The following is a 56,489-nucleotide window of genomic DNA, read 5'->3' on the forward strand; positions in this document are numbered from 1 at the left end:
TTTGCTTTATTTTTTTAGGATATTGGTTGCGGGGGCAGGATTTGAACCTGCGGCCTTCAGGTTATGAGTTTGATAGCAGGGCCTACGCCGCACCGCGAAATATCCGCATACCTTACGCCAATCTACGACTATCCCATTATTTTAATTGCATAAATCGTGCAATTTCGCTCAGCTTCCTACGCCAGCTCACGCTGACGTTTCAGTCCCATTTGCATCCTATACGCATCCTGCGGAGGAAGCCATGCCCCGGATTTCAAAGCGCATCATCGCCACCCTTCAACCTGCTGAGAAGGACTACATCGTCTGGGACGATCAGGTCGCCGGCTTCGCCTTGCGGGTCTGGCCTTCGGGCCGGATGAGCTACGTGGTTCATTACCGGACCAATGGCAGATTCCGCCGTTATACGATCGGCCATCATGGTCCATGGACGGCAGACAAGGCACGAGATGAGGCGATCAGGATTCTCGCCCGCGTAAAAAATGGTGGCGATCCCAATGTCGAACGCGGAGAAGAGCGCTCCTGCCCGACCGTCAGCCAGTTCAGCAAGACTTTCGTCGAACGGCATGTGAACACGCATCTGAAACCCACGACCCAAGCCGAATACAAGCGCGCGATTGACCTTTTCATTGCGAAAAAGATTGGCAACCGGAAGATGGACGCCCTCACCCACTCCGATGTTGTCGCCTTCCATCATACCTATCGCCACATTCCCTATCAGGCCAACCGGACCCTGGGCGTTCTGTCTAAAATGTTCTCGCTGGCGATCCTGTGGGGCGTCCGAAAAGATAACGTGAATCCCTGCCGGGGCGTAAAACGCTACAAGGAGCTGAAACGTGAGCGCTACCTCACGGCAGAAGAACATCAGCGCCTGGGCCAAGCGCTCGATGATGCCCGTTCCACGATGCCCAAGGCCGTCAATGCGCTCCAGCTCCTGCTTCTGACCGGCTGTCGCCTGCGGGAAGTCCAGCGCCTGAAATGGGAATACGTCCATCTAGATGAAGGGGTAATCAGGCTACCGGACACCAAAAATGGCGCCCGCACGGTTCAGTTAGGCGAAAGTGCGGTCGGCTTGCTTGGAGGCATCCCAAGGGTCGAGGGCAATCCCTATGTCATCACAGGACGGAAAGAAGGTGGCCACCTGACCGATCTGGAGAAGCCATGGCGGCGCATCCGAAAGGAAGCCGGGCTGGAGGATGTCCGCATTCATGATCTCCGCCATTCCTTTGCATCCGATGCGCTGGAACTCGGCGAGGATCTGATCATGATCGGGAAACTGCTGGGCCATCGGGATCTCAAATCGACCGCACGTTACGCCCACCTCAAGAAAGAGCCGATCCAGCGCGCGGTCAAAGGGATCGATCTCAAAATCTCTGCCGCCCTTTCCACAACAAAGGCCACACCAGTCACCGCAGTCGAGTAAGCGGTTACAGGCTTTGCCGATTTGGGCGTTCCTTCTGGAATACTCGGCCGAACGCAGCGCATCGTCCCACCAGCAGATAGAGCGCCGGGGTGGTGAACATGGTCTGTGCCTGACTGACCAGCAGACCACCGATCAGTGCGATGCCGAGCGGCTGGCGCAGCTCCATGCCGTAGCCCCCCATCAGCACCAGCGGCAGTGCGCCGAGGGCAGCGGCAAAGGTAGTCATGACAATGGGCCGCAGCCGTAGCAGGCAGGCCTCGCGGATGGCGTCCCGTGACGTCAGGCCACGTTCGCGCTCGGCATGAATGGCAAAATCCACCAGCAGGATGGCGTTCTTGAGCGAGATACCGGTCTGCAGCAGCATGGCGATGACCGCCATGCCCGAGAACGGCAGCCCGAACAGGTCCAGCGCCATGATGGCCCCAATCCCGGCCGAGGGAATGGTGGAAAGGATGGTCAGCGGGTACCACACGCTTTCATAGAGCATGCCCAGCGTGATCCAGACGGCCAGGATGCCCGCGATGATCAGGATCTCGCTGTCATGGGTGCTTTTGCCGACGTCCCCCTCATCGCTCTGCAACTCGCCGGTGATAGTCTCCGGCAGATGCAGGCTGCGCCACCCCTGATCGATGATCGTCTGTGCCTGCGACAGGCTGACACCGGGAGCCAGTTCCAGCGCCAGTGACGCAGAACTGGCATAGCCGATATGGGTCACGGCCACAGGGTCAAGGCTGGGGGTCATTCGCGCCACCACCGACAGCGGCACCAGCGTCTCCGCCCCGGTCGCCACCGCCGATCCGGTTGAGGCATTGGCTCCCCCCGCCAGCGAATTGGCGATCTGGTTTCGAAACGCCGTGGCACCGGTCGAGGCTGTGGTGCTGGCCGTGGCCGACGTGACCACCCGGATGGTATTCGATGCTGAACTGCCGGACGCTGACCCACCCGAAGGGCTAATCCAGAACTGTTTCAGGATATCAGGATCGCGCTGGAAGCGGTTTTCCACGGTCAGCACGACATTGTATTGCCCGTGCGTGGTGTAGACGACCGAGGCCGTGGTCTGGCCCAGCGCGTCGGACAGGGTATTGCCGATGACCTGGGGCGTCACGCCAACGCGGGCGGCGGTGTCGCGGTCAATCGCGAGCGTGATCCCCTGCCCCGGTGGATCGACGTCGGGGTCAACATCCGTGAACTCCGGATGATGCCGCAGGGCTTTTGCCAGCCTGCGTATCGCCGGTCCCAGCAATCGATCATCCTCGCTGCGCAGAAGGTAGCTGACCCCGCTGCTGTTCGAGCCGACCCGCATCATGATATTGCCCGGCGCCTGGGCATGGTATTCGGCGTGGATATCTTTCCCCATCCGGGCGATGACCCTGGCGGCCACTTCGGTTCCCGAAGCGCGTCCGGTGGAAAGATCCCGCAAGGTGGCGAACACCATGCCGTGGCTGGAGCCTTCGCCGGTATCGAGATAGGCGATGACATGGCTGACCGCCGGATCCTCCAGCAGCACCCTGCTGAACCGCTCAAGCCGCTCCTTGGTCTGCGCCAGAGAACTGCCGCTGCCCCGTGAGCCGCCCGAGACGATGCCGATATCCTGACGCGGAAACACGACCTTTGGCATGCGGGTGAACAGGACCACGCCCACCAGCAAGGTCAATGGCAGCAACAAGGCCGTCTTGCCGGGATGGCTCAGGCAGACTTCCAAGGTGCAGCGATACAGGCTGCCGCTGTGTTTTTCATGATCCAGAAAATCTGCGGTATCGGTGCCGTGGGAATGATCTTCTGCTGCAGTCGGGTGCTCTTCGTCGATGCGGGTGTCTTTTCCCTCGGCAAATCGCATGCACAACGCTGTCAGACACGGTGTGACCATGCAGGACAGAACCAGCGAGACAGTCACGGCAATGCCGACGGTGCCAGCGAACTCCCGGAACAGCCGTCCTGTCAGACCCGACGCCAGCCCGATGGGCAGGAAGACCGCCAGCACGGAGACGGTGATGGAGAGCAGCGTGAACGCCACCTCGCTGGCCCCGGCAATGGCAGCTTCGTCGATGGAAAGCCCCCGCTCGCGCATGCGGATGATATTCTCGATCACCACGATGGCGTCATCCACCACCAGTCCCGTGACCACCGTCAGCGCCATGAGGGAGAGATTATCCAGCCCGAAGCCTGCAAGATGCATCGGCCCGAGACTGGCGATCAGGCAGCACGGCACGATGATCGCGGCTGCCACGGATGCTGTCCACGAGCGCAGGAATACCCACACCACGGCCAGCGCCAGAACACAGGCGGCCAGCAGCGTGACCAGCGTATGGTGCAGCGAGGAGCGGATCACCGCCGAGCCATCCCGCGCCACGGCAATATCCGCTCCCGGCGGCATCAGCGTGCGCAGTCGGGGCAGACGGGCTTTCACCTCATCGACGATGCCTACCAGATTGGCGCCCGGCTGGGCGCGCACCATCAGGGTCAGGGCCGGTTTCCCGTCAAAGAACGCGGCGGCATTCACGTCCTGCATGCTGTCGGTGACGGTCGCGACATCGCGCAGCCGGATCGGGTGGCCGCTTTTATAGGCGATCACCAGATCCCGATAGGCGTCAGCATGCTCGGCCTGATCATTGACGGCAAGCTGGTAACGCCGGTCCCCCATGTCGATCACGCCCTTTGGCGTATGGGCGTTGGCCGAGGCCAAAGCCGCGCGTAGGTTCTCGAAGCCCATGCCATACTTGAAGAACAGCAGCGGGTTCATCTCCACCCGCACCGCAGGGGCTGAACTGCCCATAAGTGTGACGTCCCCCACGCCCTGCACCTGCAGCAGCATCGGCCGCAGCGTCGTGTTCACCAGATCGTACAGTTTTGCCATGGACTGCATGCCGGGCGTCACCGCCAGAATCAGCACCGGCGTCGCGTTGGGATTGGCACGGTGATAGCTGGGATCGGACCCGGGCGTGGTCGGCAGATCGCGTCGCGCGGCCCGGATCGCCGCTTCCACGTCACGGGCCGCGCCATTGAGATCGCGACCCAGTTCAAACCCCAGCGAGATGGAGGTCTGCCCCCGTGTGGAGGAAGACATCATCTGCGTGACACCGGCGATATTGCCCAGATGCCGCTCCAGCGGGGCGGCCACGGTGCGGGCCATGACCTCTGGCGAGCCGCCTGCGTTGGAAGCCGAGACCGAGATCACCGGCAGGTCGACGTCGGGCAGGTCCGAGACCGGGAGGAGGGGCAGCGCCATCAGGCCCGACAGCACGGCGGAGAGCAGCAGAAGGAGCGTCGCTACCGGGCGACGGACAAACCAGGCGATGAATTTCAAGGAAGATGTCCCGTCCCTGCGGGAGGGCTCACTCTATAAGACGATCGACGCGGGCATTTTTTCAGAGAAAGACGAAGAAAGTTTTCCGCCTCCCTATTCTGTCGTCATGACATACCCACTGACGATGTGACCGTGATGGCGGCGGCCTGCACCGCCAGCCCATGTTCGGCCGCCACCCGGCGCAGCAGGGTCGCAACTTCCGGTGCGTTGCAGGCGATCTTCCGACCTGTCCCCGCTTCCACGAAGGTGATGGCAAGCGCGACTCTGGGTTCAGGCGCCACGCTGTAGCGCCACAGACGATCGGGCGTGACATCACGGCGCAGGATGGCGCGTTCGACAAAAAGATTCAGATTACGTTGGATCGACCCCTGTGAAGGGGCGTGCCCATCCTCCATCATTTTTCCCAGTGTTTTCCAGATTTCCACCGCCGTCGCGCGGGGGCCGACTTCGAGGATGCCATGCAGCAGGATGCGCCGCAGATCGGTCATCTTGATGCCGACCTCTTCGCAACGGTCTTCCAGCCTGCGCACGGCGCTGCGGCTGGCGCCCATGCCAGGACGGATCTGGTTCAGGACGGGTGGTGAACGGCGGTGTTCGGAAAAGGCAAGCATGGAAAACCCTTTCAGGATTTGGGACAGTTTTTCGTGTTCAGGCAGAACATGACCGGCAGAGTCAGAAAAACCGGATCTTGCGGAATTGAGGACGGTGGAGGCGGCAGAGTGCCAACACGCTTCAGCATCGCGAGGGCTTCCTGATCCAGGAGAGGATGCCCGGACGTTCTGGCAAAGCTCGGGGTCAGGACATGACCACGTCGATCCAGCGCAAAGCGCACAAGGACGATGCCCTCCTCATGATCTGCTCGGGCCTGAGGAGGATAACGACGGCTGTCTGTCAGTCTGCTGACAATCCCGGTTTGCCACAGCACCAGATCGTTCTGACTTTCCGTGACGGATTGAGCCCGCCCCAGTTGAAGAGGAAGCGCTGAGAAAACCAGAAGGCCAACGACCGGAAAAAGATACCGTTCCGCCACACGGCATGGACGCCTGCTCAACTCTTTAGCTCCCACCAGCATGGATGTAGAATTCGACGGGCACGGTCAGGGTGATCGGATCCCCCGCGACACTGTCCGGTGGAATGGGCAGTGGCTGGGCGCGTTTGGGCAGGGCGACCGCCTCCTGATCCAGCAGCGCATGACCGGAACTGCTGGCGAGTGTGACCGAGAGCACATGACCCTTGCGGTCCATGGAGAAGGTTACGGTGGGCACGCCTTCCTGATGGTCGGCCATGGCGTCGGACGGGTAGCGCTTGAATTTTTCCAGTTGCGCGAGCAGCGCGCCCTGCCAGGTCACCGGGTCGTGCGACGCCTTTGACGACGACGCGCCGGGTGCAGGCGCTGCCTGTGTGGGCGCGGGTGGTGCTTCCGATGAGGGCGGCGCGGTTGTCGCCTCGGCGGGTGGCGTTTTGTCGGGGATCGGCTTTTTGAGCATCGGCACCGGCTTATGCTTCTTCACCAGTTTCTTGGGCTTCTCGGGCTTTGGCACCGGGATCGGTGGATTGGGCGCGGGCGAAGGTGGAGCGGTGATCTTGGGTGGCTCGACCGGGGCCGGATCGGGAATGGACTGGGTCTGCTGTGGTCCCGGCGGCAGGTCCGTGGGCGGGGTGGGCGTCGAGACGGGCTCGGGCGCCATGTCGATGGCGATGGCCGCAGGTGGTGGTTCGGGCACGGCCATGACCGGGGGCGGCAGACGCATGATCCACCAGATCGCTCCCCCACCGACCGCCAGCACGGCAAGGAAAGACAGGCCCCAGCGAATGGCGTCCTCACGCAACGTCAGCCGCGCCTGTCCCCTCTGCCAGTCGGCAAAAGACGGCTGGACCGTATCCTGAGCCACGCCCGCAGAAACCGCCGTATCCGCCATGTTCATCGCGTCGCTCACGGTGTCGCTCCGGGTGCAGGCGCAGTGGCAGCCGATGTGGCAGATGCACCGCCGCCCGCTGGCACTGGCGCCGGCCCGGCTTCGCTGCCTTCCTCCTGCCCCTGAAGATTCACGAGCGCGACCTTGAGGTAGCCAGCGGAACGCAGCTTATCCATCACGCCCATCAGCGTGCCGTAATCGACTGTCTTGTCGGCCCGCAGGAAGACCCGTTCGTCCTTATTGCCCTTGGTCGCACTCTCCAGTGCGCCGGGCAACGCATCGGTGCTGACGTCATCCTCCCCCAGCGCCAGACCGTGATCGGCTTTTACGGTCAGGAACACGGGATCGTCCGGGCGTGGCGTCGGCTTTTCGGTCGAGGACGGCAGGTCCACCGGCACATTCACCGTGGTCAGCGGGGCCGTGACCATGAAAATCACCAGCAGGACCAGCATCACGTCAATGAACGGCGTGACGTTGATCTCGCTGGCCTCATGCGGGCTCTCATCGGTGTGGCGGATGCGGATCATGACGGATCACTCCCCGGCGACCGTGCGGGCATCACGCGATGCGCCCAGCCGCACCACCTGTCCGCTGGCGGTCAGTGCCTGCATGCGGCCCAGATCGCGGGAGACAAGACGCATAACCAGCGATGTCAGATCCGCCACCTGGGCTCGGCAGGACGCCGTCTGACGGGCGAGATGGTTGTAGATCACCACCGCCGGGATGGCAGCCACCAGACCGAGGGCTGTCGCCAGCAGGGCCTCGGCGATGCCGGGAGCCACCACGGCAAGACTGGTCGCCTTGCTGGCGGCAATGCCGGTAAAGGACGTCATGATGCCCCAGACCGTGCCGAACAGGCCGATAAAAGGTGAGGTCGCGCCAATGGTGGCCAGCACGCCGGTGCCGCGCAGGAGCCTGCGTCCCTCGGCCGCTTCCAGCCGTTCGAGATGCAGGACGATGCGCTCCTTCAGCCCCTCGCTGTCATCCGGGATGTCTGCGGACCGCTTGCGCTCGGTTTCGGCCGCCATGACCAGTGTGTGAGCAATGCTGTTCTGGCGCGTGCCTTGCTCGCCGAGATCCAGCGTATTGGCCTGCTCCAGCGTCTGCTCGGCCTTTGTCAGCTTCATCCGCACCCTCAGCAGTTCGACGGACTTGGCGATAAAGATGGTCCAGGTCAGCAGCGAAGCTGCGGCCAGCAGGGTCATCACGCAGCGGACGACGGGTCCAGCATTGAGGAACATGTCCCACGGGGAAAAGGAAATGGGGGCAAGATCGGTCATGAGAGACCTCCTTTGGAAGACGGTCTGCGCCACGCCCGGATCAGGCAGATGACCGTAACAATGAAGGGAATGGACAGGGCAGCCCAGGACAGGGCCAGCCAGACGCCATGCTGTCCCAGCAGGGCGGACAGCAGGCCGAAGATGGTAAGCAGGCCCAGCGCGATCGGCCACGGCCAGACGACGACGGACGGACGTAATGCCGAAACAGGTTGGGATTGTATGGGGATTTCGGGAGCGACGGCGTTCATCGGACTGTCTCCGCCGTCAGGCCAGGAACAGCCGCATCGTCCACATTATCCAGATCGTACCCCAGTGCCCGCAGCCGGGCGTCGGTGGCGATCTTCCGTTTACCAGCCCACAGCACCAGGCCGCTGACCAGAACGCCAATCACGACAATATCAAGCAGCGCCCACAGGATTTTCAGCGGCATGCCGCCGTAATCACCGAAATGTAGCGGGCGGGAGATTTCGAGGAAGCGGAGATACCATGGCATCGGATACGCTCCGGTCAGTTCGCCCGTGCGGGCATCAACCAGAACCGGGGTGAACAGACGTGCCCGCAGCGGGGTCGCGCCGCGCGTCCAGAGTACGTAATGCACCGGACTGCCGAAGGAGGCGCCGGGGAAGGACAGACCGGTCACCTCATTACCGGGAGCTGCTTTGGCTGCCGTATCGAACGCGGCCTGCACGGAGGACAGATGGTCCTGCGCCGGCACAGGCAGGTTGGCGTAGGGCTTGAGGATCTGCCGCACATCGGTCACGCGCCACAGCCCGAACAGCGGCGTCTGAAGTTCGTTGACCAGCCCGGTGAAGCCCACCACCGTTGCCCAGACCAGCGTGGCCACACCCAGCAGGTTGTGCAGGTCCAGCCAGGTCAGGCGTGAGGCCCGATCCGTTCGGACCGAGCCAAACGGCAGGCGCTTCATGAACCGGCCATAAAGCACCGTGCCGGAGATCAGCGAAGCGACAAAAACACCGCCCATCGCACCAAGAAACAGGCGACCCGGCAGATAGGCGAACAGGCTGGTATGGAGCCGATTGCAGATCCCCATGATGATGCCGGTCCAGGTACGTGGCTCCTTGGGCGCGTCCGCCGGGCGCGACTGCTCCAGCACCTTCGCCGTGCGGGCGTCGAACTTGATCCAGTGGCCGGAGTGGCGGTCCGGGTAATTTTCGTCGTCCTTCAGGGCCTGCCAGCTTGGAGCCATGGAGACCAGCACCGCCGGTTCATCGTCATCCGGATTGACGCTGGTGATGATCTGGCCGGGATAGAGCGCACGCGCCTTGTCCACGATCACATCCAGACTGGCGTTCGGCGTGCCGGTCGGCAGAACCTCATAAGGCGGGTCATCGTCGCCGACGAACGTGTCCCATATCTGCTCGGAGAACAGCAGCGGCAGGCCGGTCACGCACACGATCAGCAGGAACAGCGTGCAGACCAGACTCGTCCATTTATGGACCACGAACCAGCGACGAAGGGCTCGATTGGTCATAGAACCCGCACGCTCACAAATGCGTGTAAGAGTGAGTCGCAAATGTCAAATGCACGCAAAACCAGATCCTTTGCTCTTCGCTCCTGACCTATCCAGTCACGGCAGGTGCATCCATGCGATCATATGCCGCAGGGCGTTCCATGCCGGACTGAAAGCCGGTCCCATTCTCTAAGACGATCTGGGGGAACATATTTTCATTTTTTCTGGTGACTTGGTTTCTTATCCAGAGTGCGTCCACACCTTGAAAGCACACAAAATATCTACTTCCAGAAGCTCATCATGAATTTTGTACAAAGCTTTATGAAAACTGCATCCTCTACCCAACGAATTTTACACGAACAGGTCTCGCATTTTGCACATCCCCACTCCACGAATTTGGCACGGGTCACTACACGGATCTTGCAGGGCGTGGACCACACGAATTCGGCATGGGGACGACGGGTAACGTCTTGTGGTCAAGACAAAATTTTCTCTCAGTTTAGGTGGTAAGTGGCTGTCTAATGCGCGCCAACGTAAGTCACGGAATTGCACCACACCGTCCCACGCGGTTGGCGTGGTTCGCCACTCAAATGTTGCAAGGGGCAATCCATGATTGTTGCATGGGATGCCCCTCGGAATTTGCAGCGATGTTGCCCCACGAGTTTGGCATGGAGACGAGAGGTAAGATGCTGAATTTAATTGGGAAAAGACGTTGTAGTTTCGGGCGGGGAAATTTCACCAACTATACGAGAAATTCCCGTAAATGCGCTGTGCTTGCCCGTAATAACACATACCCCCGCTGTCACCGGAACTACATGACGTGACGTATCTTGTATTCGCAAGGTTAGATATTGCGACCTGAGCTCGCAAGCCTTTCAGCATTGGTGACGCATTTTCGAAATCATAGTGTGCGCCAACATCAAACAAGAGATAGGCCGGAACTTTGTAACTGTTCGCATTATCTGCATAGGTACTACCAATGTAGCGGATACCAAAATTTACTCCCAGGCCATAGAATATTTTTCGTGGCAACGTATAATCTACAAACAAATTAACCATATTACGTGGCAATCCTGCGATGTATTTCCCCTGTTCAGAAATGGCACCGTCATTGGGGCCAATGGGATTTCCATACATGTCTGTAAGATATACTGTATTATTGCTCTTTGTGGCACGCGTCTCATTAAATGAATAAGACGCGGTTAAACGGAGGTCTTTCGTGACATTGGCATGCGCTGACAATTCGACACCTTTGGACGTAACCGTGCCCGCGTCCGCTTGATAACCGGGATGTTCAGTGTCTTCAATCTGATAGTGATTTTCTTTGATGTCATAAGCAGCAGCTGTCAGTAAAACACTTGTATTAGGAATAAGATATTTTAATCCGACTTCAAATTGCTTTCCATTGAGTGGCTGGGTCGCTTGACCGTTATACTGGAATGAACCCGTTTGTGGAATGAATGAGGTTGCGTAGCTAAAATACGGCGTTAGGCCAAAATCGAAATTATATGTCAACCCGGCACGCCACGTAAATTTTGATCGCGATGAGTTTTCCCTATCAAACACATAAGGCTCGGTAATCACGCCATGTCCCAAAGCCATATAATTATCAGCTGCTGTGACAGTTGCTTTATAATTGTACCAATCTTGTCGTCCACCAAGAAGAACCGACAAACGTCCCCATTTTATTTGATCCTGAAAATACACTCCACTTTGATATTGACTTTCTCTCATATCTTGCCATGAAACATTATCTGGACTACTCAGATTATAGTTAGGATATGTCACATAATATATAGGATCCCAAATATTTATGGGGTCCACGCCATTGTGATCGTAGGCGAGATTTTGTGTTATATTTACGCGCCTAAAATCCATTCCTGCCACAAGAGTCTGGTGGATGCTGCCCGTATTGAGATGTCCGATCAATCTGCTATCAAGGGCCACCGTAGCATTCGAACTAGCCTGATGCCATGCGCTGCGGTTTATGGTTTGATCAGCATGAAGAGCTCCTCGTAAATATGTCCTATTAAAATTTGTTGATGAGTCTTCATATCGAAACGTCTGTTGGAATTCTATAAATTTATTAAATTTATGCTGAAACTGATATTCAAATGCAGCATCCCGTTGACCATTTTGATTTAAAGATGGATCTCCTAAAAAGCGTGAGCGTGGAATATAGCCGTGTAAGCCCGGAACCAGGGAGCCAACCCCCGGATAACCATACCCTTGTGGACTCGATGGCGTATACATGTATTCACCAATTAAGGTCAGACTTGTCTTGTTATCGATTTCCCATTTAATTGATGGTAGCACACCGACTCTTTTATAATGGAGGTAATCTGTTTGACTTCCTTGCGTTACTCCTATCCCAGCAATGCGATATTTCAGATTTCCAGATTTTGTAATTTTATCTCCCACATCAAAGGTGGCCTCGTAACGGCCCCAGTTACCAAATCCCACGCTGACATTATGGACAGGAGTTCCTCCCGGCTGTTTAAGCCGCGTTGCGATCAGGCCGCCTGGCCCAACCTGGCCATATAAAACGGATGCAGGACCGTTGAGCGCTTCAACACGCTCGATAAACGCAGTTTCACCGGCTGATATGGTATTAGACATAACACCGTCAACATATTGCGTTGCTGCAAAGCCACGCATCATGACTGACCCGGTGCCGTTTGCATTTCCCCCGGCAGTAGTCACGTTCGCGGTCCCCAATTTTTCAGCGTACACCCCAGGCATATAGCGTAGTACTTCGTTCACTGTCTGAGCTTGCTGATCCAAGATTTGCTGCTTGGTAATAACGTAAACTGAATTAGGGATTTCTGTAATGGGAGAGTCCGTTTTTGTTCCAGCGTCTGTGTATGTCGCGACATAACCGACGCCGGGTCCAATTGCGGCTTCGTGCGTATTAAGACTACCGCCTACACGCACTGGCCCAAGCGTAATATTGGCTGCTGCCGGAACGAGCGTCACCGTATGGCCTCCCGATAAGCGATATGTAAAACCCGTTCCTGCCAGCAAGCGGGAAAGCGCATCAGCAGGCGTCAGGCTACCGCTAACGCCAGGACTGGTGGCATTACGGATGACGTCAGCCCGCACGGAAACCTGCCAGCCACTTTGAGCCCCGAAGGAAGCCAAAGCGTCACCAAGCTTCTGCGCCGGAATATTGAAGCTTTGCGCCGAGGTCGGCGCAGGTGCCGCTATAGTTTGCGCGGTAGCTGCACTCGCCGCGTGCCCGCCCAGGCCCGCCAGCGTCGTTGTCATCAGCGCGGCCGCCAGCCAGCATGGACGTCCTTTAGCCGCCTGCCCGGACGCAGTACCTGTTTTCATGTTCGTATCGTCTCCAGTCCGCGTCATATCCAAATTCTGAATCCGACTTGTTGCAATTCAGACGCAACAGCAGCTTCTTGATGGAGAGACGAAACCGGGTATCCGGATATTCAAAAAAAGTTTTCGAATTTTTGGGGGGCAAACGATCAGCGCGCGGACAGAACCACAATCCAGGGCGAAATCCGATACATAGCCGCACCTTGTGCGTGCGCCACAGCTGCCAGCGCCTCAAGTGGGTCAGAGAGATTATAGACCCCGGTCAGCGGCTGACGGGCAATGTCCCCACGCAGGATAATAACACCGTGGAACCAGGGACGAATGGCGTCTACGGCATCCCCGACTGTCCGGTCCCGGACCATCGCCCGCGCGCTCGTCCATAGCGCGACCTCTTCGGGCTCCACATGCCGACGTGCGACACCAGAAACGCCACCTTCATTCGTGGAGACGCGTATCTCGTCTCCGGCATGGAGGACTTCGGACAACCCGCGCGATGATCCGTTGCCTTCAACCTGCACGGCGCCCTCGCGGACAGCGACAGTGGTGTCCGCATCGTTACGACGGATGTCAAAGGCGGTCCCGACATCCGTTGTCTGGACCGCGCCTGTCGTCACGACAAAGGGTCGCTTCGTATCATGAACCACCTGGAAGAAGGCTTCGCCACGCAAAAGACGGACGTCACGGCGTCCGGTGGTGAAATGGGTCGCAATGGCGCTCGATGGTGCGAGCCGGATCGTGCTGCCGTCGGCAAGCGTGACTTCGCGTTGCTGGGCAACCCCGGTCATCTGATCGGCGCGAAAGCGGAGCAGGATTTCGGGGCTGAAAACGCCAACCGCCACACAGGCAGCAGCAAGCCCGAAAGCCACAAGGGCCAGCCGCCGCCGTTTCACGCGTCGGTCAGGCGGAAACGATACCACTGTGGAGGTTCCCAGAGGCGATGTGTCGGATGACAAAGCGGACCCAAGCTGGTCGAACATGCTATTGACGCTGATCCAGTCCCGTTCATGAGCCGGATCGTCGGTCAGCCATGCCTGAAAACGACGCTGCAGAAGCACGTCATCCGGTGCCTCGTTCAGTGCCAGCAACCACTCGGTGGCCGTACGCGGTGACGGAATGGCGCCGTCCGCCCGATCCTGCTGTTCCGTAGCCATACTCTCAGTATCCGACGATGCTGCGGAACGCTACGGATGATGCGCTTCGCTCCCTGCGATAGAGACGAATTGAAGGCCTCGTATTTTCAAAAAATAAATGCATATGGACTTATTCGATGCCGCCGAGGCGCTTCCGACAATGCTCAAGCCCATCCAGAACAAGAGCATGGGCGAGGCCGACAGAAATGCCAAGCTGTTCAGAGACTTCCTTATAGGTGTGGTTGCCAAGCCGATAAAGTTCGACCGCGCGACGGGTGCGCTCGGGAAGCTCCGCAAGAGCGGCCTGAAGACGGCGGATGTTATCCCGAGCCGCCAGCTCGGCCTCGGGGGAGGCCCTATCCTCGGCAATCTGGTCAATCCGGTCGCTGTCACCGGCGTCATAGCGCCGACGCTCCAGATCGGCCTTACGGCGTCCATCAATGGCAAGGTTACGCACGACACGATACAGATAGCTCAGCGGGTTTTCCCGTGGCGCGACGGCCGCCGCGCACCGCACCCAGGCCTCCTGCACCACGTCTTCCGCGTTTACGCGATCGCCGGTGATGGTGCTCGCGTAGTTCAGCAGGGCATTACGGTGGGCGGCATATAAAGCCAGAAATTTCCTGTCACGCGGCACTGCCTCGGGGCTCCTTCCCCGCGTCGATCCATCTCCGTATCCGGTATCAGGCGGACATGAAGGTGTATTTAAGAATGGTTCTCATTTTCCCATACGGGAACAACAGGACTTCCGCAACTGACTTTGTCGATGGGGCAGCCTCGCAGCCGGTCTTGCTGGTTTTTCTGAATATTTTTTGCCGGGAATCGTCCTGTCTCTATCGGACATGGAACGCCGGTTTCGCATAGCAAGGAAACAGAAGAAGGGAAGCTGCGGATGGTGGTCGCGACGAACTTGACCAATTTGCCAGATGTGCGTTTCGGTCGCCCGGCAGCATCCGCCGAGCACAAGGTGTGAACCACCATGCGTCGGCCTGTTAGTGATCCTTTCGGCAGCATGCAAGTCGTTGGGATAGCTAGAAGATGACGATAAGGCGCCCACCATTGGACCTCCGCGAACTGCTGACGGTGCGGATCATCGCTCGCGCAGGCAGCATCCATGGCGCGGCCCGTATGATGGGAGGCAAGCAATCTGCCATCAGCCGCTCTCTACGCCTGCTGGAAGAGCGGCTCGGCGTTCCCCTCTTCCGCCGGACATCTGGAGGCACCCGGCTCACACAGGCAGGAACGGCGTTTCTGCAAGAGGCAGAACTGCTCCTTGATGGAGCAACAGCGCTTTATGAACGGACACGACGTTGGAGCCATGGCGATAACGGGATCATCTCGGTGGGTTTGCAAGGCAGTCTCCCGCCGGGCCGGGTTTCGGAGATGCTGGAGCCATACCCCGTCATGGAGGCGGGAATTTCCTTCGCCTGGCGGGATGCGACAAGGCAGGATCTGCTTCTGGCCCTCAGAGATGGTACGATTGATCTGGCCGTCATGACGCTGCCATTACCCGGTGCCGGGGTTGCATCCGTCCCACTCTGGAGCGATCGCATCGTTGCCGTCATGTCGGTGGGGCATCCTGTCGCACAGTCCGGAACCGCTTCCTGGGCCGAGTTGCATGACGCAATTTTTCTGATCGGCAAGGACGAGACTGGAGAAGAATTGCTCGCACTCCTGACGCGCAAAATGCGACAGGCGGGCTTCGTACCCAAGACACGGCAGGAAGCAGTTCGAAGCCTGCGGGTCGTAGCCCTGGCGGCAAATGGCAGCAATATCGCCCTCTTGCCAGACACATGGCTCGGCTTTCTACCCCCTTCCATCCGGGAGCGCATTGCTGTGGTGGAGGTGATCGACGGCGACGGATTTTCCCACTTCGCCTATGGCGCGGCCTGGCAGCGTGAGACCTGTCCGCCAGCCGCGCAGAAGGTCATCCGTTTTCTGGAGCAGCAGGCGGCTGCGTTTTAGGGTTCCGTCGCTGTGCCCCTTGCCGGAGCTTTCGAAACCCGCGATCGGACGTGATGAAGGCACGGATCATATGAGGCATGAGGCGCGCAGGATCGACGGGCTGGCCGTTCTGGCTGACAAGCGCCGCGTAGGCGACAAGATCGCGATGGAGGTCTGCCGGCAGGTCTACAGTGACGCGAACTGGCTTCTCATCGGGTATTTCGGTGATACGCAACTTGGTCATGGAGCCGGTTCCTTTGCGTGCCAGGGTTTCAGGATCAAGTCACGATTCAGAATGAGCGTGAACGGCAGGCCAGGCCGGTCGGTCAGCGTCGGCTGGACGTTCAGGCTCCGGTCGATCAGCCTGTTGCCGACCATGGAAAAGCCGTTGCTCGCCCCGCTGCGGATGGCCTGCATGAGATTGTTTTCATTCCACGACGTGCCCGCTTCAGACCCAACACTGAGAAGGGTGGTAACAAGGGCCGCCCTGAAGAGCTGGGCCCAGTGGTTGTTCACCTCGTCAGACAGACCGGACTGGCCAATGGCGTCGTCACCGGGCAGCTTTTCCAGAACGAGGCTTTCGCCGTTCGGATAGATCAGCCGCGTCCAGATGATCTGCGTGCGCTGCTGCCCGAAGGAAATCCCGCTGTTATAGGCTCCGAACAGCGTGCTTCCCTGCGGGATCAGCAGATAACGGCCGGTCGGGCTGTCATAGACGTTCTGGGTCACATGGCCCACAATCTGACCGGGGAGGTCCGAGCTGATCTTCGTATTCAGCGCTCCGGCGACGACGGTTCCGGCCTGCAGGATATAGGGCGAGGCAGGAGGCGCGATCCGATCGGGGCTGAGCGTCGCGCGGTCGGGCTGACCCGCCAGAAAAGCGCGATTGCCGGCCTGCTGGTCCGTGGCGGTCGGCGACCTCCGTGTTCCGGACGCTGCTTGCCCCGGCATTGTCTGCGCGGTCTGGCCATCGTGCCCCTCGACTTGGGCAAAGAGCTTACTGGTGCGGGCCGCCTCAATCTCCTGATCGCCCCGCCGATCTCCAATGCCAGAAGCCTGCCCCGCACGACCCTCCTTCTGGGCGTCAAGGATCGGCTTGCCGAGATCACCCGGTAAGGGCGGCCCGAGCTTCGGGACGGCACTGTAATCGCTGGGAAGTGCGGCCAGCCCGTCAGCCGACGGACGTGTGTCCGCATCCTGCGCCGCCTGGACTGCCCCTTTCTGTGTGCTGTTTTGCAGCGCGTATCCAAGAGCAAGGCCGATTGCGAGCATCCCGGCAGCCCCCAACGTCCAGACCACGGTGCGGTTAAGACACACAACGCGCGGTCGTTCCGCCCGCAGGCGCAAATCGGGAGGAGAAGGCGGGGATGATGGTCCCGATCCGCTTCCGTTGCCGGACACGTCCCCACCCTCATCCTGACGATCCTGCGTGTCGGTCATGACTTCCTGCCATCCGTGCGTACGATACGCACCCTTTGCTCGGAATGCTTGTCGCCCAGCCGCAGTTCGGCGGCAGCGAACAGCCGGTCCACGATCATCCAGTTCTGCCGCACCCGGTAATTGACCAGTTCCGGCCCGCCATCGGCTCCCAGCACAAAGAGCGGCGGCAGTTCCCCCTGCCCAATCCCGGCTGGAAAGGCGATATAGACCTTGTGGCCGTCATCGAACGCCCGGCCGGGCAGCCAGGGCGGCGTGCCCCCTTTCACCGGCTGGATGGCATAACGGAAATTCAGCGCGTTCAGATCCAGCCCGGCATCCACAGGGGCAGCATCATCGGCCGCACTGTCCTGCCGATGCAGGGCAATCAGGTTATCTTCAGGATAGTCCCACGACACCGACGCCATATACGTCGCTGGTGTAGAGCGCAGTTCCGCCAGATAGGTGCGCCGATCCGTGTTGACGATCAGGTTGGTGGTCAGATCTGGCCGCGTCGGTTTGACCAAGATATGAATCCGCTTTGTCGCCCCTACCCCGCTCTCGGTATCGCCGATGATCCAGCGCACCGTATCGCCGGCGGCAACCGGCCCGGTGCCTACCAGCTTCTCCCCCTGCTGGAGCATGATGTCGGTGATCTCGCCCGGCGAAGTATAGACCTGATAGAGGGCACCCGGAGAATAGGGATAGACCTGCACCGCGTTGATGAACCCGGCTCGCGTGGGCTGGATGCGTGCGGCCAGATTGGCCTGCGTCACACGCGCGGCCGGGTCGGCGACTTCCGGGACCAGATGGGTCGTGCGTCGTGAGGGCAGCGGCTTGAGCTGGCCCGGCAGGGGAAGTGGCTGAGGCACCTCCACCACCCGCACCGGCTTCGGCGGATCCGGCAGACGCGTGGCCTGCACGGCGTCATCGTACCGGATGACCGGCGGATGGTAATGCTGCGCGCATCCGGCCAGAGGCAGGACTAGCAGCGGGAGAGCACGACGGATCATTGGCCCAGCTCCTTCGACCAGTTGATGGCGGAGACGAAAATCCCGAGTGGATTGCGGCGAAGATGATCGGCATCGCGTGGCGTGCGCAGAACAACCGACACGATGGCGGTCCAGCGTTCGGTGCCGGTGAACGCCCCGTCACGGAAATGCCGCTCGACCCAGGCAATCCGGAAACTCGCGGGCGATGCCCGGATGACGGACGACACGTCCAGTTCGACCTGCTCATGCCCGATACGGGCAAAGGGATCGTTCTGGCGGGCATAATCGTTGAGCGCCTGAGCACCCGACGTGGTGGTGAAATCATAGGACCGCAGCCAGTTCTGCCGGACCACCACGGGATCGGATGACAGGGCGCGCACGTCGTGGACGAACTGCGCCAGATACCAGGCGATCTGCGGATCGGTGGGCATATAGCCCGCTGTCGCGGGGGCCACGACCTGCGCCTCGCCCAGACGGTCCACCTGCACGACCCACGGCGTGATGGTGCCGCGTGCGGACTGCCAGACCAACCCTACGCCAAGGCCTGCGGACAGGAACAGGGAGCCGAACGCCATCAGTCGCCAGTTGCGGGCCTGAATGCGGGCGGAACCGATCCGTTCGTCCCATATCTGCGCGGCTTTCTGATACGGGGTCACGGGTTCGGGCGTGGTCCCGTAGCGGGTGGTGGAGCGACGGAACATCGTCCTCATTCCTTTTCCGACAGATCGATGGAGGAAGATCCGCCCCCGCCGTCGGCGGAGCGAATGACATGCGCGGCCTCGGCAGCATGGGCGGCGGCATTGCGGCGCTTCATCTTTTGCGCCCAGCGGGGTGACTGACCGTCGGGACTGCCGCCTTCACCACCACCCGTTGGTCCGCCGCCATTACCTGACGGACCACCGGCCTGACCGCCGTTCGCATCGGACGACGACCCACCCGTGAAACGTCCGCCCGTCGCGGTGAAGGTGCCGCGCGCTCCCTCGCCGTAGCTCTGCTTCATGGCGGTCGCCGCCGAAGACATTTTACTCTTCACGGCATTTGCGGCAGCACTGCCCGGCGCCCGGGCGACACCGCCCAGACCAGCCGCCATACGGGCACCGGCACTGCCACCGGCAGCATTCATGGCTCCCATGGAATAAGCGGTGTTGGCCGCACCCGCGATCGCGGCCCCTCCCCGCGCGGCGGCTGTAGCGCCCAGCGCAGCGGCACCTCCGGAAATTGCGGCAGCGGGCGCGGCAACAGCGGCAGCACCCATGGCGCCAACCGCCATGCCGGTACCGACTGCCGCGCCCGCACCAAGCTGCGGGGCACCGGAAATCAGGCCATTGGCGATGCTGCCGCCATAAATGGCGAGCCCGACGATCGAAAGCGACGCCAGCACAACCGAGACGGCCTGGCCGATGGTCGGCACATCGCTGCCGTAGGAGATCGTAAACTGGGCGAACAGAACGGACGCGATGGCGGAAATGACCGCCAGCACCATGATCTTCACACCGGATGAAACAACATTGCCCAGCACCTTTTCGGCCAGAAAGGCGGTGCGATTGAACAGGGCGAAGGGGATCAGGATGAAACCCGCCAGCGTGGTCAGCTTGAACTCGATCAGCGCCACGAAAAGCTGCACGGCGAGGATGAAGAACGCCGCCAGCACGATCAGCCAGGACAGGCAGAGCACGAATATCTGAATGAAGTTCGTAAAGAAGGCGACCGGACCAAGGAGATTGTGGACAGAGTCCAGAAGCGGCTGCGCTGCCGTAAATCCGGTCGAGGCCAGTCGGCCGGGCCGCAGGAAGTCTCCAAGCGCCAGACTGCCACCGCCGACCTTCAGTCCGAGAGCAGCAAAACTGTCGAAGACGATCTTCGAGAGACTGGAAAAATTGCTGATCAGGAAGGAAAAAAAGCCGATATACAGCGTCTTCTTCACCAGACGCTGGATGATGTCCTCATCAGCAGCCCAGGCCCAGAACAGGCCAGCCAGCACCATATCCAGCACGGACAGTGTTCCGGCCAGTGAGATCACATTCCCCTTCACCAGACCGAAGCCGCTGTCGATGGTGGTGGTGAAGGTATTCAGGAAGGTGTCGATAACACCCACATTGCCCATCGCCATGGCGGTCAGTTCCCGCTGCTGCCGAACATCGACACCGTGCCCGGCACATAGGCGTCATGCTGGGAAAAATGCTGATACTGGGCCTCACTTTCTGCTTCCGTGGCCGCATCGCGCGCCTGTTGCAGGGCTGTGGCGCGGCCATTGGCGGCAAGTTCGGCCTGAATGTCGGATAACTGACGGGATTGCAGGGCCAGAAGCTGGTTCCCGGCCTGGGCAGCCTGCAAGGCCCCGGCCGAACTCTGGCTGGCCGAAACCAGTTGCGTCATGGCCGAACTGTCGCTCGGGATGTTTCCCACCACACGCGCTTGCAATTTCAGTGCGTCCTCGAACCCGCCGACAGAATTCTGCCAGCGTGTCTGTGCCTGACTGAACAGGGCACTGTCCGCCATGGAGGAGGAGATCGACGTATAGGCCTGCTGGTATTGCTGCTCGACCGAGGTAACGCTGTAGGCGATGTTCTGCGCCTGTGCGAGGAGTGCCGTGGTCTGGGAAATTGTCGATTGCAGCGTCGACAATGTCGACAGGGGCAGCAGGGCGAGATTCTTCGCCTGGTTGACCAGCATCTGCGCCTGATTGGCGAGAGAGGTGATCTGGTTGTTGATCTGCTGCAATTCCCGCGCCGCGATCAGCACGGTCTGGACATGCGCCGCCCCATCATAGACCGCCCATTGCGCGTGGGCAGGTTGCACCGAACTGACGCTGGCACCAACCGCCAAGGCCATGACGGATGCCAACAGGTTTGCGCGACGGAAAAGTTTTGCCCGGATGCGGAAAAGTTTTTCCATCATGACACGTCCCCTCCCCGCAGAAGGTCCGCCGCCCATATGACACCCCGCGCCTCGAACCAGGCCGGGAGAAAGCCGTCTGGTCCGTGTTCCGCCTGCACACTGTCGATCAGCCGGTGATCGTCCTTGCCGGAGGCCGCGCACAGCGCCAGGGCAACAGGACCAAGCCCAAGTTCAAACAACCGGTTGCCCCGTTGCGTCTGGCAGTAATACTCCCGCTTCGAGGCCGCACGCGCGATGATGGCAATCTGCCGGTCGTTCAGACCGAAGTCCCGATAAAGCGCCATGATCTGCGGCTCGATCGCACGCTCATTGGGCAGGAAAATGCGCGTCGGACAGCTTTCCACCACCGCCGGGGCAATGCGGGAATTGGCGATGTCGGACAGGGACTGAGTAGCGAAGATGACGCTGGCGTTCTTCTTGCGCAGGGTTTTCAGCCATTCCCGGAGCTGGCCGGCGAAATCCCCGTCGTCGAGGACCAGCCAGCCCTCGTCGATCACCAGTAGGGTCGGCCGGCCGTCCAGACGACCTTCGATCCGATGGAACAGGTAGGACAGCACGGAAGAGGCAGCCCCGGAACCGATCAGCCCCTCGGTCTCGAACACCACCACATCGGCATCTCCCAGCCGCTCGGCATCCGCGTCGAGCAGGCGACCATAAGGGCCACCGAGGCAATATGGCGCCAGTGCCTGCTTCAGGGCGTTGGACTGGAGGAGTGCGACCAACCCCGAGAGGGTCCGCTCCTGAACCGGCGATGACGCCAGCGAATTCAGAGCCGACCAGAGATGGGCTTTGACGTCCGGCGTCAGCGTGACGCCTTCGCTAACGAGGATCTGGCCCAACCATTCCGTGGCCCATTTCCGCTCATCGGGATCATCAATCCGCGCCAGAGGCTGGAGCGAGACATTGCCACCCTGTTCTCCCGATGGATCATCATCGGTCAAACCGCCACCCAGATCGTGCCAATCGCCTCCCATTGCCAGCGTCGCCGCCCGCATGGAACCACCAAAGTCAAAGGCAAAAATCTGCGATCCCGCATAGCGACGGAACTGCAACGCCATCAGCGCCAGCAGCACGGATTTGCCCGCTCCCGTCGGTCCCGCAATCAACGTGTGACCGACATCCCCGACATGCAGGGAAAACCGGAAAGGTGTCGCGCCCGCCGTTTTGCCGTAGAACAGCGGCGCGGCTCTGAAATGCCCGTCCTGCTCCGGCCCGGCCCACACAGCCGACAGCGGGATCATATGCGCCAGATTCAGGGTCGAGACCGGCGGCTGGCGCACATTGGCGTAGACGTGGCCGGGCAAGGAGCCGAGCCAGGCTTCCACCGCATTCAGGCTTTCCGTCATGCAGGTGAAGTCGCGGCCCTGGATGATCTTCTCAACCTGCCGGAGCTTCTCGACCGCAATGGATGCGGAACCATCCCAGACCGTGACGGTCGCGGTGATATAGGCCTGCCCCACGTCGTCGGCACCGAGCGACTGGAGGGCGAGATCGGCATCGGCTGCCTTGTTGGCGGCATCGTTATCCACGAGAACTGACGCCTCGTTGGTCATCACTTCGCGCACGACGGCGGCAATACTCTTGCGCTTTGCGAACCACTGCCGACGGATTTTCGTCAGCACCTTCGTCGCATCCGTCTTGTCGAGCAGGATCGCACGGGTGGACCAGCGATAGGGCATTGCCAGCCGGTTCAGATCGTCCAGAATTCCGGGAAAGGTGCGGCTGGGGAAACCAGTGATCGTCAGGGTTTTCAGGAAGGCATCACCCAGCTTTGGTTCCAGCCCGCCCGACAGGGGCTGATCCACCAGGAGCGCATCAAGGTGCATCGGAATTTCCGGCACCCGGACCCGCTGGTTCCGGGTCGAAATGGTGCTGTGCAGATAGGTCAGGGTCTCCCCGTCATCCAGCCACGTCGCTTCGGGCATGAAACCATCCAGCAGGGCCAGAAGCCGATCGCTGCGGTCCACAAACGTATGGAACATGCCATGCGGATCCGGTCCCTCGCGCTCCCTACCCTCAAAGAGGAACCGGGCAGCCCGATCAGATGATTCCGCCGGTGGCAGCCAGACCAGGGTCAGGAAATACCGGCTCTCGAAATGCGCGCCCTCATCTTCGAAGGCTTCCCGGCGCTCAAGGTCCACCATGTGCGAGGCGGCATCCGGGAAATCACTCTCGGGATACACTGTCGCCGGGACGCGCTGCGCTTCCACGAACACGGCCCAGCCGGAACCCAGACGGCGCAGGGCGTTGTTCAGCCGACCCGTCACGCCGACCAGTTCGGCAGGCGTGGCGCTATCCAGATCAGGGCCTCGAATTTTCGCCGTGCGCTGGAAACTGCCGTCCTTGTTCAGAACTGCGCCCTTTTCGACCAGTGCGGCCCAGGGGAGAAAATCCGACAGGAAGGCAGCACGATTGCGATATTCGCCAAGGGACATCATCGCCCTGCTCTCCCTACGCCCGCAGCCAGGCGGGGTAGCGCAGATGCCGCCGCCCCACCTCAATGAAGAAAGGATCGCGCTTCGCACCCCAGACCGCGAGCCCGTGGCCCACGATCCAGAACACCGCCCCGATCAGCCAGAGCCGCAGACCGAGGGCTATGGCCGCCGCCAGCGTGCCGTTGGCGATGGCGACGGCACGGGGCGCGCCCCCCAGCAGGATCGGGTCGGTCAGCGAGCGATGTACCGGGACATGAAAGCCCGGCACCGCGTCATCGTCATATCCCGCCATCAGATCAGCGCCCCGCCGGAGAAGGAGAAGAACGACAGGAAGAAGCTCGACGCCGCAAAAGCGATGGAAAGGCCGAAGACAATCTGGATCATCTTGCGGAACCCGCCGGATGTTTCGCCAAAGGCCAGGGTCAGGCCGGTCACGGTAATGATGATGACCGAGATGATCTTCGCCACCGGCCCCTGCACGGATTCCAGGATCTCGTTCAGGGGCGTCTCCCACGGCATGGAAGAGCCCGAGGCCCAGGCCGATGACGCGAAAGCAAGCGACAGCAGCATGGAGGTTCCGAACACACGGAGATCCGGCATATGCCGGTCAGGACGTGCGACAGCGCACACGATCGCGCGCAGACGTGAAGGCGGCATCATGATGATTCTCCATTGGCAGAGCGGGATGTTTCGGGAGATGAAAAGCTGACCGGACGGATGCGATAGGCGCCCGTCTCAGGATCAAGGCCGTCGATTTCCGCCAGTTCGGACAGGCGGCGGGAATTCCCGCGCCCGGACAGCACGGCGATGACATCGATGGTTTCGGCGATCATGGCGCGTGGCACCGTGACCACCGCCTCCTGGATCAGCTGTTCCAGACGATACAGGGCCGCCAGTACCGATCCGGCATGTAGTGTACCGATGCCACCCGGATGCCCGGTACCCCATGCCTTGACCAGATCAAGGGCTTCGGCCCCACGCACCTCACCGATGGGAATACGGTCCGGACGCAGGCGAAGGCCGGACCGGACAAGGTCCGAAAGCGTAATCACGCCTTCACGGGTCCGCAGGGCGATGAGATTGGGTGCCGTGCATTGCAGTTCGCGCGTGTCCTCAATCAGGACGACTCGGTCATCGGTTTTTGCCACCTCGGCCAGCAGAGCGTTGACCAGCGTCGTCTTGCCGGTGCTGGTCCCGCCTACGACCAGGATATTCTTCCTGTCCGAGACCGCATGCCGCAGGAAATCTGCCTGGGCATCGGTCATGATCCCGGCGGCGACATAGTCATTGAGCGTGAACACGGCGACAGCGGGCTTGCGGATCGCGAAACTCGGGGCGGTCACAACGGGCGGCAGCAATCCCTCAAACCGTTCGCCGGTTGGCAGTTCGGCCGAGACACGGGGTGCTGCCTCATGCACCTCAGCCCCGACATGATGCGCGACCAGACGCACGATGCGCTCGGCATCGGCTGGCGCAACCCTGTCGCCGGTATCGCCCAGCCCCACGGACAGACGGTCGATCCATAACCGCCCATCGGGATTGAGCATGACTTCGACCACGGTAGGATCAGCGAGGTGCCGGGCAATCGCCGGTCCCATCGCCGTGCGCAGCATGGACGTGCCGCGCACCCTGGCCCCTTCATGGATGACGGAAACCGACATGACCTTCCCCCGTATGGGCCGAACGCGACGGACGAACAGCGACGGGGACCATTAAGAAAGGCTGGAAACAGCGCGTTTCAACAGGAATTCAGGCGTCGTAGGACGGCAGCAAAACGCAGGGCAAAAATACTTGCGAGGTGCGGATCTTACGCCTCCGGTTCATCCGGTGCGCCGGGGTCCAAAACATCCTCCGGGATTTCCTGCTGGAGTCTCGGTCCCTGGGCCAGCCTGCGGCCGAGGGCTGAGACAAAATTATCGTAACGTGCCCCGGCCTGCGCGCGCGCCGCCTTCGCCGCCGGTTCGGGCAGCGGCGGGGTCGTGGTCAGCCAGAAGCGGATGAACAGCGCCAGGGTCTCCACCGTGATGCCAATATCACGCTCCAGACGCGCGAGGCGCCGGTCCTGACGGTCGAGGCGCTTCGATGTGGCAGCCTCGCGGCGCTCCTCCCCATCGGGCGAAAGAAAGGAGGCGACAGCAGCCTCGACGATCAGCGACATCGGCTGCGCGCGGCGCGCGGCATAGGCGGAAAGGGTCTTCATCACCTCGGGATCGAGATAGACGGAGATCTGGGCTTTCTTTTTCGGCATCACCATATCTGCCTCACAGTCCAAGTTCATCGCCACGGTCGAGCGATGCCTGCCGGGCGACACCGCGCATAAGATCGTTCATCCGGTTGTTGCGGGGCGCGATGTCGTCGAATTCATCGACTGGATCAGGCGTGAACTCGTTCTCCATCGGCTCTTTCTTTTCGACAGTGCCTTCGCCCAGTTCCGGCTGACGGCGTTGGGCGGACTGGTTCGGATCTTCTTCCTCATCGTCCATCATTGGCGTTTCAGTCGCCGCATCTGGCGCCGGCGGTCTGGGTGGAAGGGGACGGCCGCTCCAGTCGTCCGGGCATCCCTCCTTCGGACGTGTAGGCTTCGGCGGCGGCAGAATACGCTCCTGAAAGCGGCTATCCTCGAAATAGCGGGCCTTCTTCGCGCGGATCGGATACAGCCCGGAGACCATGACAATCTCGCCTGCTGGCGAAAGCTGCATGATCTCGCCTGCCGTCAGCAGCGGGCGGGCGGTTTCCGAGCGCGAGACCATCAAATGGCCGAGCCAGGGCGAAAGCCTGTGGCCCGCATAGTTCTTCATTGCCTTCATCTCGGTGGCGGTGCCGAGCGCGTCCGAGACACGTTTCGCGGTCCGCTCATCATTGGTGGCGAAGCTCACCCGGACATGGCAGTTGTCGAGGATCGAATTGTTCGGCCCGTAGGCCCGTTCGATCTGGTTGAGGGATTGGGCGATCAGGAAGCTTTTGATCCGGTAGCCCGCCATGAAGGCCAGCGCCGATTCAAAGAAGTCCAGTCGCCCGAGGGCGGGGAATTCGTCGAGCATCAGCAGGAGCCGCCGCCGCTGTGCCGCCGCATCAAGATCTTCTGTCAGGCGTCGCCCGATCTGGTTCAGCACCAGACGGATCAGCGGCTTGGTCCGGCTGATGTCCGACGGCGGCACGGTCAGATAGAGCGTCACCGGGCGATCACCATCAACGATGTCGGATATCCGCCATTCGCAGCGCCGCGTCACCTCCGCAACCACGGGATCGCGATAGAGGCCGAGGAAGGACATGGCGGTGGACAGCACGCCCGATCGCTCGTTGGGAGACTTGTTCAGCAGTTCACGCGCGGCCGAGGCCACGACGGGATGCGCGCCGGCATCGCCAAGATGCTTTGTCCGCATCATAGCCGACAGCGTTGTGGCAATCGGGCGCTTCGGGTCCGACAGGAAATTGGCGACACCGGCCAGGGTCTTGTCAGGCTCGGCGTAGAGCACGTGCAGGATGGCACCGACCAGCAGGGAGTGCGAGGTCTTCTCCCAGTGGTTGCGCTTCTCCAGACTGCCTTCCGGGTCCACGAGGATGTCGGCGACGTTCTGGGCGTCCCGAACCTCCCATTCTCCTCGTCGGATCTCCAGCAGCGGGTTATAGGCAGCGGAGGTCGCATTGGTTGGATCGAACAGCACGACGCGCCCGAAACGAGAGCGAAATCCCGCCGTCAGCTCCCAGTTCTCACCCTTGATGTCATGGACGATCGCCGAACCGGGCCAGGTCAGGAGTGTGGGAATGACCATGCCGACACCCTTGCCGCTTCGCGTCGGTGCGAAGGTCAGGACGTGCTCCGGCCCGTCATGCCGCAGATAGGCTTTGCGATACCGGCCCAGCACCACCCCGTCCGGGCCAAGTAGTCTGGCCTGGGCGATTTCATCCGGCCCTGCCCAGCGCGCCGATCCATAGGTCTCGATCTTCTTTGCCTCGCGGGCACGATGAACGGACAGAGCCACGGCAGCGGCGAAGGCCAGCACACCGCCCGACCCTGCGATCCAGGCTCCGCGCGCAAAAATCTGCGGGGCATAGGCGTCAAAAGCATACCACCACCAGAAAAACAGCGGCGGCGCATAGACCGGCCAGCGGTGAAACAGCACGAACCAGGGCCGCCCGAGTTCGGGCTGGAAGCCCAGCTCCCAGGCCGTCCACTGGGTAGCGCCCCACCAGGACAGGAGGATCATGGACAGGACCACCGCGACCTGTCCCCATTGAATACGTGTTCCGGGCTGTTCCATCTGCACTCTCCGAACCATCGGAGAAACAGCGGACAGCCGTCATTTCGGAGCGTGCAAGCGCATTGTTGCCCCGATCGCCCCCGGTCGTTCAGGAGCGAAAAAATACTTGCAGGGTGCGGCAGTCTCTCGAATTCTTTCAGAATACGCGCACGGCCTGCATTAAGGAGTCGGATTTTGGGAAGGCGGGTTATTCGTACCGTAGCGTCTCACGCGCAGCAAGATATCAAGGCGGCAGTTGCACGCCAAGGCGTCGAAGAAGATCAGCGGATACTTGACGGCGTGATCGACGCAATGAGCGAATTGCATAAGCAACTGGGCTTTCTAAGCGACGAATTCTCGAACCTTTAACCTGTCATCGTATTTCGCTATTATTCCTGTCACATAGCATCTACAGGAAGACGGCTATTTCCTTATATTCGACACAAAATTCGTGTGATCCTTGGGATTACTCAAAAAGCTCCAAGACGTATGCGCACACCGTATGTGCCGAATGTATTGCAAGCCTTGCATGACGCGGCTTGATTGTAATGTTCTGAAACTGTTCTTCCGATCTCCCATGCGCACTGCTTTTGGCATTACGCAGATGTGCAATGCCATCAACGATACTGTACAAACCTGATGCAATCCTCTTGAGGTCTTTATTATCCCAATCGGCTGGCCTCAGCCCAATCACGTCTGCTGCCGATTTCCAGAGTTCCGCAAGCGTATCAGTTGTATTATAGGCCTTTCGTTTGTGATCAAGATACGCCTTAAGCACAGCCTCAAGAACATTCCCGGCATATTGGGCTGCAGCATGCGGATCTTGTTCGATCTGCGAAAGTGCCCTCTGAATCTCGATATCAACAGATTTGAGGCCGTATTTCTTGACACTCTCATCAAGCGATATGGTCGATACGGCACCTCCTTTAACAATATTGCCGCCCCGAACATATGTCAGGCCTTCGCGTGTCAGTGTCTCGCGGATACGATCTTTTTCTGCCGCCAATTTCGCAACATGGTCATCAGTGGAATTCAGCCAGAACGTATTCCCAGGTGACTGTTTTTCCAAAAAATCATCCAATATAGAGCCGAGAATTTTCAGCGGTTCATTGGACATTAAATTAATCTGCCTCAGCCATGCCTGAACTTTCGTTGCCTTGCTTCCGTCTGGGATTGGCTCCGGAGCACCCGAGAACAGAAACAACGCATCTATTTCAGCCTGAGTATAACGATCAGGGAAAATCTGACTTAACAACCCAATAATGCTGGTAGGTATTTTTTCTATCACATTCACAGTGTTAATTACTTTTCCGTTTTGTTTTTAATCGAGAGAAAATGCGACCACAAATTTAACCTATATTTCCCTTTTCTGCCAGCATCTGCGCCGGGCTGGCGGCCCGCATGGCAGGATACCTATGCATGGCCCAAACGGACGAGCATTGAATTTACTGGCCTCCCTGCCCCAAATGTAGTAACGTGACTACATTATGATAGGGAGGCGATGACATGAGCATCACCACACTTTCAAGCCGCGAGTTTAACCAGGATACCAGCCGAGCCAAAAAGGCGGCAGCCGACGGACCGGTGTTCATCACCGACAGGGGCAGGACTGCCCACGTCCTCCTCAGCATTGAGGAATACCGGCGATTGACGAACCACCCACGAAAAATCGCGGACGCGCTGGCGATGCCGGGACTGGCAGATATCGAGTTCGACCCACCCCGCGCGAATATCACGCTTCGATCGGCCGATTTTTCTTGATGTTCCTGCTGGACACGAACGTCGTTTCAGAATTGAGAAAGGTCCGCGCCGGAAAGTCCGATCCGAACGTCGCGAAATGGGCCGATAGTGTTGATGCGGAAAGTCTGTACCTCTCCGCCATAACCGTCATGGAACTGGAGACCGGAATCCTGCGTATGGAGCGGCGGGACGAAACGACGGGTATGATCCTGCGGACCTGGCTGGAGCAGCTTGTCCTTCCCGAGTTCGCAGGACGTATCCTGCCGGTTGATGAAACGGTGGCCCTGCGCTGTGCCCGATTGCATGTCCCCGATCCCCGCTCGGAACGTGATGCGCTCATCGCCGCGACCGCGCTGGTTCACGGCAAGACCGTCGTGACCCGCAACGTCGCTGATTTCCTGCCATGCGGCGTTCCCCTGCTGAACCCGTGGGAACCCCAGCCTGACTGACATATCCACGGTTTCACAAACCCAGCCCCCGGTTGCGGGTAAAGCTCCAGTCAACCCCGCCATCACCGCGCGCAACCCCGGACACATGCTGCCCGTGCTGTTTTTCCAGCGAGGGCGTCCAGGGTACAAGCTGGAACTGAAGCCCGTCATCGATCATCGCATAGCGACCCGAGGCCAGCACCATGCGCTGACGATAGCTGCCCGTGACGTAATCTCCCGATGCCGACTGGCTGAATGTCCGGCCAGTCTCGGTGGCCAGCCGATCTCCGACTTCCCGGACCTCGCAGTCCCTGAGTGTCCCGATCAGGTTGCGCGCCAGCACCACTCCCTGTGCGCGGCGCTCGGCGAGGCCCTGTTCGATCAACTGCTCCGCGCGTCGCTCCATCGCCTCACGCACTTCGGCGCCGAAGCCCACCTGCCCCAATGCGACAGGATCACGCGCCACGGCCTGCCGGTCCAGCCAGGTGGCCCCGCGCGCCGTCACCTGCTCCTCGATCGACAGATCGGACCGCACAGCCAGCGCCACACGCCGTTGCCCCTTCCTGTCATCGAAGGCGCGCAATTCCACCACCGAACCCATCGCCCCGTCCCCCGTTGCATCGAGATCGGGGAAACGGACATGATGGGTGCGACCATCCACCCCGTCGATGACGGCGTAGGCCGTGCCTTTCAGTTCATCGTCCAGACCGCGATCAACCAGCCTGCCGAGGACGGGAACATCTAGGCTTTCACCCGCCAACACATAGCTCGACGTGCTCCGCTCGATGCCGCGCTCAGCCAGCGAACGGTGGATGCGCTTGATGATGTCGCCGCGTTCGCCCAGTTCGCGCAACGTCGCCTCGGCGGACTCATCCAGCATCCATTGTCCCTGTCCGGCCTGATGGGCGAGACCAAGCCCCTCCAGCCGACGCAGGCGCCCGACCTTCAGGGCCTCGAACGGATCAGGCTGCCGATCCGGCGCTGGCGCCATGTCGATGATGCCGTTGCGGTCCGCGTCGCGGGCCAGTTGCCGGTCGAGCTGGGTCCAGTGCTCGGCATCGACCTGGCGTTCGAGGGCGCGATGGATTTCGACGTCATTACGCAGCCCGAGTTCCTGCGTCACCAGATCCTGGGCGCGGGCGCGCAGGCCCTCGCGGATGTAATCGCGGGAGATCACGAGGTCACTGCCATCCTCAGCCACGCCGCGCACGAGGATGTGGACATGGGGGTGCTGGGTGTTCCAGTGGTCTACCCCCACCCAATCCAGCTTCGTGCCGAGGTCTTTTTCCATCTGCCCGACCAGTTCGCGGGCATAGCCCTTGAGGTCGGCCATGTCCGGCGCGTCCTCAGGCGAGACGATGAAACGGAAATGATGGCGGTCGTCCTCGCAGCGTTCGGCGAACGCCCTTGGGTCAGCATCGTCGATGCCGGGACCAAAGAGCCGCGCCTTCTCGCCGTCCTTCGTCACCCCTTCCCGACGTAGGTAGCGAAGATGAGCGGCGAGAGGCGCCTTGCGCCCGCTATGACGCACGACACGAGCCTTGACGGTGACGCGGCGGGCACGGCTGGTCAGCAGGCGATTGGCTCTGGCTGCCGCGACACGGCCACGCCCGAAGGACGAACGGGAACCACCGCCATTGCGGCCCGATCGGAACCCGCCACCTCCGGCACGCTGGGCCGAGGCGAGGGCCTGGGCGACGAAGGGCTTGAGCCGCTGGGCGCGTGGTGAGCGGATGCGACCCAGACGGGGCTGGAAATCATTCTCGCGCGCCATCGGCCCCTCCAATGTGCGAAAAAGGCAGGGGCAACAAAGAAAAACAGGGTCGGCAAACATTGCCTGAGAGGGAGAAACATTGCCGGGAGAACGAAAAAACACAGGAAAACCAACACCCCAACCGAGGCGCAATGTGCGCCCTTTTATCTCGCCTCTCATTCCCCATGCCCCAAAGTGCCTGTTCCACCCTACCAGCACCCAATCCGCGATGCTGGTGCCTGCTCCAATGGCCGTGCGCGAACCACTGCAAACCGGCAAGGGAAAGGATGCGTGAACGCGTATTCATGGCGTTGCCACCGATGCGGAAGAAGCGACAAAAAGCCCATCGGAAAGCGGCCTGACAGGTGCAAGACCATGCGCGATGATGTCACTTCGAACATCCTTCGACGGCAGCTTCATTGCAACCGGAACGCCTTTCCTCGCGTCGTCCGATTGCATGACGAAAATCGGTGCACGGGTCCAGAACAGCGGATCAGGATGCGAAACCGGCAGCAACGATTCAGCACCGCCCTGACCGATCAGGGACAGCAATCCGGCGACATAGGCGCGCGTTTCGGGTGGCAGCGGACGTTGCCGATCACGGTAGTCCTCATAGCGCCCCGGCCCGGCGTTATAGGCTGCCAGGAAACCCGGCAAGCCGTAACGATCGTGCATCTCGCGCAGGAACGCAGCGCCCGCGAGGATGTTGTCATGCACATCGAACGGATCGCGTCCCAGCCCGTAACGGGTACGAAGGTCGCTCCAGGTCGCGGGCATGATCTGCATGAGGCCGAGCGCGCCTTTCGATGAAATCGCGCCAATATCACCACCGCTCTCAGCGCTCATGACGGCCCGTATCCATGTGGCGGGAATGTTGAAGCGCTGCACGGCTTCAGCGATCACGGCAGCATAAGGATCGGTGTCAGCGGGCGCTGGAACCGATGCTGCCCGTGACGGATCGATGACGCCCGATACACCGATTGCAATGACACCAACAGCGAGGAAAACCGTGCGTCGCATGGTCTCATTCCCCGCGTTCGACACGCCGTGACGGACGCGTCCAGTTCAGCACCCAGACCGCACGCTCCCCACCGGCACGGAAGAGATTGGCACGGATCGGCTGTGCAAAGGCGGGGTCGTCGAGGGCTACGGCGATGTATTCACCAGCCCTCTCGCCGGTGCGTTTCCAGCCAGCACCAACCTCCGGGCCATCGGCATCGGTGAGATGGATGCGGTAATCCGGGGCATGTTCGGCGTCGGAAAACTCGGCCGGAACGAGAAGGATATCCTGCGCCACGGTGAGGGTGCGGATGCGCCCGGCAAAACCGGTTTTCGTGCGCGTGAAAAGACCGATCTGTGCCATTTCATTGCCCTTTCGGGGACGGATTGAAGGTCACGGTGACAGGCTGCCTGCTCCCGGACAGAAGCCAGACCGGGGTGGCGCGACCGATGACGGTGGACAGGGGCAACAGGCCAAAATACCGACCGTCGAGACTGCGTGGCTCGGCCGGGTTCATGACGAAGAGCTGGTCTGGAGCGAGGTGCTGGCACCCCTGCCAGACGGGCAATGGACGGCCCCGGTGATCGAGGGATTGCGCATCGCCTGCGAATTTTCCGTCGATGGTGACGCGCTGCCCGGTACGGCACACGGACTGCCCCGCGACAGCCGCTACGGGCTTGAGCAGGGGAACAGCGAGAGGAAGGTAACCGCGCGTTGCAAGCAGCCTCGCCTCGCGCTCGGGCAGGCGGACAGCGACCAGATCACCGACATGCGGCGCGGGAACCGGGTGCAATCGGTAGAGCCCGACGGGCACGCTCGCCGTCTCGTTCCAGATCAGGCGTGGCGCAGGATGAACGACCATCGACGCGCCAACACCGAGCACGGCGAAATAGGTCGCAAAGAACCAGCCACGCCGGGTCATGACATCACCTGCCGCCGCTTGAGCCATGCTGAATGCTGCTCGCGCGTATAGGCACGCGGCTCATGTCCGGCCGTGATGCGATGGTGCAGATGCCGCCAGTATTCGGGCGCCGCATCCGCCGGATCGAGACCCAGCGCCTCAATGGCGTCGACCACCCGAAGCACATGTTCGACCCGTGGCCAGCTATCGACACGCAGGAGGATTTCGCCGCCGGGACGCACGAACGGCAAAGTCTGGAACACTTCGCCAGCCCTGACCGCGCGCACGATATCCAGCCGGGAGACGGTGATACCGAGGTCATTGGACGCCCAGCGCACAAAGGCGAAAACACTTCCTGGCGCAAAACTGGAAATGCGACGGCGGTCATCAAGTATCTGCTCGTCGCTGCAATGCCCGAAGCGCAGCCAGTGTTCGATGCGCCTGTCGATCCAGGTCAGTTCGACATGCGTCAGTGCCGCCGGATGCCGATGGGAGATGGGAGGATGCCGGGTCATGGCCCGTCTCCCGGCCCCGTGAAGGGGGCAATGGACGGGCAAGAGGGGTTATCCGCAGAACGGCGCTTCCCATCAACATAAGAGTTAGAGTCTAAGTTAGATAAGTTAAGGGCCGGAATCGCCGTTTCAGGCCAAAGACTTAGCTGGGGTTTGTGCGTGTGAAGTCCCGATAGTCCTGCGTGTGATGTCCCGATAGTGGATGCGTGTGATGTCCTGATACTATTCACATAATTATCCACAGGATGTGTGGATAAGTCGGTTGGCAGGATGCGCAACAACTCGCGCACGCCGGCACGCTCAATGCTCAGGCGATAGCCTGGCAAGGGCTGGCTGGCGGCGGCACGCCGGATCTGGATGGCAAAGTCCGAGGGACGCATCAGGCTGCCGGATTTCTGGTGCAGATGCCCGATCTCGAAAGTCCAGCCGGTAGGTTGGCGACCCGCGTGTTTGCGGGCCACGCGGTAAAGCCAGCGCTCGATGCCGCCCGTCAGCCGGAAATAGGCCGGGTCGATGGCCAGCACCAGCGACCGGTCGATCACGCCACGATAGAGCCATTCCGGAATGACGATCTCGACACCAGCGGCGCGACCGTTGCGGCTGGCGCAGATTTCCCACTCGGTAATCCAGGAAAACTGCTGCCGTCGCCAGTTCTGGCCGTGGCGGATCGTGGTGGCGACCACGGTGGACTGGAGCCGGGCAAGTGCCGCCCTGAGGAGCCCATAATCCCGCGCCCCGGTCTGTCGGCCAATACCGGTGAGCAACTGGTAGGGGGTGAAGCGCAGGAAGCGTGACGTTGTAAGGCCGAGATTTTCCGCCTCGACAATCTGGCTGGCAGCCCAGATCAGCACGTCAGCGTCCCAGATCGTCGCCATGCCGTGCTCGGGCATCCCGAACACCTCGACGCGCGTGTCCCCTGCCGCGTAGAGGATTGGCGTCGTGCGCTTCGTTTTGGACAGCGAGAAAAACGGTCGCTCCATCAGATCGCGCTGGTCGCGCGGGCTGATCTCGCCACTGGCGACAACGAACGGCAGGAGCCTGCTGCGCTCGCTGGCCGTGAGGGTATGACGGGCCTGCATGTCCATCCTCCCCTCACCGGCGATCAAGGCCGGCGGAGCGGGCCTCGTCATAATTCGGATCAGACGTGGACCGGCAGGCGCTGGCGGCAGCCCAGGCGTCGAGGTCGTCGATCAGGTAGACGACACGACCGCCAAGCTTGCGGAAGGTCGGGCCACTGCCATGGCAGCGGTATTTCTCCAGCGTGCGGGGAGAAAGGCCAAGAATCTGCGCGGCCTGATGTGTGCGCAGGTAGCGCGCCGGTGACGGCGCGTGTCTGTCGAGCATGGTATACCTCCATCTGGTCTCGAAGCGCCGCGGGGATGGTGCGGCGGATCGGGATGACGGTGGCGGAGAAAGCGGGCGTTGGGGGTGGACGAAGATTTTTCGAGGTCAGTGTCCACCCCCGCGCGTCGGAGCGTATGCAGGAGGTGCCGGGCGGAGCCGGACGTGAAGCAGCGTGAGGAAAATGGGGGAAAGCAGCGGGAAGGAGCGAAAACCGGCTATGTTATCGCCCGCGTAAAAAATCCAGATAGCCGCCGCTGACCCGGTTCCGGGCGTCAAGAAGCAGGCGCTCCGCATGGCGACGCGCCGCCGTGTTGCGCCATTCGACCGCCGGTAAAGCGGCCTGCCATGAACGATTGACCGCGATGGCGATATCACGGGTGGTGCCGCCCGCTTCGTGAATATCGAAGGCGAGCAGGAGCTGCATCTGCCGCGCGCGCTGCAGCGGCGTGAGTTGAAGAGCGCGCGGAAGCAGGCCAACGCGCTGACCGCGCTGCCTGCGAAAGAAACGCAGCGCCACGTCGAGACGCAGTTCGGCGGCGTCATCCATCGGCAGAAGCACAGCGGGGCGACCGATGGCCAGCGGGTTCAGAAGCCGGAGGTAAAGATCGCCCGTCGCATCGCCGATCACCAGCCACGTGTCGTCTTCCGCATCATGACGGGCCAGGATGGTTCCGAGCACCGCCGGATTGATCGGGGTCACAATGGCGAAATCCGGTGGCGCGGGTGTGAGGATCAGCGTGGCCGGTGAAACCTCGGGCCGCCAGACCATGCGCCCCTGAGGAGCGGGCTTATCGGGCGCATGGACAAAAACAGAGCCCCCAGCGTTGGGCGAACGCCGCGCACTCGGCAGCGGAATCCACGCCCCGGCGGCCAAGCCGCCGTTGCAGACGGGCATAATCGCGGCGATAGGTGGTGTTACGGCGGAGAAATTCGACGGCGAAACCGGAGCGGTCCAGACGGCTGATATGGTCGCGCAGTTCCGGTGAACGCCAGAAGGATGTGGGCATACGGGCCTCCCTGTCTGTCCCCCATGCGGCAAAAGGGGGAGATTCCATCAGCCAGATCGGAAACGGGAGTGCATAGACCCTGATTTCTTATCAGGGAGAGAAGCGCAGGGCCGATGCGCGAGCCGGGGCGAAGCCCGGCTATTGCAGGCGCGGTTGCAACAGATGCTGGAAACCGGCTTCGGTCATCCAGCGCGCCCGTGCCAGATGCCTGTCATGAACAGCCTTCGCACGCACCGGTTCACGAACCGGATCAATTTCGAACAGCACGGCAACGACTTCGCGCCAGTCCGCCCCTTCTTCTTCCGCAACCAGAAGGCGCAGGTAGAGCCCGAGATGCGCTTCGTCGTAGGCGTTCACCCGTACGGTGAGAGGGGGATGGTCGAGGAAAGACGGGTCGGTCATGGCGGCTCCTCATGATACCGCTGCCAGATCGGTTCGATAACAAAGATCGGGATTGCTGACCGGCCTGGCTCGCACGCCCCGCCAGAAATCAGCGCACGCAAGGGGAAAAGAACGACATGAACGGAGCGGATCAGGAGAAATCCGCTCAGCCACGTCCCCGACCCTGCCGCGTCTGGATATCGGAAGTCTCGTTTAGAAACATGACGCCGCGTCCCTGTCCGGACTCGATGAACAGAATGCCCGCCGCTTCCAGCGCGCGACGGACCTGATCGATTGTGCCCTCATGAACGCCCAGACCGCGTTCGGATTCAAGGCGCTTGAGCGCGGTCAATGCTACGAGGGCCTTTTCAGCGAGCCTTTCCTGTGTCCAGTTCAGAAGTGCCCGTGCCGCCCTTACCTGTCGGCCAGTGATCATCCGCGATCACATCCGACACGCAAGGCCTGCACACCAGAAATACGACTATAATAGTCGCATTGTGAATATTCAACGTCGTTCTTTCCGGACGATAGGAAAAAGGAATCGGCGTCCACGCACCATTCAGGCGGCTCCAGTCCTGTCGGACAAGACCGTCGGGCTGACCAGAAAAAAGCCCCCGTCAGGCGGGGGGCTCGGCATCGCGTCGGGCAAGCGCTTCTTTGAGTTCGCGCTCGATCTGCCGGCGCTCGCGCCGGCTGAGGTGAAAGCTGGTCAGTTCGGCGCACAGCATCTGGATGTGGTCGTATAGCGTGGTCATCGTCCTGCTCCTTTCGTTTCTCGAAGACAGGACGCACGGCTCATGCCGGGGCGGACCGGGTCAAGGATCGCCGCAGGCGACCGGCTCGCCGGCGCGTGGGGGAGCCGATTTTGTTCGGCGTGCCCGGCACGGGTGCGTCGGGCAAAATTGGGGGGACCACGCGTCCTTGACGCGGTTCGCCCTCGCGCATGGTACAATGGGAAGGCTAAGGGAAAGCCTCGTGTTCCTCCTGCGTCCCACGTGGGGCGACCAGGATTGCCACCCACACCCCGGAAAAGCACGTGGAAAAAAAGACCCGGAAGGCCCCGCCCGGGGAGACCGGGCGGGGTTGGGTGTGGGAGGGTCAGTCCCCGTTCCGGCTGCGGGGCCGGGTCCAGATCAGGGAGTAGCCCTCGCCGTCCTCGTCGGTGAACAGGTTTGCGAAGATCGGGGCGGCGAAAGAGGGATCATCCAGCTTCAGGCTCAGATAGGTGCGCCCTTCGCTGGAGCGGCGGGTCCAGGCCGCACCGAGTTCAATCCTGCCCAGATAGACGCGGTAGTTGGGGGCGTTGTCGTTGGGACGGTTGGTTTCGGCCACCAGCCGGACGTTGCGGGCCTGCAGGGCCAGGGTGACGATTTCGCCTTCGAAGCCTTCGCCCACCTTCTTGAAGGAACCGATGTTAGCCATTGTCGTGTCTCCATGCTGTTATCGGGCCGCGACCACCGTGGCCTCGATGGCGATCGACCAGCCGGAGGCGAGCGGCAGAGCACCCTTCAGGGCCGCAGCGCAGCGGAGGACGGCAGGGCCGGAACTTTCTTGTCTCGCGAGGAATGACGGCGCAGCCGTCAGGGGAAGAAAGTTCCGGAACGCCGTTGCGGCCAGCCGATCGAGGCGCAGCCGGTCTTCGGCTAGATCAGCCATCCAACAGAGGCCATGGTGTGCGGACCCGACAGCCCCCCAGGAGAGACGATGCCGGCATGACCGGTCCGACAGGTGGGGAACGTGCGACACAGAAGAATATCGCGCTCGCCCGGTGCGACCGTCTTCCATGCTGGTGACACGGGCTGCGGCCTGACACCCGCCCCCGACTGCCACGTCCCTGCTGCGAACGGTTCGGGCCGCATCCTACGGACCCGTCGTTCCAACGAAGGCCTGCCAGCCGGTTGCCCGCTGGACGATCCCTCCTTCGCCGCTGCTGTTTCGACCTGTTCACCGCCGAGGAAGGGGGCCACCGCCTCCCTCATCCATCGTCCCCGCAGTTGGAATGGGGCGAAAGGTCACGCCCCGCACCCGTTCTCTCCGGGTGGGGCCTCCCGGCGCGCGGGCAGTCCCGTTTGCTTCAACCGGAAGCGCGGGCAACGGGGAGCCCGACGGATACTTCTGATCGATCGACGCTCAGCGAAAAATCGTAAGCAGCGATCATCGTTTTCGGGATGTAGTCGAAAGAGACAATGGCGCTTACGCGCCACTATCCTTGCGAAACCTCCAGACCGGGATGCCTATCTGTTTCGCCTTGTCGGCCAGATTATCCTGAATACCGGAACCCGGAAACACCATGACCCCGATGGGCAGGACTTTCAGCAGGGCGTCGTTGCGCCGGAACGGGGCGGCCTTGCCGTGCCGGTTCCAGTCAGGTTTGAAGGCAATCTGCGCGACATCACGATGATCGGCCCAGCGGGAAGCGATGAATTCCGCTCCCTTGGGCGAGCCACCATGCAGCAACACCATATCGGGGTGCTTCTCCCGCACCTTGTCGAGACGGTTCCAGATCAGGTGATGGTCCTCGTAGTCGAGCCCGCCGGTGACCGCGACCTTCGGTCCGGGGGGCACGAGCAATTCGGTTTCGGCCTTGCGGCGGGCGTTGAGGAAATCGCGGCTGTCGATCATCGACGCCGTCAGGGTGCTGCGGCTGACCAGCGAACCGGAACGTGGCCGCCAGGGCGACATCGTCAGGCGTTCGAACTGGTCGCAGGCCAGGTCGCGGAAGATCTCGTAAGCATTGCGTCGCTCCAGCAGGGTCAGGCCCTCGGCGATGAGGCGCTCCAGTTCCACCGAGCGGATCTCGCTGCCATCCTGCTCCTGCTGGCTGCGTTTCTGCGCCACCTCGTTGCGGTCAAGATCACGCTCTACCTGCCCGACCATGCGGTGAAAGACGTTGACCGTGGACCAGAGCAACGGTTCGAGATCGGGTTCCAGCCGCGTGTCCGTCAGAGTGGCTGACAGGGCGTCGAAGATATCGGCAACCGCGCCCTCGATCTGGCTGGCGTCGGGCAGCGGCCTCGCGTCCGGCTCGTCCTCAAACGGACGGTGGCCGTAAAGCTGAAGTTCCGTCAGCACATGGGCGGTGGAAGAGGTAGCGTGGGCGGGTTCGAAATCGTCCTGTGTGCGGGTCATGGGTCTGTCCTCCGGTTCTGGCCGCGCCCCTCGCGGCCTTTCCGGGGGCGGATAGCGGCAGACGAGGGCCGGGCCGGAACCGCGCAACGCGCGGCCGGAACGCAGTGGAGGATGGCAGGGAGACGGCTATTTTGCTTCGCGATGCAAAGCGCGGCACGCGCGGCGGAAAATAGCCGTCTCCGCCATTGCAGGCCCGGTCTGGCTGACGCCCGCTCCCCTTCCTGAAAGGCCGCGGGCGCGCCCCATCAGGAAATGGGACAGCCCCCGCACGGCAGGAAACGACGATGACCCTCCTCCCTTTCCCGGCCCGCCTCAGTGCGTGACCGGATGCAGGAACCGCACCACGTCCTGCGGGGCAAGCTGGGGATGCAGGATCGCCCGCATCGCCCCACGCCCGAGATAGCGGAGATCATCGTTGAAATCTGCCAGACGCGGTGACAGCACAAGGCATTCGATCCCGGCCTCCTGCGTCCGGGCCTGCAGGGTCATCACCGCATGATCCCCGGCCGGATCATCATCGCGCAGCACGTAGAGGCGGCGCAACGTGAACGGAAACATCAGGGCGGCGAGATGCGCCGAGGACAGGCAGGCGGCCAGTGGCAGAGCGGGCATGATCTCATGGAGCGACAGCGCCGTCTCGATCCCCTCGCCCGCGGCCAGAACGTCGGACACCATGCCAAAGCGTACGGCGTGGCCGAGCAGGTCACCCGTCGCCCGACGGGGCATGGCGACGGGGGCCTTGCCTTTTCCGTCCCGCGCCAGCCAGGTACGATGAATACCGGTGACGCGGCCATTCAGATCGGTGACAGCGGCGATCAGCGCGGGCCATGTCTCAGTCGGACTATCGGCATCGACGCGATAGTAGCAATCCGAGTGGAAACGCAGGGACGACAGGTCCGTCAGGCGGGTCAGGTCACGATGCCGCAGCCAGGTTTCCGCCCGTGTGCCCGCAATCGGGCGGGACATGGACCAGAGCCGACGTGCGGCGTCTGCGGTGCCAGATGCCTGCCCCGAAGTATCGTGGCTGAACGCATGGGAACGGCCGCGATCAGGGGCCGATCGTGGCTCGGACTGCGGCAGACAGAGAAAGCGCCGGGCCTCGTCGGCGACATCACGAAAATCCAGCAGCCCGAGGCTTTCACGGATGATGTCGAGCAGATCGCCATGCTGTCCCGTCGCGCCATCCGTCCATTTCCCCGCGCGACCACGCCCGTCCGGTCCACCATGCAGGCGGACATAGAGCGACCGCCCCGGGGTGTTATGAACATCCCCGACCAGCCAGTAATTGCCGTGCCGTCGCCCGGCCGAGAGGTAATGGCGACAGACCGCCTCGGCGTTCTCGGCCAGCCTGCGGGCCAGATCGCCAGCACCCCATGATTGCGTATCTGTCATCTCACCCTCCCTGCAGGCTTGATGCCGCCATGATTCCCCCGTAACGGCAGAGGCAACGGGCACAGGCCCGAATGCAAAAGGATAGTTTCATGAAGATTGCCGATCTGGTCGATCATATCGCCACCACCACCGACACGAGCAAGACCGATACCCGCAAGGTGCTGGACGCCCTGATCGAGGCGATGACCACTGCCGCCAAGGCCGGTGATGAAATCACCCTGCCAAACTTCGGCAAGTTCAAGGTCAGGGAAGTCGCCGCCCGCGAAGGCCGCAACCCGGCCACGGGAGCGACCATCCAGATCGCGGCCTCGCGCAAGCTGGCCTTCACGCCCGCCAAGGCGCTCAAGGACAACCTGAACGACTGACCTGCCGACAGGCAAAAGGCGGCGGACCTCGTCCGCCGCCCCTTCCCCATCATGCCACTTTCTGATGATGGGCGCGTTCATCCGACCTTCTCCATCAGCTTGCGTGCCCTGCCCTCCAGATCCAGTCGTGTGTCCTGGTTGGTCTTCGTACGGGCCAACGCCGTAATTCCCTGTACGAAATCGAACACGCTCTCGGGCTTGCGTCCCTCCTCGTTCAGCACTGTTTCGATGATCCTGGTGGTTTCCGGTTTGGAGAACCCACGACGACGCAGGAAACTTTCCCGATCTTCGTCGGTTTTTGCCACCAGCGCTCGACGCGAGGCCTGAATGCCCGAGACAAACGACGCCGGGCTAGCCGTGGCGAAATTCCGCAGGGCCGGTGTGGCCTGATGCACGAAACGCGAGGCCGCGAACTTGCTATGCCGGATCGTGATCTGTTCGAAATTTTCTACGCCCCACAAAAGGCGGTTTTGACACACCCCACGCAGATAGAATGACGCAATGCCGAGGCTCTTGCTGCCAACTTCGGAATTCCAGGCATAGAAGCCCCGGAAATAGAGATCGGGATCGCCGTTGGGCAGACGCCCGGCTTCGATCGGGTGTGTATCATCCACAAGGAACAGGAACACGTCCCTGTCTGACGCATACAGCGTCGTAGTTTCCTTGGTGATATCCACATACGGATTATGGGTCATGGTGGCCCAGTCGATCACACCCGGCACCTTCCAGTTGGTATCACCTGTGCCGTTACCGGCAATTTTCCGCACCGCACCGACCAGTTCATGGTCCCAGATGCGGCCGTAATCGGGGCCGGTCACGGCGCGCAGTTCTACGCGTCCGTCCTCGGTTTCTAGCGTCTTGACCAGCTCGGCCCGGTGCGACAGCAGCCCGTGCTGCAGATTGATCGCCGCCAGTGGGGCCGGCAGGTTACGCAGGTACGACGATGGCGCGCCGACCAGGCTGCACATCTGGCCAAACGACCAGTGCGTGGGCGCAACCGGGTCATTCTGCCCCGGCACGGTCAGGGTCAGGCGCTCGGCATTGTCGCGCGAGGCCTCGACGCGAATGGCGCGGCTTTCCACCGTACGGGCGGTGGCCCGATCCGCCCGCGCCAGTGTGGCGGCATGCAGGTCGGACAGCGACAGGTAGCGCTCGTCATCGGGCCGCGAGAACCATTCGGACGAGACGCGGGCGCTACGCTCCCCACGCGAAGGATCGATCCGGAAGCTGCCGGACGCGGCGCCACGGGACGCAGGGGGCAGGATGGTGGTTGTGGTCATGGAAAACTCTCCTCTATGCCGGTTATTCGGCACCCAAGGCGAAGCCGCCCTCTCCCTCTTTCCGGGACACCGGACATGAAAAAAGCGGCTTCCGGTCACCGGAAGCCGCTGTCTCAAAGTTCCTAGATCTCATAAGGGCTACTCGGCGGCGATGGCCTCCATACCCTCGTCCACCGTTGCCGTTTCAACCGACACCTGCTCTGCACCACCTGTCGTGCGCAACGCTTCGGGCAGCCAGCCCGAACCATCGAGCAGCCGCTCGGCCTCGCGCGCCATGTCGGGCTTCTTCAGGTGGGCAATACGGTCAGCCGCCTCGTCACCGCGTGCTTCCCGCACCGCCTGCAGGATGCGGGCCTTGGTGACGCGCCCGAGATAGTTCTCGACCGTGGGCTGCCAGCCTGCCTCCACCAGATCGAGGCTGAGGGCAGATGCCAGACGGTCTGCACGCTTGAGACGTTCGGTGACGCTGCGCTGGGACACCGCGCCATAGGCGGGCATGCGCTCGTAGAGCGCGTTGATGCCGAAGGACAGGCAATGCGCTAGCAGTGCCATGCGGCTGGCATCGTCCAGCCCGTCGATCCAGCACCACAGCGCATCCTCGTCCTCGGGCAGATCGTGCTTCCAGCCCTCGTTGCGCTGGCGCAGCGCGTGGACTGGCAGGCTGCCCGGCATGTCGGGCGAATGGACCGGCAGCGGGATTTCCCGGACATAGGCTTCAAGGCAATCCGCACCCGGCGTCTGCCAGTAAACATCACGCACCAGCGTATGCAGGAATTCAGTCAGGGCGATATGCGGGTTGCTGGCAAACGCGTCCCGAAGGGCCAGCGTGCGCCAGGCCGTCAGTTCGGTGAGCAACCGGTCTGGCAGCGGCTTGATCCCGTCTTCCTCCTCGGGTTCGACGTCGGGAGAGATACCGTCGCCCTCCCCATCCTCATCATAGCCATGGCCTGTGGTATCGTCGTCGTGCTGATCATGCGGATGATGACCGTATTCATCGGCGCTGCCCGCATCATCGGTCTCTTCGGGCTCGGCCGGCATGTCCTCGGGCAGGACGAAGCCCCGCTCCACCTGCAGCGTGCCATCACTGTCGAGGCTGACGAACGCCCCCGCCCGCGCCATGTCAGCGGAATCGAACGTCAGGGGCCGTTCTTCCAGGGCAAGAATGGCCTGTTCGATCTCGCCCAGCCGCGCCTCGACCTCGTCCGGATATTCATCGGCCTGGGCGTATTCAGCCTCGATACTTTCCTGCTCGGTATGAAGGGCCTCGAGACGGGCCGTCTCTTCATCGGTCAGGGGCACTTCCGTGCCATCGATCTCGACGAACTGCCGTGTGTGACCCCATGGGAAAGATAGGGCCGTCTCGACCCATTTCCAGCCCTCGGCGCGGATATCCTCTGCGGCTGCATGCAATTTTTCCATGACCAGCCGGTCCACAATAGCCGGATCCTGCAGCCAGCCGCCGTCATCGGCCTCGAACAGGTCGCGCATGACGTGGCCACCCGCTACGATATAGGCCTCCAGCCCGACGAAACGGGCACGGGCATCCGAAACCCGCACGGTCTTCTCCGTCAGCATGCGGCGAATGACATAGGGTTCACGGTTATGGCTCTGGGACACGATGTCCCAGACCTGTTCCTGGCGGGCGTGGTCATCGCTGATGGAAAAGGCCATCAACTGCTCCAGCTTCATGCCATCCTGCTCATAGATATCCAGCAGCGTGTCGGAAACGGTCATCAGCCGCAAACGCTGTTTAACCACGGCCGGTGCGACAAAGAACGCTGCGGCGATTTCCTCTTCAGACATGCCTTTTTCCAGCATGTCACGGAAGGCACGAAACTGATCCAGCGGGTGCAGGGCCACGCGCTGGACGTTTTCGGCCAGGGAGTCGTCCTCGGCGAGAATGGCCGATCCGGCCTCGCGCACCACGCACGGTACCGAGGCCGTCTTTGCCAGCTTCTTCTGCTTCACCAGCAGTTCGAGGGCACGGAAGCGCCGGCCGCCAGCGGGCACTTCATAGGTGCCGGTCTCGGTTCCTTCGTCATTCAAAACGGGACGGACATTCAGGCTCTGCAGCAGCCCGCGGCGCTCGATGTCGCGGGCCAGTTCCTCGATCGACAGGCCGGACTTCACGCGCCTCACGTTGGACTGGGACAGCGCCAGCCGGTTGAACGGGATGTCACGGGACGAACTCAGGCTGATTTTGGGAATAGCGGTCGCCATGGCGAAAACTCCATGACGGGCGGACAGGAGACTCTCTCCCATCCTCTCAACCCGTCACGAAAATCCGCGCAGCCCTCTGACTCTAAAAGCTCCGGACACGCCCAAAATCCGCAGCCTTTTCCCGGCAGGAAACGACAGCAATGGCGAATGTCTGGAATTGAGAAGAAATCAGAGAAACCGGGCAATGTAAAAGAAAAGCACGACCAGGTTTTAATTATGGATTTCGAAACAAATACTTAAACGACCAAAGAAGGTAAAGCAGCGAATTCGATAAAATCCTGCAGATATCGAACCTCTTCATCAGTTTCGCGGTAACCAAGAAATATCTGCTTTGCAATGCCCTTTTTACCAAGCTTGACCGGGTAAAGGTCAAAGCGTGGTGTATACTCTTCCACAAGCCAGCGTGGAAGTGCTGCAACGCCCCTTCCATGTGCCACCATCACCAGCATGATATCCGTAGTTTCAATCTGTTTCTGCTGCCGCGGACCAATACCGGCAGGCTGCAGAAACTGCGTATAGATATCCAGCCGCTCGGACAGAACGGGATAGGTGATCAATGTTTCGCCAGCAAGCTGTTCCGGCAGGACGAACTTCTCATTCCGCAGAGGGTGTTCAGGGCCAACGGCCAGAACGAGTTCATAATCGAATACCGGTGTGAATTTCAGGCCGGGTTTGTAAAGCGGATCAGGGGTGACCACGATGTCAATCTCATTGCTGAACAACGCGCCAATACCGCCAAACTGGAACTTCTGCCGTACATCCACGTCAACTTTGGGCCATCGCTCCAGATACGGAGAGACGACTTTCAGAAGCCATTGATAGCAGGGATGACACTCCATGCCGATGCGGAGTGTACCACGTCCGCCATTTGCGAACTGTTCAAGGCGGCTTTCCGCCAGCTCGAATTGAGGAAGCAGGCGGTTCGCCAGAGCAAGCAGCCATTCGCCTGCCTGATTGAGCACAAGGGAGCGTCCCTCCCGCCGCCATATCTTTACGCCAAGCTGCTGTTCAATCTTGCGGATGGCGTGACTGAGCGCCGGCTGGGTCAGGTTCAGACGCATCCCTGCGGCCGTCAATGAGCCTTCTCGCGCGACTTCCCGAATAATTGTCAGATGATTGCGCTCCAGAACACCCATGGCTTACCTCTCGTAATGCACCAAATTTATATAATCATAAAAATATATCATTTCAGTTCACTTCCATAAATTTTTATCATGATGGCTTACATGATTCTTTCGGATAGTTTTCCATGATCCCGACCGATAATCGTGGCCTCCTGTGCTTTGACTCTGAATACAAATTCGATCTCCTGCATAAGACATGCACGGAAAGAGCCGTTTCCCTGCAACTGACATGACAGACAGACTGAACGGATTGGTGTCGGAACAACGGATCGGTAACCTGCTGTCGTGCAGCCGCGACATGCCGACACCTGCGCTTTCCTTTGAATTCATCCCGCCAAGAACAGAACCTATGGAGCAGCGGTTATGGCAGTGCATCCGGCGCCTTGCACCGCTTTCGCCCCACTTTGTGTCCGTGACCTATGGTGCGGGCGGAAGCACTCAGGCCAGCACTTATGCTACGGTGTTGCGCCTCAGGCGTGAGACTGACCTCGTACCGGCTGCCCATCTGACATGTGTCGGCGCGACGCGGGAGGAAGTCGATGCTGTCGCCCGCAGGTATTGGGAAGCAGGGGTGAAGCACATCGTGGCACTGCGCGGCGATCCGCCTGCCGGCGCGGTCGGCTACACGCCCCATCCGGGTGGTTACGCCTATGCCAGCGATCTTGTCCCAGGGCTGCGTCGCATCGCCGATTTTGACATCTCCGTCGCTGCCTACCCGGAAACGCATCCGGCGGCCCTGAGCCCTGAAGCCGATCTCGACAACCTCAAACGCAAGCTCGATGCGGGGGCAACACGCGCCATCACGCAGTATTTCTTTGATGCTTCGACCTGTCTGCGCTTCCTTGAGCGGTGTCAGTCCGCTGGTATCACCGCGCCCATCATTCCGGGCATCATGCCGGTCTCGAATTACGAGCATGTGGCACGCTTCTCGACGCTCTGCGGGGTCACGGTGCCGGTCTGGCTCACGCGTCTTTTTGAAGACACCGACGGAAACCTGGAACTCCGGCGCATTGTCGCCAGTATCGTGGCGGTGGAACAGATCCGGACCTTGCAAACCAACGGTATCAACGAATTTCATATCTCCACGCTGAATCGCGCGGACCCGACTTTTGCAATCGCCCATATCCTCGGACTGCGGACGACCGGCCGTTGCATGTCGGATAATGTGGCAGATTATTCGGAACAGGAAGAGACAACCGATGAACGAGAAGCCGAGACAGAGTCTGACACCCCCGGACGGGCAGAAGAAGGTGCTTCTCCATTCATGCTGCGCACCATGTTCGGGTGAGGTGATGGAGGCGATGATAGCATCGGGCATCGACTACACGATCTTCTTCTACACCCCGAACATCCACCCCGAGCGGGAGTATCTCCTCCGGAAGGACGAGAATATCCGCTTTGCCGACAAGCATGGCGTTCCATTTGTCGACGCCGACTATGACAAGGACGACTGGTTCGCCCGGGCAAAAGGCATGGAGTGGGAGCCCGAACGTGGTGTGCGCTGCACCATGTGCTTCGACATGCGCTTCGAGCGGACCGCCCTCTACGCCCATGAGCATGATTTCCCGGTCATGACCAGTTCGCTCGGCATTTCACGATGGAAGAACATGGCGCAGATCAACGAATGCGGGCAACGCGCCGTGTCTCCCTATGACGGGCTGTCCTACTGGGATTTCAACTGGCGCAAAGGGGGAGGGTCCGCGCGGATGATCGAGATCAGCAAGCAGGAACGCTTCTACCAGCAGGAATATTGCGGCTGCGCCTATTCGCTGCGGGATACCAATGCGCATCGTCGCAGCCAGGGCCGCCCGGCGATCGAACTTGGCAAGCTGTATTATGGGACGAACGATGACGCCTCATAGCACGCCGCAGGACGAGGAAACGTTTTCCGACACCTCGACGATTATGCCCCCCCTGAACGAGCAGGCCCGTCATGGAACCGGTCCATCCCTGACCTGCGACGATCCGGAGAACGACAATCCTGATGATGAAAGTCCGTTCGGATGCCCATGTTGCATGGTGCCCTGGTTTCGTTGAGCCGGATGAAATGCGGCTCAGGCTTTGACGCACACCATGCCACAGACCCTTGCCGCAGACATCATGCGCTATCTTCAAAGGCCTGATCGCCAGGTACTGTCCAAAGGAGAACAGATATCCCGTTTTGTCGATTTCCTCTCGGAAACTCACAAAATGATCGACTGCCGACGGGAAGAGTATCGAAAGCGTTTGCGCCGGTTCGGTCATGTCCTCAGTGCTGCCTGGCCCATGACAGGTATGGCAAGAGATGTCGAACGCCTGATTACAGCGATGGAGGACATCTGCACACGCCCCTCACGCCTGCCAGGCTTCAGAGCGCGCTGCGCATTTCCAGTCGGGAACGCATCCAATGAACCCGCGAGGGGAAACTCCGACCGATCGCAACCAAGGTCCTAAAGGACCGGGGCACTTCTCGCTGGCGTTGCATAGCGCGGAAGATGTTACGAGAGTGTTGACGTCCCTGGAAATTCTGGCGTCATGGAGGACATGAAGCGCCTCCTGCTTGCCCGAGGGAGAGCGCATCGACATGGTTGTCTCTACCTCTCTCCCTCTTTCGGAATCCACTTGCGGCAGTCTGTCAGGCGGAAAGTTCTCTGCGAACGATTTCCGCACCCGCGCCCAGAGCATGGAGCTTGCCCCGCGCCACGTCACGCGGCAAAGGTGCCATGCCGCAGTTGGTGCAGGGATAAAGCTTGTCGGCGTCGACAAACTGAAGCGCCTTTCGTAGGATATCAGCGACTTTTTCAGGCGTCTCAACCGTGTTGGTGGCCACGTCAATGGCGCCGACCATCACCTTTTTCCCACGAATGAGTTCGATCAGATCCATCGGCACGCGAGAGTTCTGACACTCCAGGGAAATCAGGTCGATATTGGATTTCTGGAGCTTGGGGAAAATCTCTTCATACTGCCGCCACTCTTCCCCAAGAGCATTTTTCCAGTCGATATTGGCTTTGATGCCATAGCCGTAGCAGATATGGACGGCGGTTTCACACTTGAGGCCTTCGATGGCCTTTTCCAGTGTGGCGATGCCCCAATCATTCACCTCATCAAAGAAAACATTGAAGGCAGGTTCATCGAACTGGATGATATCGACGCCAGCGGCTTCCAGTTCCCTCGCTTCCTGATTGAGGATTTTGGCAAATTCCCACGCCAGTTTTTCGCGGCTTTTGTAGTGACCGTCGTAGAGCGTGTCGATCATGGTCATGGGGCCAGGGAGCGCCCACTTGATCGGCTTCTTCGTCAACGAGCGTAAAAACGTCGCATCCTCGACAAAGACGGGCTTCTCACGCGTCACGGCGCCGACGACGGACGGCACGCTCGCATCGTAGCGGTTGCGAATTCTGACCGTCTGACGGTTATCAAAGTCGACACCGCTGAGGTGTTCGATGAACGTCGTGACGAAATGTTGGCGCGTCTGTTCGCCATCGCTGACGATATCGATGCCGGCCCGGTCCTGATCGTCCAGGGTCAGACGCAACGCATCCTGTTTACCTTCTACAAGTTCCTCGCCCTGCAATTTCCAGGGCGACCAAAGCTTCTCGGGCTCGGCGAGCCATGACGGCTTGGGCAGGCTACCAGCCGTTGATGTGGGGAGCAGTGTTTTCATGAAAGATGACCCTGTATTCTGATTGATCAGGCGGCGTAGCTGGCGGACCACTGCTCAAGAGCATGGTGATAGGGTTCGATGAAATTTTCTTCCGTATACTTGCCCTGCGCGGTCGCCAGCTGGGTACGCTCCTCCCGATCGTAGACAATGCGAGTGTTTGAATAATCCTGATGCTTCAGGCTTGGCTTATAACAGTCCGCTGCCGCAGCATTAGCGTTGTAGATTTCCGGACGGTAGATTTTCTGGAAGGACTCCATCGTGCTGATAGTGCTGATAAGCTCAAGCGTGGAGTAATCAGAGAGAAGATCACCGAAGAAATAGAAGGCCAGAGGTGCCGCACTGTTCTTGGGCATGAAATAACGAACCTCCATCCCCATTTTTTTGAAATATTGATCGGTCAGGGAAAATTCGCGCTGTTCAAATTCAACACCCAGAACAGGGTGCTGATTTTCTGTCCGATGATAGGTTCGGTTGGTTGAGACACTAAGGCATATGACCGGAAGCTTTTTGAAATTCTTCTTGTAGGCAGTCGAATTCACAACGCTCTTGAAGAGATTGCCATGCAGATCCCCGTAATTGTGGGGAACGCTGAACTCCGTCTTGTCTTTGTTGTAGTTCGGCAGCAACACGCTGAAATCGTAGTCTCGGACATATGACGAGAAACTGTTCCCAGCGAGACCTTCTATGCGCTTGTTGTGCTTTTGATCGACAATCGTTGTGTAAAGAACTTCGATCAGCGGAAAGCTGTCGTTCTTGCCGGCAAAGGCAAGGTCCATCTCAATGGAAACGATTTCAAGTTCGACGGAGTAGCGATCCCCCATGGAGTTGTCCCAATGCGCCAGGCCATTGAAACGATTGTCAATCATCCTGAGCACGTTGCGCAGGTTTTTCTGACGGCTTTCTCCTCTTGCCAGATTGGCGAAATTGGTCGTGAGACGCGTTCTGTCGGATGGATGATAATTCTCATCGAAGCGAATGCGCTTTATTTCAAATGCAGTTTCCCTGATCATTGAAGCCTTCATCATGTCTGCAGTTAAGAGCCTTACCCGTCTTATGCCGGAAGACTCCATTGAACAGAAATGATTTGATTTCATCAAACCATAAATATCATTCATGGAACGATGTGATCAGGGTCACACCGAAAATGGATAAGTTCAGAGACCGACCTGCCCGCCTTCATCTGACTGCGGAGCAGGTCAATGACTTGAGAGGCGCAGACGTGCTTCTGCCAAACCGCCCCGATGAGATAAAAGAAGTCATCAGGGAAAGAGGCTGCGACAGCAACCAGATCAGGTTATCGCTTGCAGAACGCAATATCACAGCCTGTATTCCGCCGGCGAAGAAACGGAAATCAAAACGACCTTACAATTGGCATCTGTATAAAAAGCGCCATCCGATCGAAAACATGCGTGCAAAGCGGAAAGACTGGCGAAGGAAGGCGACACGATACGACCGCTGCACTCATACATTCATTGTTCGCAATCCACATCGCAGCAAGCGTCATCTTCTACCTCAAAGAATGAATGCTGAGCCTAATCACGACTCCCGTGAACAAGCAGATTCGCCTCGCACCTGCCCTGCAAGGAGTTAGACACATTGATATACGTCAGCGGCTATTGCTTTCTGAGTTCGAGCCATAACACGTCATAAGTCCCAAGTATCCTGCCAGGGATTCATGAGCAGGAACCACCTGGTTCCCAAATAAAGATTCCACCAAAGACGTTCCATTCCACTCCCTGATTCGATAAAGCGTTGCAAAAACACCCTGGTAACTCTGGGCCCCCTGCCCGAGAACAAGTTCTGAGCCTCGGCGGACGTTGTCCATCATCCAGGCCGGCAACCGCAAGTGATAAGGGTTACGTTTCAATTCTTTCCCGTGACAAAGAAGCGCATCAATAAGATGAGCAACGACCTCTGGAGTGGCACCAACCAGAAGATTTGGGGATTTCATAGGTGCCCAGTATTCAGTTTCCACAACCAGACAGCTCAGCTGAGGGCAGCGTGACAGCGCCGCCATAACCAGCCGGTTCGTACCCACATGCGTACGATTCCAGTCTTCCGCGTGGGGCATAAAAACAATGTCGGGCTTTTCTTTTTGCAGGAGTTCCGCAATCGATCTCACGGCATTAAGCCACCTGCGAGGATTATCACGCGCGGCCGTATCTGTGACATCTGAAAAACCCGTGCCTTCTGGCGCATAAAATGAAAACCCTATGTTGTTACAGGCGTTACGCGCCTCCTCAAGGCGTTCTGACCGTCGACAGAGCAGGCTTCCGGCTGTTACGGCCACGTTCATCACAGAAGCAGACATTTCCCTCATAAGACGAAGCGGTAACGTACCAGTAATGATTTCATCGTCGGGGTGTGGAGAGAACAGGACGCAGCGAGGACCGGACGTAACATGTTGAGTCATCACCGTATGGGCGACGTGCCATTCCTCGCGTTCCGCCGAGGCAAACGTTTCATGTATGGTACGAACATACCGAAGGCACTTTTCAAATGACGACGATTCCATCTTACATCCATCCAAACACACCGCCTGCTGGTGCTGACTATTGAGTAATTTCGCACACAGTCCTCTGCCTTTGGCAAACTATTATATTATAACGTAACAGTTGATTCAGAAAGAGTTCCGCCCAAAACAGCGCCGCGAAGACGTCCCTCGATTTCAGGAAGACACGCAGCTGCCAACAGGGACAGCGAGCCGGCAATCTGAGCGCAAATGCCAGCGTCTCCTGACTTTCGCCAAGCATAGCAATATAGCATATTGCATATATCAAAACATCTACTGATTATCGCGCCTGTGCCGTGGAACGAAATGCCGTAGGAATGTTACAATCCGATCGGTTACCAGAAGCCGGTGTCCGCTGGCAGCATCTGACGCGTCTAGAGGGTGTTATGTACTTTCGTTCCTGATTGGTGCAGTAATGAGGGATGGCACCCGCACGCAAACCGTATCCCTCTGATGTATCAGACGAAGAATGGTCTCTGGTCGTTCCGTATCTGGTCCTGATGCGAGAGGACGCGGAACAGCGGCGGCATGATCTGCGCGAACTGTTCAACGGGTTGCGCTACGTGATCCGCTACGGGATTGCCTGGCGCGCGATGCCAAACGATCTGCCGCCGTGGTCGGCGGTTTGTCAGCAGTCTCGTCGTTGGATGGATGCCGGCTGCTTCGAGACGCTGGCCTGCGATCTACGTGCCGTCTTGCGCATGGCTTCTGGTCGCCTGCCGGAACCCACTGCAGCCATCCTCGACAGCCGGACATTACGTTCGACACCCGAGAGCGGGCCTCGCGCCGGTTACGACGGGGCCAAACGCAAACGGGGCTCGAAGCTGCATATGGCTGTGGATACGCTGGGCCACCTGCTGGCCCTGCATGTCACGCCAGCCAATCGGGATGATCGCGCCGAGGTCGGACGCCTCGCCGCTGCCATTCAGGAGGCCACTGACGAAAGCGTCGAACTGGCCTATGTCGATCAGGGATATACGGGCTCAAAACCAGACGAGGCGGCTCGCACGCACGGTATCGCACTCGAAGTCGTCAAGTTGCCCGAAGCCAAGCGCGGCTTTGTCCTGCTGCCGCGCCGATGGGTCGTCGAGCGATCTTTCGCATGGGCCACACGATGCCGCAGGCTCGTCAAGGACTACGAGCGTTACGCTTCAACCCTCGCAAGTCTCCATGTCGTCGCTTTCGCATGTTTCATGCTCAGAAACGCCGCTATACTCGCTCAAGGTGCATAACACCCTCTAGCCAATCAGAGTTATGCACGTCTGGATCTGGAAGAAGCCCAAAGGCTCTATCAGGACGCTCTGGCGGAGGCCACCGGGATTCTGGTCGATTTTCAGGAGACGGGACTACCGCTCTCTGCTCCCGCCATTTTTAGCATATCGTGTCAGAATCTGACCGATCTGTTTCTGAGGGAGCGGCAGGCTGAAAAAGCTGCTTATTTTCGACATTCTGCCTGTAACGAACTGTCTCGTCTCGCAAGCCTGCCTGACCTCCCCCTGCAGGCGCGGCACGCTTGCGCGGAGCTTCTGCGCTGGGCTGTTGCCTGGGTGATGGAACATGAAAATGACTCCCTCCCCCTGTCGGAAGAAACTGAAGCACTTGTGACTCGCGCGCGCACTGTAGCGCTTAACGTTTACACGATTGCCGGCCACGTGGTGCAAACCCGGCTGGAAGACGCCCCGGCTACGGGACGCCCCTCCTAAACGAGGGCTCTTCTAAAATAGAACTGGAATATCACATGTTTAAGCTCCCCGAGCTTCCATATGCTCCCGACGCACTCGCGCCCTACATGTCAGCCGAGACGCTTGAATACCACCACGGAAAGCATCATAAGGCTTACGTTGACAAGCTCAACGAACTCACTGCCAGCGGTCCATTTCACGGACTGGCTCTTGATGAAATTATCCGGAAAACAGCGTCCGACCCCGAGCAGAAGGTTCTGTTCAACCAGGCCGGCCAGCACTGGAACCATTCCTTTTTCTGGCTTAGCATGAAAGCAAAAGGCGGCGGATCTATTCCTGCGTCTCTCGAAAAACAGCTTGTTTCGGATTTCGGTTCTCTGGGTAATTTCAAAACGGAATTCAAAAATGCCTGTCTGGCCCAGTTCGGGAGCGGGTGGGGCTGGCTCGTACATGATGGTCAGAAACTGACCATTACCAAAACAGCTAACGCAGACACCCCGCTTGCACATGGCCAAACAGCCTTGTTGACATGTGATGTATGGGAACACGCCTATTATATCGATTATCGCAACATGCGACCGAAATATGTGGAGGCCTTCCTGACAGATCTGGTGGACTGGGAGATGGTTGAACAGCGTTACCGGACAGCGATCTCAGCAGCGTGAAGGGCCTGAGGCACGCCAGCGTCTAAGCAAGCGCACTCGCGCGTCATGCACGAAATTAATGAAATACGTGCGCGGGTCCGTCTTCGGAACCGTCGCGCGCATGCAGTCCTGGATGGGGGGTGATCTGCTTCGGGGTGGTCATCGCCCTGCAGGATTCACGACACACGACTCACGCATGAGGCCCCGCCAGGATATCCTACGTGCCTCAATCCACCATCCTGCCAGAGCCTCCCGGAATCCCGTGACATTCTCCCGAAAGCGCGACAAATCCGATAATCGTGAAAATGCACGACAACGCGAACAGAATCTCTTTGATATAGTACGAACTGCACGGACAGTTTCAAGCGTGTTCACTTCCGGTCGACATCAAAACACGACTGCTGAGAAGCATAACTGAACCACCGAACCCTTCGTTCCGTCAAAATTCCAGAACATCCCTTTTTCGCAGCTCTCCCAGCAACGGCAACAAAGGCAATCCAAGTATTGTTGAGTAATCGCCACCGACGTGTTCAAAGAGCTGGCCCCCCGGTCCTTCCACACGGTAAGCTCCGACGCACTGCAGACAGTTTTCTGCCTCCTGCTGAAGGTATTTTTCGATAAATCTGTCCGAGAACATCCGCATTGTCAGCGTCGCATGGGACAGATGTCTCCAGACAATCTCCGTCCTGTCCAAAAGAACGACCGCACTGTGCAGCACATGTGTGCGTCCCCGCAGGCTTCTCAGCTGGGCTCCAGCAGCGTCAAGATTCAGAGGCTTGTCGAACCATGCTCCTTCGCACTCCAGCATCTGATCGGCACCGATTATCAAACAGTGCTCTTCAGAACTCATCTGTGCGCAGCGCTGTGATGCCACTAAACACGCTTTTTCCTCAGCGAGTTTGAGAGCCACCTCCCTGACGTTGCGTCCTTCTGCTTTCCAGTGTGACTTGAGCCCATCCTCGTCAACAGACGCAGGATAGCACGCGCACTCTATGCCGCTCTGCTTCAGTAACTTGAGTCTGGTCTGCGAGCCGCTCGCCAGAATCAGCCTTATGGCATCGTTTTTCATCAGGTCGCCAGCCCTCTCACGAGGACATGATTTTCCGGGGAACATCAGGAAGCGGGCCTGTCAGTCGCATCAAATCTTAGCGGCATTCCCGCGGGTTCCCCGAGAAGTTCTCCTTCCCACATCACCCGCTTCCCTCTTATGACGGTGCCGACAGGTCTCCCCGTCAGCCTCTTGCCCACGAAAGGAGACCAGCCGCATTTCGATGCCAGCCAGCGTTCCTCAATGGTCCAGGATGCCCTGAGATCGACGATTGAGAAATCCGCATCGTACCCGACGGCAATACGGCCCTTTCGCACCAGACCGAAGAGACGTTGAGGCCCGGCGGACGTCAGATCGACCAGACGACGCAGCGTCAGTCGCTCGTTGGCCACATGATCCAGCATCAGAGGCAACAGGGTCTGCACCCCCGGCATGCCGGAAGGAGAGGAAGGATAGCTCCTGTTCTTTGACTCCAGAGAATGAGGGGCATGATCGGACCCGATCACATCCGGCATTCCCTGACCGAGCCAATGCCATAATCCGTCTCTGTGTGCTCCCGACCGTATGGGAGGATTCATCTGCGCGAGCGTACCCAGCCGAGGATAAA

General features: G+C 60.0%; 58 protein-coding genes and 1 pseudogene (1 of these 59 running past the window's edge). 11 read left to right on the forward strand and 48 right to left on the reverse strand.

The features are described 5' to 3' along the window. The first annotated feature begins 241 nt into the window (after positions 1–241). Complete coding sequence (locus HK23_RS05870) at positions 242–1,420, forward strand: site-specific integrase (protein WP_086653252.1); 1,179 nt, start codon at positions 242–244, stop codon at positions 1,418–1,420. 4 nt (positions 1,421–1,424) lie between these two features. Here HK23_RS05870 and HK23_RS05875 read toward each other — a convergent pair whose 3' ends face one another. The 11 genes from HK23_RS05875 to HK23_RS05925 form a co-directional block, all read right to left on the reverse strand. Beyond that, complete coding sequence (locus HK23_RS05875; protein WP_086653253.1) at positions 1,425–4,724, reverse strand: efflux RND transporter permease subunit; 3,300 nt, start codon at positions 4,722–4,724, stop codon at positions 1,425–1,427. 104 nt (positions 4,725–4,828) lie between these two features. Further along, positions 4,829–5,335 carry a Fur family transcriptional regulator gene (locus HK23_RS05880; protein WP_086653254.1) on the reverse strand — a complete coding sequence of 169 codons (507 nt, stop codon included), beginning with the start codon at positions 5,333–5,335 and terminating at the stop codon, positions 4,829–4,831. An 11-nt stretch (positions 5,336–5,346) separates the two neighbouring features. Beyond that, complete coding sequence (locus tag HK23_RS05885; protein ID WP_179193815.1) at positions 5,347–5,754, reverse strand: energy transducer TonB; 408 nt, start codon at positions 5,752–5,754, stop codon at positions 5,347–5,349. 25 nt (positions 5,755–5,779) lie between these two features. Next, positions 5,780–6,643 (reverse strand): energy transducer TonB family protein, encoded by an 864-nt coding sequence (locus HK23_RS05890; protein WP_086653256.1) that lies wholly within the window; start codon positions 6,641–6,643, stop codon positions 5,780–5,782. Positions 6,644–6,657: 14 nt separating this feature from the next. Next, complete coding sequence (gene exbD / locus HK23_RS05895; RefSeq protein ID WP_086653257.1) at positions 6,658–7,167, reverse strand: TonB system transport protein ExbD; 510 nt, start codon at positions 7,165–7,167, stop codon at positions 6,658–6,660. Between the two features lie 6 nt (positions 7,168–7,173). Continuing rightward, positions 7,174–7,920: a tonB-system energizer ExbB gene (gene exbB / locus HK23_RS05900; protein WP_086653258.1), complete on the reverse strand. Its 747-nt coding sequence runs from the start codon at positions 7,918–7,920 to the stop codon at positions 7,174–7,176. Continuing rightward, positions 7,917–8,168 carry a hypothetical protein gene (locus tag HK23_RS05905; RefSeq protein WP_086653259.1) on the reverse strand — a complete coding sequence of 84 codons (252 nt, stop codon included), beginning with the start codon at positions 8,166–8,168 and terminating at the stop codon, positions 7,917–7,919. The genes exbB and HK23_RS05905 overlap by 4 nt, the downstream gene beginning before the upstream one ends. Next, on the reverse strand, positions 8,165–9,412 hold the full coding sequence (locus tag HK23_RS05910; protein ID WP_086653260.1) for a PepSY-associated TM helix domain-containing protein: 1,248 nt from the start codon (positions 9,410–9,412) through the stop codon (positions 8,165–8,167). Before HK23_RS05910 ends, HK23_RS05905 begins: the two co-directional genes overlap by 4 nt. A 714-nt stretch (positions 9,413–10,126) precedes the next feature. After that, positions 10,127–12,724, reverse strand: coding sequence for a TonB-dependent siderophore receptor (locus tag HK23_RS05915; RefSeq protein WP_256940089.1), 2,598 nt, complete (start codon positions 12,722–12,724; stop codon positions 10,127–10,129). A gap of 146 nt (positions 12,725–12,870) precedes the next feature. Next, a complete protein-coding gene (locus tag HK23_RS05920) occupies positions 12,871–13,872 on the reverse strand; it encodes a FecR family protein (RefSeq protein WP_086653262.1) in 1,002 nt (333 codons plus the stop codon). Positions 13,873–13,981: 109 nt separating this feature from the next. Then, positions 13,982–14,488, reverse strand: a complete 507-nt coding sequence (locus HK23_RS05925) for a sigma-70 family RNA polymerase sigma factor (protein ID WP_086653263.1) — start codon at positions 14,486–14,488, stop codon at positions 13,982–13,984. Between the two features lie 401 nt (positions 14,489–14,889). Between HK23_RS05925 and HK23_RS05930 the strand changes: the two genes are divergently transcribed. Then, a complete protein-coding gene (locus HK23_RS05930) occupies positions 14,890–15,816 on the forward strand; it encodes a LysR family transcriptional regulator (protein ID WP_086653264.1) in 927 nt (308 codons plus the stop codon). Here HK23_RS05930 and HK23_RS05935 read toward each other — a convergent pair. From HK23_RS05935 to HK23_RS05995, 13 genes are all read right to left on the reverse strand, one after another. Then, positions 15,779–16,039, reverse strand: coding sequence for a DUF2274 domain-containing protein (locus HK23_RS05935; RefSeq protein WP_086653265.1), 261 nt, complete (start codon positions 16,037–16,039; stop codon positions 15,779–15,781). The genes HK23_RS05930 and HK23_RS05935 overlap by 38 nt on opposite strands. Continuing rightward, a complete protein-coding gene (locus HK23_RS05940; RefSeq protein WP_086653266.1) occupies positions 16,036–17,235 on the reverse strand; it encodes a TraB/TrbI/VirB10 family type IV secretion system protein in 1,200 nt (399 codons plus the stop codon). Before HK23_RS05940 ends, HK23_RS05935 begins: the two co-directional genes overlap by 4 nt. Then, on the reverse strand, positions 17,232–18,224 hold the full coding sequence (trbG, locus tag HK23_RS05945) for a P-type conjugative transfer protein TrbG (RefSeq protein ID WP_086653267.1): 993 nt from the start codon (positions 18,222–18,224) through the stop codon (positions 17,232–17,234). The genes HK23_RS05940 and trbG overlap by 4 nt, the downstream gene beginning before the upstream one ends. Continuing rightward, positions 18,221–18,904: a conjugal transfer protein TrbF gene (gene trbF, locus HK23_RS05950; RefSeq protein ID WP_086653268.1), complete on the reverse strand. Its 684-nt coding sequence runs from the start codon at positions 18,902–18,904 to the stop codon at positions 18,221–18,223. Before trbF ends, trbG begins: the two co-directional genes overlap by 4 nt. Before the next feature lie 5 nt (positions 18,905–18,909). After that, the gene (gene trbL, locus HK23_RS05955; RefSeq protein WP_086653269.1) at positions 18,910–20,313 is read right to left on the reverse strand and encodes a P-type conjugative transfer protein TrbL; all 1,404 of its coding nucleotides are present in this window, start codon (positions 20,311–20,313) and stop codon (positions 18,910–18,912) included. 5 nt (positions 20,314–20,318) lie between these two features. After that, positions 20,319–21,101: a P-type conjugative transfer protein TrbJ gene (gene trbJ / locus HK23_RS05960; protein WP_086653270.1), complete on the reverse strand. Its 783-nt coding sequence runs from the start codon at positions 21,099–21,101 to the stop codon at positions 20,319–20,321. Next, entirely contained in the window at positions 21,098–23,539 is a 2,442-nt protein-coding gene (trbE, locus tag HK23_RS05965; RefSeq protein WP_086653271.1) for a conjugal transfer protein TrbE, read from the reverse strand. The genes trbJ and trbE overlap by 4 nt, the downstream gene beginning before the upstream one ends. Before the next feature lie 13 nt (positions 23,540–23,552). Beyond that, positions 23,553–23,828 carry a VirB3 family type IV secretion system protein gene (locus HK23_RS05970; RefSeq protein ID WP_012553464.1) on the reverse strand — a complete coding sequence of 92 codons (276 nt, stop codon included), beginning with the start codon at positions 23,826–23,828 and terminating at the stop codon, positions 23,553–23,555. After that, complete coding sequence (locus HK23_RS05975) at positions 23,828–24,196, reverse strand: TrbC/VirB2 family type IV secretion system protein (RefSeq protein WP_179193816.1); 369 nt, start codon at positions 24,194–24,196, stop codon at positions 23,828–23,830. The genes HK23_RS05970 and HK23_RS05975 overlap by 1 nt, the downstream gene beginning before the upstream one ends. Beyond that, a complete protein-coding gene (gene trbB / locus HK23_RS05980) occupies positions 24,193–25,149 on the reverse strand; it encodes a P-type conjugative transfer ATPase TrbB (RefSeq protein WP_086653283.1) in 957 nt (318 codons plus the stop codon). Before trbB ends, HK23_RS05975 begins: the two co-directional genes overlap by 4 nt. Positions 25,150–25,343: 194 nt before the next feature. Beyond that, positions 25,344–25,790, reverse strand: coding sequence for a CopG family transcriptional regulator (locus HK23_RS05985; protein WP_086653284.1), 447 nt, complete (start codon positions 25,788–25,790; stop codon positions 25,344–25,346). Positions 25,791–25,797: 7 nt separating this feature from the next. After that, positions 25,798–27,798, reverse strand: coding sequence for a conjugal transfer protein TraG (locus HK23_RS05990; RefSeq protein WP_179193818.1), 2,001 nt, complete (start codon positions 27,796–27,798; stop codon positions 25,798–25,800). Between the two features lie 445 nt (positions 27,799–28,243). Beyond that, entirely contained in the window at positions 28,244–29,071 is an 828-nt protein-coding gene (locus HK23_RS05995) for an abortive infection family protein (RefSeq protein ID WP_086653273.1), read from the reverse strand. A 212-nt stretch (positions 29,072–29,283) separates the two neighbouring features. Here HK23_RS05995 and HK23_RS06000 point away from each other — a divergent pair, with 212 nt between their 5' ends. After that, positions 29,284–29,538 (forward strand): type II toxin-antitoxin system Phd/YefM family antitoxin, encoded by a 255-nt coding sequence (locus tag HK23_RS06000; protein ID WP_078527175.1) that lies wholly within the window; start codon positions 29,284–29,286, stop codon positions 29,536–29,538. Continuing rightward, positions 29,538–29,966: a type II toxin-antitoxin system VapC family toxin gene (locus tag HK23_RS06005; RefSeq protein ID WP_086653274.1), complete on the forward strand. Its 429-nt coding sequence runs from the start codon at positions 29,538–29,540 to the stop codon at positions 29,964–29,966. The genes HK23_RS06000 and HK23_RS06005 overlap by 1 nt, the downstream gene beginning before the upstream one ends. 13 nt (positions 29,967–29,979) lie before the next feature. Here the strand turns inward: HK23_RS06005 and HK23_RS06010 are convergent, their stop codons facing one another. The 16 genes from HK23_RS06010 to HK23_RS06085 all read right to left on the reverse strand — a co-directional run bounded on the left by HK23_RS06010 (position 29,980) and on the right by HK23_RS06085 (position 41,364). Beyond that, positions 29,980–31,719: a relaxase/mobilization nuclease domain-containing protein gene (locus tag HK23_RS06010; RefSeq protein ID WP_086653275.1), complete on the reverse strand. Its 1,740-nt coding sequence runs from the start codon at positions 31,717–31,719 to the stop codon at positions 29,980–29,982. Positions 31,720–32,001: 282 nt separating this feature from the next. Beyond that, complete coding sequence (locus HK23_RS06015) at positions 32,002–32,718, reverse strand: lytic transglycosylase domain-containing protein (RefSeq protein WP_086653276.1); 717 nt, start codon at positions 32,716–32,718, stop codon at positions 32,002–32,004. A gap of 4 nt (positions 32,719–32,722) precedes the next feature. Next, positions 32,723–33,061: a DUF736 domain-containing protein gene (locus HK23_RS06020; protein WP_039733991.1), complete on the reverse strand. Its 339-nt coding sequence runs from the start codon at positions 33,059–33,061 to the stop codon at positions 32,723–32,725. A gap of 1 nt (position 33,062) precedes the next feature. Then, entirely contained in the window at positions 33,063–33,620 is a 558-nt protein-coding gene (locus HK23_RS06025) for a S26 family signal peptidase (RefSeq protein WP_078527167.1), read from the reverse strand. Further along, a complete protein-coding gene (locus HK23_RS06030) occupies positions 33,617–34,114 on the reverse strand; it encodes a DUF2840 domain-containing protein (protein WP_078527165.1) in 498 nt (165 codons plus the stop codon). Before HK23_RS06030 ends, HK23_RS06025 begins: the two co-directional genes overlap by 4 nt. Then, entirely contained in the window at positions 34,111–35,241 is a 1,131-nt protein-coding gene (locus HK23_RS06035) for a replication initiator protein A (protein ID WP_462920552.1), read from the reverse strand. The genes HK23_RS06030 and HK23_RS06035 overlap by 4 nt, the downstream gene beginning before the upstream one ends. Beyond that, the gene (locus HK23_RS06040) at positions 35,204–35,455 is read right to left on the reverse strand and encodes a helix-turn-helix transcriptional regulator (RefSeq protein WP_078527163.1); all 252 of its coding nucleotides are present in this window, start codon (positions 35,453–35,455) and stop codon (positions 35,204–35,206) included. Before HK23_RS06040 ends, HK23_RS06035 begins: the two co-directional genes overlap by 38 nt. Positions 35,456–35,675: 220 nt before the next feature. Then, the gene (locus HK23_RS06045) at positions 35,676–36,224 is read right to left on the reverse strand and encodes a DUF2285 domain-containing protein (protein ID WP_230975644.1); all 549 of its coding nucleotides are present in this window, start codon (positions 36,222–36,224) and stop codon (positions 35,676–35,678) included. Between the two features lie 19 nt (positions 36,225–36,243). Continuing rightward, the gene (locus tag HK23_RS06050) at positions 36,244–36,462 is read right to left on the reverse strand and encodes a transcriptional regulator domain-containing protein (RefSeq protein ID WP_078527161.1); all 219 of its coding nucleotides are present in this window, start codon (positions 36,460–36,462) and stop codon (positions 36,244–36,246) included. 138 nt (positions 36,463–36,600) lie between these two features. Beyond that, positions 36,601–36,864 (reverse strand): DUF2285 domain-containing protein, encoded by a 264-nt coding sequence (locus HK23_RS06055; RefSeq protein ID WP_078527159.1) that lies wholly within the window; start codon positions 36,862–36,864, stop codon positions 36,601–36,603. A 145-nt stretch (positions 36,865–37,009) separates the two neighbouring features. Next, positions 37,010–37,195: an XRE family transcriptional regulator gene (locus tag HK23_RS06060; protein WP_456304736.1), complete on the reverse strand. Its 186-nt coding sequence runs from the start codon at positions 37,193–37,195 to the stop codon at positions 37,010–37,012. Positions 37,196–37,460: 265 nt separating this feature from the next. Further along, a complete protein-coding gene (locus tag HK23_RS14510; protein WP_167370233.1) occupies positions 37,461–37,598 on the reverse strand; it encodes a hypothetical protein in 138 nt (45 codons plus the stop codon). A 343-nt stretch (positions 37,599–37,941) separates the two neighbouring features. Beyond that, positions 37,942–38,265 carry a DUF736 domain-containing protein gene (locus HK23_RS06070; protein WP_007396851.1) on the reverse strand — a complete coding sequence of 108 codons (324 nt, stop codon included), beginning with the start codon at positions 38,263–38,265 and terminating at the stop codon, positions 37,942–37,944. 18 nt (positions 38,266–38,283) lie between these two features. Then, positions 38,284–38,673: a hypothetical protein gene (locus HK23_RS14740; protein WP_256940090.1), complete on the reverse strand. Its 390-nt coding sequence runs from the start codon at positions 38,671–38,673 to the stop codon at positions 38,284–38,286. 363 nt (positions 38,674–39,036) lie between these two features. Continuing rightward, positions 39,037–39,972: a DUF2493 domain-containing protein gene (locus HK23_RS06080; RefSeq protein WP_078527153.1), complete on the reverse strand. Its 936-nt coding sequence runs from the start codon at positions 39,970–39,972 to the stop codon at positions 39,037–39,039. Between the two features lie 312 nt (positions 39,973–40,284). Next, positions 40,285–41,364: a DUF7146 domain-containing protein gene (locus tag HK23_RS06085; RefSeq protein WP_086653277.1), complete on the reverse strand. Its 1,080-nt coding sequence runs from the start codon at positions 41,362–41,364 to the stop codon at positions 40,285–40,287. Between the two features lie 89 nt (positions 41,365–41,453). On the opposite strand from HK23_RS06085, the gene HK23_RS06090 reads away from it, so the two are divergent. Further along, positions 41,454–41,729 (forward strand): HU family DNA-binding protein, encoded by a 276-nt coding sequence (locus HK23_RS06090; RefSeq protein WP_078527149.1) that lies wholly within the window; start codon positions 41,454–41,456, stop codon positions 41,727–41,729. Positions 41,730–41,806: 77 nt separating this feature from the next. Here the strand turns inward: HK23_RS06090 and HK23_RS06095 are convergent, their stop codons facing one another. Both HK23_RS06095 and HK23_RS06100 read right to left on the reverse strand, forming a co-directional pair. Next, positions 41,807–43,009 carry a DUF932 domain-containing protein gene (locus HK23_RS06095; protein WP_078527147.1) on the reverse strand — a complete coding sequence of 401 codons (1,203 nt, stop codon included), beginning with the start codon at positions 43,007–43,009 and terminating at the stop codon, positions 41,807–41,809. 138 nt (positions 43,010–43,147) lie between these two features. Continuing rightward, entirely contained in the window at positions 43,148–45,229 is a 2,082-nt protein-coding gene (locus tag HK23_RS06100) for a ParB/RepB/Spo0J family partition protein (RefSeq protein WP_086653285.1), read from the reverse strand. 12 nt (positions 45,230–45,241) lie between these two features. Between HK23_RS06100 and HK23_RS14635 the strand changes: the two genes are divergently transcribed. Beyond that, on the forward strand, positions 45,242–45,469 hold the full coding sequence (locus HK23_RS14635; protein ID WP_218777695.1) for a hypothetical protein: 228 nt from the start codon (positions 45,242–45,244) through the stop codon (positions 45,467–45,469). Here HK23_RS14635 and HK23_RS06105 read toward each other — a convergent pair. Beyond that, entirely contained in the window at positions 45,466–46,365 is a 900-nt protein-coding gene (locus HK23_RS06105; RefSeq protein ID WP_078527143.1) for a LysR family transcriptional regulator, read from the reverse strand. The two genes, HK23_RS14635 and HK23_RS06105, sit on opposite strands and share 4 nt — an antisense overlap. A 217-nt stretch (positions 46,366–46,582) precedes the next feature. Here HK23_RS06105 and metF point away from each other — a divergent pair, with 217 nt between their 5' ends. Continuing rightward, complete coding sequence (gene metF, locus HK23_RS06110; protein WP_078527141.1) at positions 46,583–47,641, forward strand: methylenetetrahydrofolate reductase [NAD(P)H]; 1,059 nt, start codon at positions 46,583–46,585, stop codon at positions 47,639–47,641. 4 nt (positions 47,642–47,645) lie between these two features. Then, positions 47,646–48,215: an epoxyqueuosine reductase QueH gene (locus tag HK23_RS06115; protein WP_236944517.1), complete on the forward strand. Its 570-nt coding sequence runs from the start codon at positions 47,646–47,648 to the stop codon at positions 48,213–48,215. A 752-nt stretch (positions 48,216–48,967) separates the two neighbouring features. Here HK23_RS06115 and HK23_RS06120 read toward each other — a convergent pair. Together HK23_RS06120 and HK23_RS06125 are read right to left on the reverse strand one after the other, a co-directional pair. Continuing rightward, positions 48,968–49,996 carry a methionine synthase gene (locus HK23_RS06120; RefSeq protein WP_078527137.1) on the reverse strand — a complete coding sequence of 343 codons (1,029 nt, stop codon included), beginning with the start codon at positions 49,994–49,996 and terminating at the stop codon, positions 48,968–48,970. A gap of 26 nt (positions 49,997–50,022) precedes the next feature. Further along, positions 50,023–51,006: a DUF1852 domain-containing protein gene (locus HK23_RS06125; RefSeq protein ID WP_078528166.1), complete on the reverse strand. Its 984-nt coding sequence runs from the start codon at positions 51,004–51,006 to the stop codon at positions 50,023–50,025. A gap of 311 nt (positions 51,007–51,317) precedes the next feature. Between HK23_RS06125 and HK23_RS14890 the strand changes: the two are divergent. Then, a pseudogene (locus HK23_RS14890) lies at positions 51,318–51,519 on the forward strand (IS5/IS1182 family transposase); the annotation flags it as partial. 83 nt (positions 51,520–51,602) lie between these two features. On the opposite strand, the gene HK23_RS06130 reads toward HK23_RS14890, so the two are convergent. Continuing rightward, positions 51,603–52,511, reverse strand: coding sequence for a PIG-L deacetylase family protein (locus HK23_RS06130; protein ID WP_078527135.1), 909 nt, complete (start codon positions 52,509–52,511; stop codon positions 51,603–51,605). Positions 52,512–52,930: 419 nt separating this feature from the next. Between HK23_RS06130 and HK23_RS06135 the strand changes: the two genes are divergently transcribed. Together HK23_RS06135 and HK23_RS06145 are read left to right on the forward strand one after the other, a co-directional pair. After that, positions 52,931–53,740: an IS5 family transposase gene (locus tag HK23_RS06135; RefSeq protein ID WP_086653278.1), complete on the forward strand. Its 810-nt coding sequence runs from the start codon at positions 52,931–52,933 to the stop codon at positions 53,738–53,740. A 506-nt stretch (positions 53,741–54,246) separates the two neighbouring features. Next, positions 54,247–54,855 carry a superoxide dismutase gene (locus tag HK23_RS06145; RefSeq protein ID WP_078527130.1) on the forward strand — a complete coding sequence of 203 codons (609 nt, stop codon included), beginning with the start codon at positions 54,247–54,249 and terminating at the stop codon, positions 54,853–54,855. Positions 54,856–55,273: 418 nt separating this feature from the next. On the opposite strand, the gene HK23_RS06150 is transcribed toward HK23_RS06145, so the two are convergent. Further along, a complete protein-coding gene (locus tag HK23_RS06150) occupies positions 55,274–55,903 on the reverse strand; it encodes a Maf family protein (protein ID WP_078528163.1) in 630 nt (209 codons plus the stop codon). 44 nt (positions 55,904–55,947) lie between these two features. Next, a protein-coding gene (locus HK23_RS06155) for a dihydroorotase (RefSeq protein ID WP_086653280.1) crosses the window boundary here: on the reverse strand, positions 55,948–56,489 show its final stretch. Its footprint extends 823 nt past the window's final position; the window shows 542 of its 1,365 coding nt (coding positions 824–1,365); its start codon lies beyond the right edge, outside the window; the stop codon is at positions 55,948–55,950.

It is taken from the genome of Acetobacter malorum, assembly GCF_002153605.1.
GTDB lineage: Bacteria > Pseudomonadota > Alphaproteobacteria > Acetobacterales > Acetobacteraceae > Acetobacter > Acetobacter malorum_A.

What these genes read in the sequence shown, in the direction of transcription:
- HK23_RS05870 (WP_086653252.1), top strand. Translation starts at nt 242, where the DNA reads ATGCCCCGGATTTCAAAGCGCATCATCGCCACCCTTCAACCTGCTGAG.
- HK23_RS05880 (WP_086653254.1), bottom strand. Translation starts at nt 5,335, where the DNA reads ATGCTTGCCTTTTCCGAACACCGCCGTTCACCACCCGTCCTGAACCAG.
- HK23_RS05890 (WP_086653256.1), bottom strand. Translation starts at nt 6,643, where the DNA reads ATGGCGGATACGGCGGTTTCTGCGGGCGTGGCTCAGGATACGGTCCAG.
- exbD (WP_086653257.1), bottom strand. Translation starts at nt 7,167, where the DNA reads ATGATCCGCATCCGCCACACCGATGAGAGCCCGCATGAGGCCAGCGAG.
- exbB (WP_086653258.1), bottom strand. Translation starts at nt 7,920, where the DNA reads ATGACCGATCTTGCCCCCATTTCCTTTTCCCCGTGGGACATGTTCCTC.
- HK23_RS05905 (WP_086653259.1), bottom strand. Translation starts at nt 8,168, where the DNA reads ATGAACGCCGTCGCTCCCGAAATCCCCATACAATCCCAACCTGTTTCG.
- HK23_RS05910 (WP_086653260.1), bottom strand. Translation starts at nt 9,412, where the DNA reads ATGACCAATCGAGCCCTTCGTCGCTGGTTCGTGGTCCATAAATGGACG.
- HK23_RS05915 (WP_256940089.1), bottom strand. Translation starts at nt 12,724, where the DNA reads ATGAAAACAGGTACTGCGTCCGGGCAGGCGGCTAAAGGACGTCCATGC.
- HK23_RS05920 (WP_086653262.1), bottom strand. Translation starts at nt 13,872, where the DNA reads ATGGCTACGGAACAGCAGGATCGGGCGGACGGCGCCATTCCGTCACCG.
- HK23_RS05930 (WP_086653264.1), top strand. Translation starts at nt 14,890, where the DNA reads ATGACGATAAGGCGCCCACCATTGGACCTCCGCGAACTGCTGACGGTG.
- HK23_RS05935 (WP_086653265.1), bottom strand. Translation starts at nt 16,039, where the DNA reads ATGACCAAGTTGCGTATCACCGAAATACCCGATGAGAAGCCAGTTCGC.
- HK23_RS05940 (WP_086653266.1), bottom strand. Translation starts at nt 17,235, where the DNA reads ATGACCGACACGCAGGATCGTCAGGATGAGGGTGGGGACGTGTCCGGC.
- trbG (WP_086653267.1), bottom strand. Translation starts at nt 18,224, where the DNA reads ATGATCCGTCGTGCTCTCCCGCTGCTAGTCCTGCCTCTGGCCGGATGC.
- trbF (WP_086653268.1), bottom strand. Translation starts at nt 18,904, where the DNA reads ATGTTCCGTCGCTCCACCACCCGCTACGGGACCACGCCCGAACCCGTG.
- trbL (WP_086653269.1), bottom strand. Translation starts at nt 20,313, where the DNA reads ATGGCGATGGGCAATGTGGGTGTTATCGACACCTTCCTGAATACCTTC.
- trbJ (WP_086653270.1), bottom strand. Translation starts at nt 21,101, where the DNA reads ATGATGGAAAAACTTTTCCGCATCCGGGCAAAACTTTTCCGTCGCGCA.
- trbE (WP_086653271.1), bottom strand. Translation starts at nt 23,539, where the DNA reads ATGATGTCCCTTGGCGAATATCGCAATCGTGCTGCCTTCCTGTCGGAT.
- HK23_RS05970 (WP_012553464.1), bottom strand. Translation starts at nt 23,828, where the DNA reads ATGGCGGGATATGACGATGACGCGGTGCCGGGCTTTCATGTCCCGGTA.
- HK23_RS05975 (WP_179193816.1), bottom strand. Translation starts at nt 24,196, where the DNA reads ATGATGCCGCCTTCACGTCTGCGCGCGATCGTGTGCGCTGTCGCACGT.
- trbB (WP_086653283.1), bottom strand. Translation starts at nt 25,149, where the DNA reads ATGCTGCGCACGGCGATGGGACCGGCGATTGCCCGGCACCTCGCTGAT.
- HK23_RS05985 (WP_086653284.1), bottom strand. Translation starts at nt 25,790, where the DNA reads ATGGTGATGCCGAAAAAGAAAGCCCAGATCTCCGTCTATCTCGATCCC.
- HK23_RS05990 (WP_179193818.1), bottom strand. Translation starts at nt 27,798, where the DNA reads ATGGAACAGCCCGGAACACGTATTCAATGGGGACAGGTCGCGGTGGTC.
- HK23_RS06000 (WP_078527175.1), top strand. Translation starts at nt 29,284, where the DNA reads ATGAGCATCACCACACTTTCAAGCCGCGAGTTTAACCAGGATACCAGC.
- HK23_RS06005 (WP_086653274.1), top strand. Translation starts at nt 29,538, where the DNA reads ATGTTCCTGCTGGACACGAACGTCGTTTCAGAATTGAGAAAGGTCCGC.
- HK23_RS06010 (WP_086653275.1), bottom strand. Translation starts at nt 31,719, where the DNA reads ATGGCGCGCGAGAATGATTTCCAGCCCCGTCTGGGTCGCATCCGCTCA.
- HK23_RS06015 (WP_086653276.1), bottom strand. Translation starts at nt 32,718, where the DNA reads ATGCGACGCACGGTTTTCCTCGCTGTTGGTGTCATTGCAATCGGTGTA.
- HK23_RS06020 (WP_039733991.1), bottom strand. Translation starts at nt 33,061, where the DNA reads ATGGCACAGATCGGTCTTTTCACGCGCACGAAAACCGGTTTTGCCGGG.
- HK23_RS06025 (WP_078527167.1), bottom strand. Translation starts at nt 33,620, where the DNA reads ATGACCCGGCGTGGCTGGTTCTTTGCGACCTATTTCGCCGTGCTCGGT.
- HK23_RS06030 (WP_078527165.1), bottom strand. Translation starts at nt 34,114, where the DNA reads ATGACCCGGCATCCTCCCATCTCCCATCGGCATCCGGCGGCACTGACG.
- HK23_RS06035 (WP_462920552.1), bottom strand. Translation starts at nt 35,241, where the DNA reads ATGACGAGGCCCGCTCCGCCGGCCTTGATCGCCGGTGAGGGGAGGATG.
- HK23_RS06040 (WP_078527163.1), bottom strand. Translation starts at nt 35,455, where the DNA reads ATGCTCGACAGACACGCGCCGTCACCGGCGCGCTACCTGCGCACACAT.
- HK23_RS06045 (WP_230975644.1), bottom strand. Translation starts at nt 36,224, where the DNA reads ATGGTCTGGCGGCCCGAGGTTTCACCGGCCACGCTGATCCTCACACCC.
- HK23_RS06050 (WP_078527161.1), bottom strand. Translation starts at nt 36,462, where the DNA reads ATGCCCACATCCTTCTGGCGTTCACCGGAACTGCGCGACCATATCAGC.
- HK23_RS06055 (WP_078527159.1), bottom strand. Translation starts at nt 36,864, where the DNA reads ATGACCGACCCGTCTTTCCTCGACCATCCCCCTCTCACCGTACGGGTG.
- HK23_RS14510 (WP_167370233.1), bottom strand. Translation starts at nt 37,598, where the DNA reads ATGACCACGCTATACGACCACATCCAGATGCTGTGCGCCGAACTGACC.
- HK23_RS06070 (WP_007396851.1), bottom strand. Translation starts at nt 38,265, where the DNA reads ATGGCTAACATCGGTTCCTTCAAGAAGGTGGGCGAAGGCTTCGAAGGC.
- HK23_RS06080 (WP_078527153.1), bottom strand. Translation starts at nt 39,972, where the DNA reads ATGACCCGCACACAGGACGATTTCGAACCCGCCCACGCTACCTCTTCC.
- HK23_RS06085 (WP_086653277.1), bottom strand. Translation starts at nt 41,364, where the DNA reads ATGACAGATACGCAATCATGGGGTGCTGGCGATCTGGCCCGCAGGCTG.
- HK23_RS06090 (WP_078527149.1), top strand. Translation starts at nt 41,454, where the DNA reads ATGAAGATTGCCGATCTGGTCGATCATATCGCCACCACCACCGACACG.
- HK23_RS06095 (WP_078527147.1), bottom strand. Translation starts at nt 43,009, where the DNA reads ATGACCACAACCACCATCCTGCCCCCTGCGTCCCGTGGCGCCGCGTCC.
- HK23_RS06100 (WP_086653285.1), bottom strand. Translation starts at nt 45,229, where the DNA reads ATGGCGACCGCTATTCCCAAAATCAGCCTGAGTTCGTCCCGTGACATC.
- HK23_RS14635 (WP_218777695.1), top strand. Translation starts at nt 45,242, where the DNA reads ATGACGGGCGGACAGGAGACTCTCTCCCATCCTCTCAACCCGTCACGA.
- HK23_RS06105 (WP_078527143.1), bottom strand. Translation starts at nt 46,365, where the DNA reads ATGGGTGTTCTGGAGCGCAATCATCTGACAATTATTCGGGAAGTCGCG.
- metF (WP_078527141.1), top strand. Translation starts at nt 46,583, where the DNA reads ATGACAGACAGACTGAACGGATTGGTGTCGGAACAACGGATCGGTAAC.
- HK23_RS06115 (WP_236944517.1), top strand. Translation starts at nt 47,646, where the DNA reads ATGGAGGCGATGATAGCATCGGGCATCGACTACACGATCTTCTTCTAC.
- HK23_RS06120 (WP_078527137.1), bottom strand. Translation starts at nt 49,996, where the DNA reads ATGAAAACACTGCTCCCCACATCAACGGCTGGTAGCCTGCCCAAGCCG.
- HK23_RS06125 (WP_078528166.1), bottom strand. Translation starts at nt 51,006, where the DNA reads ATGATCAGGGAAACTGCATTTGAAATAAAGCGCATTCGCTTCGATGAG.
- HK23_RS06130 (WP_078527135.1), bottom strand. Translation starts at nt 52,511, where the DNA reads ATGGAATCGTCGTCATTTGAAAAGTGCCTTCGGTATGTTCGTACCATA.
- HK23_RS06135 (WP_086653278.1), top strand. Translation starts at nt 52,931, where the DNA reads ATGGCACCCGCACGCAAACCGTATCCCTCTGATGTATCAGACGAAGAA.
- HK23_RS06145 (WP_078527130.1), top strand. Translation starts at nt 54,247, where the DNA reads ATGTTTAAGCTCCCCGAGCTTCCATATGCTCCCGACGCACTCGCGCCC.
- HK23_RS06150 (WP_078528163.1), bottom strand. Translation starts at nt 55,903, where the DNA reads ATGAAAAACGATGCCATAAGGCTGATTCTGGCGAGCGGCTCGCAGACC.